This is a genomic window from Bradyrhizobium sp. BRP20 (assembly GCF_020194215.1).
GTDB lineage: Bacteria > Pseudomonadota > Alphaproteobacteria > Rhizobiales > Xanthobacteraceae > Bradyrhizobium > Bradyrhizobium yuanmingense.
Genome location: NZ_JADYVY010000006.1, coordinates 227147 through 282873 on the forward strand (window position 1 = coordinate 227147; position 55727 = coordinate 282873).

Annotated in this window: 57 protein-coding genes (1 of these 57 cut by a window edge); 39 read left to right on the forward strand and 18 right to left on the reverse strand. The window is 62.5% G+C overall.

All coding sequences use genetic code 11. The features are described from left to right. Positions 1–1278 carry the 5' portion of a hypothetical protein gene (locus I6F33_RS16770; RefSeq protein WP_225143373.1) on the reverse strand. Its footprint begins 381 nt before the window's first position, so 1278 of the gene's 1659 nt are visible here — the first part of the coding sequence; its start codon is at positions 1276–1278; the stop codon falls past the left edge of the window. A 215-nt stretch (positions 1279–1493) separates the two neighbouring features. Here I6F33_RS16770 and I6F33_RS16775 point away from each other — a divergent pair, with 215 nt between their 5' ends. The 3 genes from I6F33_RS16775 (at position 1494) to I6F33_RS16785 (ending at position 3990) form a co-directional block, all read left to right on the forward strand. Further along, positions 1494–1820, forward strand: a complete 327-nt coding sequence (locus I6F33_RS16775) for an NIPSNAP family protein (protein ID WP_057030503.1) — start codon at positions 1494–1496, stop codon at positions 1818–1820. A 113-nt stretch (positions 1821–1933) separates the two neighbouring features. Continuing rightward, positions 1934–2782 (forward strand): 3-deoxy-8-phosphooctulonate synthase, encoded by an 849-nt coding sequence (kdsA, locus tag I6F33_RS16780; protein WP_225143382.1) that lies wholly within the window; start codon positions 1934–1936, stop codon positions 2780–2782. After that, on the forward strand, positions 2782–3990 hold the full coding sequence (locus tag I6F33_RS16785) for an MFS transporter (protein ID WP_225143383.1): 1209 nt from the start codon (positions 2782–2784) through the stop codon (positions 3988–3990). Before kdsA ends, I6F33_RS16785 begins: the two co-directional genes overlap by 1 nt. Positions 3991–4047: 57 nt before the next feature. On the opposite strand, the gene I6F33_RS16790 is transcribed toward I6F33_RS16785, so the two are convergent. Beyond that, on the reverse strand, positions 4048–5121 hold the full coding sequence (locus I6F33_RS16790; RefSeq protein WP_225143384.1) for a GTP-binding protein: 1074 nt from the start codon (positions 5119–5121) through the stop codon (positions 4048–4050). A 116-nt stretch (positions 5122–5237) separates the two neighbouring features. Here I6F33_RS16790 and I6F33_RS16795 point away from each other — a divergent pair, with 116 nt between their 5' ends. After that, positions 5238–6326 carry a cyclase family protein gene (locus tag I6F33_RS16795; RefSeq protein ID WP_036025182.1) on the forward strand — a complete coding sequence of 363 codons (1089 nt, stop codon included), beginning with the start codon at positions 5238–5240 and terminating at the stop codon, positions 6324–6326. Between the two features lie 15 nt (positions 6327–6341). Next, the gene (locus I6F33_RS16800; RefSeq protein WP_225143385.1) at positions 6342–6632 is read left to right on the forward strand and encodes a cyclic nucleotide-binding domain-containing protein; all 291 of its coding nucleotides are present in this window, start codon (positions 6342–6344) and stop codon (positions 6630–6632) included. Positions 6633–6831: 199 nt separating this feature from the next. Here the strand turns inward: I6F33_RS16800 and I6F33_RS16805 are convergent, their stop codons facing one another. Then, positions 6832–7719, reverse strand: coding sequence for a helix-turn-helix domain-containing protein (locus I6F33_RS16805; protein WP_036009887.1), 888 nt, complete (start codon positions 7717–7719; stop codon positions 6832–6834). A gap of 312 nt (positions 7720–8031) precedes the next feature. Between I6F33_RS16805 and I6F33_RS16810 the strand changes: the two genes are divergently transcribed. Together I6F33_RS16810 and I6F33_RS16815 are read left to right on the forward strand one after the other, a co-directional pair. After that, positions 8032–9672 carry an NAD(P)/FAD-dependent oxidoreductase gene (locus I6F33_RS16810; RefSeq protein WP_225143386.1) on the forward strand — a complete coding sequence of 547 codons (1641 nt, stop codon included), beginning with the start codon at positions 8032–8034 and terminating at the stop codon, positions 9670–9672. Between the two features lie 55 nt (positions 9673–9727). Then, positions 9728–10921 carry a serine hydrolase gene (locus I6F33_RS16815; RefSeq protein ID WP_225143387.1) on the forward strand — a complete coding sequence of 398 codons (1194 nt, stop codon included), beginning with the start codon at positions 9728–9730 and terminating at the stop codon, positions 10919–10921. Between the two features lie 78 nt (positions 10922–10999). Here I6F33_RS16815 and queF read toward each other — a convergent pair whose 3' ends face one another. Together queF and I6F33_RS16825 are read right to left on the reverse strand one after the other, a co-directional pair. Further along, a complete protein-coding gene (queF, locus tag I6F33_RS16820; protein ID WP_225143388.1) occupies positions 11000–11476 on the reverse strand; it encodes a preQ(1) synthase in 477 nt (158 codons plus the stop codon). A gap of 112 nt (positions 11477–11588) precedes the next feature. Further along, positions 11589–12566 (reverse strand): lyase, encoded by a 978-nt coding sequence (locus I6F33_RS16825; protein WP_225143389.1) that lies wholly within the window; start codon positions 12564–12566, stop codon positions 11589–11591. A gap of 174 nt (positions 12567–12740) precedes the next feature. On the opposite strand from I6F33_RS16825, the gene eno reads away from it, so the two are divergent. From eno to I6F33_RS16900, 15 genes are all read left to right on the forward strand, one after another. Next, positions 12741–14024, forward strand: a complete 1284-nt coding sequence (eno, locus tag I6F33_RS16830) for a phosphopyruvate hydratase (protein WP_036009930.1) — start codon at positions 12741–12743, stop codon at positions 14022–14024. 46 nt (positions 14025–14070) lie between these two features. Beyond that, on the forward strand, positions 14071–15204 hold the full coding sequence (locus I6F33_RS16835) for a zinc-binding dehydrogenase (protein ID WP_225140006.1): 1134 nt from the start codon (positions 14071–14073) through the stop codon (positions 15202–15204). Between the two features lie 202 nt (positions 15205–15406). After that, positions 15407–15958: an NADPH-dependent FMN reductase gene (locus tag I6F33_RS16840; RefSeq protein WP_225112505.1), complete on the forward strand. Its 552-nt coding sequence runs from the start codon at positions 15407–15409 to the stop codon at positions 15956–15958. Positions 15959–16136: 178 nt separating this feature from the next. Then, positions 16137–16454 (forward strand): septum formation initiator family protein, encoded by a 318-nt coding sequence (locus I6F33_RS16845; RefSeq protein WP_025036496.1) that lies wholly within the window; start codon positions 16137–16139, stop codon positions 16452–16454. Between the two features lie 220 nt (positions 16455–16674). Continuing rightward, positions 16675–17634, forward strand: coding sequence for a GAF domain-containing protein (locus tag I6F33_RS16850; protein WP_225143391.1), 960 nt, complete (start codon positions 16675–16677; stop codon positions 17632–17634). A 268-nt stretch (positions 17635–17902) separates the two neighbouring features. Next, positions 17903–19420 (forward strand): aldehyde dehydrogenase, encoded by a 1518-nt coding sequence (gene adh / locus I6F33_RS16855; RefSeq protein ID WP_225143393.1) that lies wholly within the window; start codon positions 17903–17905, stop codon positions 19418–19420. Positions 19421–19685: 265 nt separating this feature from the next. After that, on the forward strand, positions 19686–20708 hold the full coding sequence (gene pdhA / locus I6F33_RS16860; protein ID WP_036025165.1) for a pyruvate dehydrogenase (acetyl-transferring) E1 component subunit alpha: 1023 nt from the start codon (positions 19686–19688) through the stop codon (positions 20706–20708). 28 nt (positions 20709–20736) lie between these two features. Continuing rightward, complete coding sequence (locus I6F33_RS16865; protein ID WP_225143395.1) at positions 20737–22119, forward strand: pyruvate dehydrogenase complex E1 component subunit beta; 1383 nt, start codon at positions 20737–20739, stop codon at positions 22117–22119. Positions 22120–22122: 3 nt separating this feature from the next. After that, on the forward strand, positions 22123–22425 hold the full coding sequence (locus I6F33_RS16870) for a DUF5076 domain-containing protein (protein WP_008547332.1): 303 nt from the start codon (positions 22123–22125) through the stop codon (positions 22423–22425). A gap of 2 nt (positions 22426–22427) precedes the next feature. Further along, positions 22428–22880 carry a nucleoside deaminase gene (locus I6F33_RS16875; RefSeq protein ID WP_225143397.1) on the forward strand — a complete coding sequence of 151 codons (453 nt, stop codon included), beginning with the start codon at positions 22428–22430 and terminating at the stop codon, positions 22878–22880. Between the two features lie 63 nt (positions 22881–22943). Continuing rightward, positions 22944–24293, forward strand: a complete 1350-nt coding sequence (locus I6F33_RS16880; RefSeq protein WP_225143399.1) for a pyruvate dehydrogenase complex dihydrolipoamide acetyltransferase — start codon at positions 22944–22946, stop codon at positions 24291–24293. A 49-nt stretch (positions 24294–24342) separates the two neighbouring features. Beyond that, complete coding sequence (locus tag I6F33_RS16885) at positions 24343–24549, forward strand: hypothetical protein (protein ID WP_225143517.1); 207 nt, start codon at positions 24343–24345, stop codon at positions 24547–24549. Positions 24550–24566: 17 nt separating this feature from the next. Then, positions 24567–25988, forward strand: a complete 1422-nt coding sequence (gene lpdA / locus I6F33_RS16890; RefSeq protein WP_225143400.1) for a dihydrolipoyl dehydrogenase — start codon at positions 24567–24569, stop codon at positions 25986–25988. 144 nt (positions 25989–26132) lie between these two features. Next, positions 26133–27374 carry a threonine synthase gene (locus I6F33_RS16895; RefSeq protein ID WP_036009840.1) on the forward strand — a complete coding sequence of 414 codons (1242 nt, stop codon included), beginning with the start codon at positions 26133–26135 and terminating at the stop codon, positions 27372–27374. A gap of 176 nt (positions 27375–27550) precedes the next feature. Continuing rightward, positions 27551–28522, forward strand: coding sequence for a tripartite tricarboxylate transporter substrate binding protein BugD (locus tag I6F33_RS16900; protein WP_225143401.1), 972 nt, complete (start codon positions 27551–27553; stop codon positions 28520–28522). A 55-nt stretch (positions 28523–28577) separates the two neighbouring features. On the opposite strand, the gene I6F33_RS16905 is transcribed toward I6F33_RS16900, so the two are convergent. The 3 genes from I6F33_RS16905 to I6F33_RS16915 form a co-directional block, all read right to left on the reverse strand. Continuing rightward, positions 28578–28964: a response regulator transcription factor gene (locus I6F33_RS16905; RefSeq protein WP_036031653.1), complete on the reverse strand. Its 387-nt coding sequence runs from the start codon at positions 28962–28964 to the stop codon at positions 28578–28580. 96 nt (positions 28965–29060) lie between these two features. Then, on the reverse strand, positions 29061–29732 hold the full coding sequence (locus tag I6F33_RS16910; protein ID WP_225112497.1) for a response regulator transcription factor: 672 nt from the start codon (positions 29730–29732) through the stop codon (positions 29061–29063). Beyond that, a complete protein-coding gene (locus I6F33_RS16915; protein ID WP_225125343.1) occupies positions 29729–31714 on the reverse strand; it encodes a PAS domain S-box protein in 1986 nt (661 codons plus the stop codon). The genes I6F33_RS16910 and I6F33_RS16915 overlap by 4 nt, the downstream gene beginning before the upstream one ends. Before the next feature lie 639 nt (positions 31715–32353). On the opposite strand from I6F33_RS16915, the gene I6F33_RS16920 reads away from it, so the two are divergent. Genes I6F33_RS16920 through I6F33_RS16930 form a run of 3 tightly spaced genes read left to right on the forward strand, consistent with a single transcriptional unit; the run spans position 32354 to position 33290 of the window. Then, entirely contained in the window at positions 32354–32746 is a 393-nt protein-coding gene (locus I6F33_RS16920; RefSeq protein ID WP_036031659.1) for a hypothetical protein, read from the forward strand. Next, positions 32743–32931 carry a hypothetical protein gene (locus I6F33_RS16925; protein WP_036009825.1) on the forward strand — a complete coding sequence of 63 codons (189 nt, stop codon included), beginning with the start codon at positions 32743–32745 and terminating at the stop codon, positions 32929–32931. Before I6F33_RS16920 ends, I6F33_RS16925 begins: the two co-directional genes overlap by 4 nt. After that, on the forward strand, positions 32928–33290 hold the full coding sequence (locus I6F33_RS16930) for a hypothetical protein (protein ID WP_036044352.1): 363 nt from the start codon (positions 32928–32930) through the stop codon (positions 33288–33290). Before I6F33_RS16925 ends, I6F33_RS16930 begins: the two co-directional genes overlap by 4 nt. A 176-nt stretch (positions 33291–33466) precedes the next feature. On the opposite strand, the gene I6F33_RS16935 is transcribed toward I6F33_RS16930, so the two are convergent. Continuing rightward, complete coding sequence (locus I6F33_RS16935; RefSeq protein ID WP_225143402.1) at positions 33467–35647, reverse strand: lytic transglycosylase domain-containing protein; 2181 nt, start codon at positions 35645–35647, stop codon at positions 33467–33469. Between the two features lie 317 nt (positions 35648–35964). On the opposite strand from I6F33_RS16935, the gene I6F33_RS16940 reads away from it, so the two are divergent. From I6F33_RS16940 to I6F33_RS16955, 4 genes are all read left to right on the forward strand, one after another. Then, on the forward strand, positions 35965–37701 hold the full coding sequence (locus tag I6F33_RS16940; RefSeq protein WP_109143655.1) for an adenylate/guanylate cyclase domain-containing protein: 1737 nt from the start codon (positions 35965–35967) through the stop codon (positions 37699–37701). A 122-nt stretch (positions 37702–37823) separates the two neighbouring features. Continuing rightward, positions 37824–38000 (forward strand): hypothetical protein, encoded by a 177-nt coding sequence (locus I6F33_RS16945; RefSeq protein ID WP_192893196.1) that lies wholly within the window; start codon positions 37824–37826, stop codon positions 37998–38000. A 151-nt stretch (positions 38001–38151) separates the two neighbouring features. After that, positions 38152–38364: a hypothetical protein gene (locus I6F33_RS16950; RefSeq protein WP_109143656.1), complete on the forward strand. Its 213-nt coding sequence runs from the start codon at positions 38152–38154 to the stop codon at positions 38362–38364. A 121-nt stretch (positions 38365–38485) separates the two neighbouring features. After that, positions 38486–38743, forward strand: a complete 258-nt coding sequence (locus I6F33_RS16955; RefSeq protein ID WP_036009816.1) for a hypothetical protein — start codon at positions 38486–38488, stop codon at positions 38741–38743. A gap of 651 nt (positions 38744–39394) precedes the next feature. On the opposite strand, the gene I6F33_RS16960 is transcribed toward I6F33_RS16955, so the two are convergent. The 4 genes from I6F33_RS16960 to I6F33_RS16975 form a co-directional block, all read right to left on the reverse strand. Next, a complete protein-coding gene (locus I6F33_RS16960) occupies positions 39395–40873 on the reverse strand; it encodes a tetratricopeptide repeat protein (protein WP_225143403.1) in 1479 nt (492 codons plus the stop codon). Between the two features lie 244 nt (positions 40874–41117). After that, positions 41118–41882, reverse strand: a complete 765-nt coding sequence (locus tag I6F33_RS16965; protein ID WP_225143519.1) for a methyltransferase — start codon at positions 41880–41882, stop codon at positions 41118–41120. Beyond that, entirely contained in the window at positions 41770–42192 is a 423-nt protein-coding gene (locus I6F33_RS16970; RefSeq protein WP_225143404.1) for a methyltransferase dimerization domain-containing protein, read from the reverse strand. Before I6F33_RS16970 ends, I6F33_RS16965 begins: the two co-directional genes overlap by 113 nt. 284 nt (positions 42193–42476) lie before the next feature. Continuing rightward, positions 42477–44042: a winged helix-turn-helix domain-containing tetratricopeptide repeat protein gene (locus I6F33_RS16975; protein ID WP_225143406.1), complete on the reverse strand. Its 1566-nt coding sequence runs from the start codon at positions 44040–44042 to the stop codon at positions 42477–42479. Between the two features lie 144 nt (positions 44043–44186). Between I6F33_RS16975 and I6F33_RS16980 the strand changes: the two genes are divergently transcribed. After that, positions 44187–44417, forward strand: a complete 231-nt coding sequence (locus tag I6F33_RS16980; protein ID WP_225143407.1) for a DUF1127 domain-containing protein — start codon at positions 44187–44189, stop codon at positions 44415–44417. A 907-nt stretch (positions 44418–45324) separates the two neighbouring features. Further along, positions 45325–45783 (forward strand): MaoC/PaaZ C-terminal domain-containing protein, encoded by a 459-nt coding sequence (locus I6F33_RS16985; protein ID WP_225143409.1) that lies wholly within the window; start codon positions 45325–45327, stop codon positions 45781–45783. Between the two features lie 224 nt (positions 45784–46007). Here I6F33_RS16985 and I6F33_RS16990 read toward each other — a convergent pair whose 3' ends face one another. The 4 genes from I6F33_RS16990 to I6F33_RS17005 form a co-directional block, all read right to left on the reverse strand. Beyond that, complete coding sequence (locus tag I6F33_RS16990) at positions 46008–46406, reverse strand: hypothetical protein (RefSeq protein ID WP_225143411.1); 399 nt, start codon at positions 46404–46406, stop codon at positions 46008–46010. Positions 46407–46820: 414 nt separating this feature from the next. Further along, a complete protein-coding gene (locus tag I6F33_RS16995) occupies positions 46821–47057 on the reverse strand; it encodes a hypothetical protein (RefSeq protein ID WP_225143413.1) in 237 nt (78 codons plus the stop codon). Positions 47058–47176: 119 nt separating this feature from the next. Further along, positions 47177–47482 (reverse strand): AlpA family transcriptional regulator, encoded by a 306-nt coding sequence (locus tag I6F33_RS17000; RefSeq protein ID WP_225143414.1) that lies wholly within the window; start codon positions 47480–47482, stop codon positions 47177–47179. 30 nt (positions 47483–47512) lie between these two features. After that, entirely contained in the window at positions 47513–48001 is a 489-nt protein-coding gene (locus I6F33_RS17005) for a hypothetical protein (RefSeq protein WP_225143416.1), read from the reverse strand. Positions 48002–48075: 74 nt separating this feature from the next. On the opposite strand from I6F33_RS17005, the gene I6F33_RS17010 reads away from it, so the two are divergent. The 7 genes from I6F33_RS17010 to I6F33_RS17035 all read left to right on the forward strand — a co-directional run bounded on the left by I6F33_RS17010 (position 48076) and on the right by I6F33_RS17035 (position 53132). Next, complete coding sequence (locus I6F33_RS17010) at positions 48076–48291, forward strand: helix-turn-helix domain-containing protein (RefSeq protein ID WP_225143417.1); 216 nt, start codon at positions 48076–48078, stop codon at positions 48289–48291. 46 nt (positions 48292–48337) lie between these two features. Next, positions 48338–49228 carry a toprim domain-containing protein gene (locus I6F33_RS17015; RefSeq protein ID WP_225143418.1) on the forward strand — a complete coding sequence of 297 codons (891 nt, stop codon included), beginning with the start codon at positions 48338–48340 and terminating at the stop codon, positions 49226–49228. Further along, entirely contained in the window at positions 49225–51042 is a 1818-nt protein-coding gene (locus tag I6F33_RS17020; protein ID WP_225143419.1) for a hypothetical protein, read from the forward strand. Before I6F33_RS17015 ends, I6F33_RS17020 begins: the two co-directional genes overlap by 4 nt. Then, positions 51039–51530 (forward strand): hypothetical protein, encoded by a 492-nt coding sequence (locus I6F33_RS17025; protein WP_225143420.1) that lies wholly within the window; start codon positions 51039–51041, stop codon positions 51528–51530. The genes I6F33_RS17020 and I6F33_RS17025 overlap by 4 nt, the downstream gene beginning before the upstream one ends. Positions 51531–51584: 54 nt before the next feature. After that, on the forward strand, positions 51585–51713 hold the full coding sequence (locus I6F33_RS38330; protein WP_276573677.1) for a hypothetical protein: 129 nt from the start codon (positions 51585–51587) through the stop codon (positions 51711–51713). 461 nt (positions 51714–52174) lie between these two features. Continuing rightward, entirely contained in the window at positions 52175–52735 is a 561-nt protein-coding gene (locus I6F33_RS17030; RefSeq protein ID WP_225143421.1) for a hypothetical protein, read from the forward strand. A gap of 76 nt (positions 52736–52811) precedes the next feature. Then, entirely contained in the window at positions 52812–53132 is a 321-nt protein-coding gene (locus I6F33_RS17035) for a hypothetical protein (RefSeq protein ID WP_225143422.1), read from the forward strand. On the opposite strand, the gene I6F33_RS17040 is transcribed toward I6F33_RS17035, so the two are convergent. Further along, on the reverse strand, positions 53110–53808 hold the full coding sequence (locus I6F33_RS17040; RefSeq protein WP_225143423.1) for a recombinase family protein: 699 nt from the start codon (positions 53806–53808) through the stop codon (positions 53110–53112). The genes I6F33_RS17035 and I6F33_RS17040 overlap by 23 nt on opposite strands. 796 nt (positions 53809–54604) lie before the next feature. On the opposite strand from I6F33_RS17040, the gene I6F33_RS17045 reads away from it, so the two are divergent. Next, positions 54605–54847: a hypothetical protein gene (locus I6F33_RS17045; RefSeq protein WP_225143424.1), complete on the forward strand. Its 243-nt coding sequence runs from the start codon at positions 54605–54607 to the stop codon at positions 54845–54847. Positions 54848–55727 lie beyond the last annotated feature (880 nt).

The following is a 55727-nucleotide window of genomic DNA, read 5'->3' on the forward strand; positions in this document are numbered from 1 at the left end:
ATATTCCAGTTCGCCATTCAACATGGCTTCGGCCACGCCGAGCAGGGCGACGACCTTGTTGTTGTGCACGAGCCGGCTCTCCGGCACGCGTGTCTTCGCCTGAGCGAACAACGCTTTCTCGGTTTCGGCCTCAGTGACGTGGCCAAGCGCTGAATGAGCCACCGCCTTGGCGTAGTGGATCATCGCCGTCACAGAGCAGTATAGCTCGCGATCCTCCGGCAGCTGTTGGGCAATGATGTCGTGCCATTTGCCGAAACGCACGAGAACGTGCTGCTTCATCGTCAAATAGCCTTCCAGGAAGTCCGCCATGGGGGGCGATTGAATGCGCAGCACTGGCTCAGGCACGGTGGCAATGAGTTCCTCGGCCGCTGCGATAGCGGGGGCGTATTGACCCAGGAACATCGCGCCGTAGACGGCGAAGTGGAAGTTGTGGATGACATAGACCAGGTAGACACCCGGATCGTCCGAATAAGCGAGGAATCTGCGGTCGGTCGCCAGCGCCTTCTGATTGTAGAGCAGGACGTCGTTGTACTGCCCGCACAGCACGTCGAGATGCGTCGGCATGTGGATCAGATGGCCGCTATCGGGAGCGATCCCGCGCAGCCGGTCCCCAGCCCGCATCGCCCGTTGCGGGAAGGGCGACATCTCCATGAGGTGGACGTAGAGATGGAGCAGCCCCGGATGATTCCACGCAGCCGGCCATCGATCGAAAGCTTGTTCGAGCACGGCCCTGCATTCCTCGGTGCCAGCGCCCTTGGTGGGTTCTCCAGACTCAAGGTCCCACATCAGCCACGGCGTCTCGTTCATGATCGATTCGGCAAAGATGGCTCGGACCTCGAGATCTTCGGGATACGTGGCGAAGACCTTTCGCATCTCTCGCGTGAAGGCCTTGTCCCACGGCGCCATGTCCTCGATCGCTTCACGCTGCGGATAGCGCGCCGACAAGGCGCGGATCAGCGCTTGCTCGACCGGGCTCGCCCTCTCCGCCTGCGCGAGGGCGTCCTGCGTCGCATCGTATGATCCCGCCAGCGCCAATTGACGGCCTTGTGCGTCATAGCGGACCCAGGGCAGGTTGTAGTTGGGACCCGCGGCGTAGCCGATGCCCCAATGCGCCATCGCGCAGCTGCTATCGAACTCGAGCGCCTTGCGAAAACATTTGATCGCCTCGCCGTGGTTGAATCCGAACACCCAGTTGAGCCCTCGGTCAAACCAGAGCTGCGCATCGGGCGAAGTCGTGGTGATTTTGCGGCTGTAGGGTCCGAGATCAAAATAGGTCATTGCCTTCGCCCCCTTTGATCGCTTCGGTCGTTTTGCCGATTGCTCTCGGGCCGTCGGCGGCTGATGCGCCCTGACCGAGCCTGCACATTATCAAGAGCGCCGGCCCCGCGCTATCGAGCTATGCGCGGAACGCCATGAGGGGGCCCCGGGTGAGGCTCAAGACAGAGTTGTGGCCAGCGGGTATAACCGCCGCTCCTGTCAGGGAGGGAGCAAGAATGATCTACGAAATGCGCGTCTATCGTTGCGTGCCCGGCCGCCTACCGGCATTGCTCAAGCGGTTCGAGACCGCCACGCTGAAGATCTGGGAGAAGCATGGCATCAAGCAGGCCGGGTTCTTCACCACCCTGATCGGCGAATCCAACCAGGAGCTGACCTATTTCCTCGCCTGGGACTCGCTTGCCGAGCGCGAGAAGAAGTGGGGCGCGTTCATGACCGATCCGGACTGGATGAAGGCGCGCGCCGAGAGCGAAGCCGACGGCCAGATCGTCGCCAACATCGTCAGCCAGATCCTGGCGCCGACCGCCTTCTCGGCGGTGAAGTAGCAGGCGGCGGGCAGGGAACCCTGGCGCAACCCTGATATTCGGACCGTCCGGGCGGAAGAGGGTTGATCCAACCCTCATGCCGGCTATGGTCGCGCCGAAACGAGGGATGTGCCTTGAGCTCTTCGAATTCAGCGGCGCCGGTTATCACCATCGGCAGGGTCAAATTCGGCAATGATTTGCCGATCGCGGTCATTGCCGGGCCCTGCCAGCTCGAGAGCCGCCAGCATGCGCTGGAGGTCGCCTCCGCGCTGAAGGAGATCGCGGAGCGGCTGAACATCGGCCTCGTCTACAAGACCTCGTTCGACAAGGCCAACCGCACCAGCGCGGCGGCGGCGCGCGGGCTGGGTCTTGCGCAGTCGCTGCCGATCTTCGCGGAAATCCGATCCTCGCTCGGCTTGCCTGTTCTGACCGACGTGCACGAAGCCACGCAATGCGCCGAGGTGGCGCAGGCTGTGGACATCCTGCAGATTCCAGCCTTTCTGTGCCGGCAGACCGATCTGCTGCTGGCGGCGGCCGCGACCGGCAAGGTCGTCAACGTCAAGAAGGGCCAGTTCCTGGCACCCTGGGACATGGCCAACGTCGTGACCAAGATCACGAGCGCTGGCAATCCCAACGTGCTCGTCACCGAGCGCGGTGCGTCCTTCGGCTACAACACGCTCGTCTCCGACATGCGCGCGCTGCCGATCCTGGCGCGCACCACCGGCGCGCCCGTGATCTTCGACGCCACCCATTCGGTGCAGCAGCCGGGCGGGAAGGGGACGTCCTCGGGCGGCGAGCGCGAATTCGTCCCGGTGCTGGCGCGTGCAGCTGTCGCGGTCGGCGTTGCCGGCGTCTTCATCGAGACCCATCCCGATCCCGATCGCGCGCCGTCCGACGGTCCCAACATGGTACCGCTGCGCGACTTCGAGGGGCTCATCGCCCGGCTGATGGCGTTCGACGCGCTGGCAAAGAATCCGCGCTGATGCAGCAGAGCGAGGCGCGGCCGCAAGATCACGGCTTGCCGACGGCGCTTTACGTCATCTCAGGCGCAAGCTTCGCCGCTGCCTTATCGGCCCGCGCGCTCGATCCGGTGCTGCCGCACGTCGCCGAGGATTTTGGCGTCAGCATCGCGACCGCCGCGGGCTTTGCCGCGGTGTTCGCCTTCACCTTCTCGATCATCCAGCCGATCATCGGGGCCGCCGCCGACCTGTTCGGCAAGACCCGGCTGATGATCGGCTGCCTCGCGCTGCTCGGTCTCGCCAACATCCTGGGCGCATTCTCGACGTCGTTCTCGGTTCTATTCGCAACCCGCATCCTCGCGGGGATCGGCTCCGGCGGCGTATTTCCGGTGGCGCTCAGCCTGACCAGCGACCTCGTCGGTCCCGAGAAGCGCCAGGTTGCGATCAGCCGCACGCTCGCCGGCGCCATGACGGGCAATCTGCTCGGCGCCTCGGCCTCAGGCCTGATCGGTGATTTCCTCGGCTGGCGCGGCGTGCTGGCGGTGCTCGGTGTCCTCGTGATCATCGCATCGATCGCGGTCGCGGCCGGCTTTCGTGGCGCCAAGGTCAAGCATCCGCCGAAGACGAGCCTGTCGGCGTTGAAGGCCGGCTATCGCACTATCTTCACCAACCCAAATGCCTATGTCTGCTATTCGGCGGTGTTCATCGAAGGCTGCTGCGTGCTCGGCCTGTTTCCTTACATCGCTTCGTTCCTGTTCGAGCTCGGCCAGACCTCGCTATCGATCGCCGGCATCGTCATCGCCGGCTTTGCGGTCGGCGGCCTGTTCTACACGCTGACGGTGTCGCGCCTGCTGCCTTGGCTCGGCGTGAGGGGCATGATGATCGCAGGGATGACGCTGGTGGCCTCACAGCTCATCGCCGTCGCCTTCGGTCCACGCTGGGAAGTGCAGGCGCTGAATCTCGTCGTGATGGGCTGGGGCTTCTACATCGCCCATGGCTGTCTCCAGGTCTTCGCCAGCGAGCTCTCGGTCGAGGCGCGCGCCACGGCAATGTCGCTGCATTCGTTCTTCTTCTTCATGGGGCAGACGGTGGGCCCGCTCGCCTACGGCTTCGGGCTCCAGCATGCCGGCAAGATGGCGACCCTGTCGGCGAGCGCCGCGATCATGGTGCTGCTCGGCCTCGTCTGCGCGCGGCTGCTCAAGCAGCGGGCGCCGTCAGATGCGCGCGTCTGAGGGCGCGTCCGGACGAAGCGCCCTCGCAAAAAGCTTCGCAAGCAGTCCTTGTGGCGCTCAGGCGCTCGCGTAGGCCTCCTGCCAGAGGTCAAGCACCTCGTGACGCGTAATGCCACGGGTGATGAACACGATGCGCGAACGGCGGTCGGCAGCATGGGGCCATTTTGCAAGCGCCACCGGCGGATGGAAGACGTGGTGGACGCCATGAACCGCGACCGGCGTCGCTTCATCGCGAAGATTCAAGATGCCCTTGACCCGCAAGAGGTCCTCGCCCCGGGTGGCGCGCAGATGCGCGAGCCAGCGCGATACGGCCATCCAGTCAAGGGGATCGTCGAATGCGATCATGAAGTTAAGGATCAAGGCATCGTGGCTATGATGCTCGTGATGGGCATGACCGTCATCATGATGGTGGCCGCTCTCATGTGCAGCCTCGGCGACGTCGGCGAACGCCTGCTCGTTGAGCCAGCGCTCGATATCGGCTGTCTTCTTTTCGGGGTCAATGAGGGCGGCGCCGAACAGTTGAGCCGGATCGACCTCGCCATGCGCCACGTTCTCGATCCTGGCGCTGGGATTGAGCCGACGAAGCCGCAAGTCCAGTGCGTCAGTATCATTGACCAAATCGCGCTTGGTGATCAGCAGCCGGTCAGCGAGCGCGACCTGCTTCACCGCCTCGTATTGGCGGTCGAGCTGCCGCGCTGCATTGACCGCGTCGACGGTGGTCACCACGGTGTCGAGCCGCAGGAAATGCGAGACCAAAGGGTTGTTCAGCAGCAGCTGAGCGATGGGAGCTGGGTCAGCCAACCCCGTCGTCTCAACCAAAATCCTGCGGAACGGCGGGACCTCGCCACGATCGCGGCGCACCAGCAGCGCGCGCAGGGTCTCTTCCAGATCGCTGCGAATAGTGCAGCAAATACAACCACTCGCAAGCACGGCGACTTCGCCATCCACGCGTTCCACGAGGAGGTGGTCGAGGCTGACCTCGCCATATTCGTTGATGACGACGGCGCTGTCCTTCATCGCGTCGTGGCGTAGCAGGCGGTTGAGCAGTGTGGTCTTGCCACTGCCAAGAAAGCCGGTGATCAGTGACACCGGAGTCCGCTCGGCGGATTTGTCGCTCTCGAACAGGCTCATCGGCGTCCTCAACCCTGGTCTTATTTTTGTCGCTGGACAACAGCCTAATGGAGGACGAGCATTCCGAAAACAGGATCTTAAGCCCGATCTCAGCGGGCACACCCCGGGAGGAAGCGATGGACGATACCAAAGGCGACGAAGAGAAGGGCGGTGCGGCGACCGATCGGCGGACTTTGCTCCGCACGGCAGGTCTTGCTGGTGCGGCCGGGGCGGCATTCGCAGGTGCGATGCACGGCAAGTTCTCACTCGCACCGATCACCGCGGCTCAAGCCCAAACGCCGGCGATGCCAAAGGGCGTGGACAAGCCTTGGTGGCCCTCGAAATGGGGCAAGGACGACGAGGCTGGCGCGTCGAACCACATCACGCCGGCGAAGGTTCTCGATGCCGTGAAGTGGATCAAGGATGGCAAGATCTACAAGATCGGCCGCGTTTACGAGCAAGGCATGCCGTTGTTCGGCGCCCGCGCATTTTCGTTGCGCATTCCCGGCGGGCCGACTGGCGGCCCGTTCGGCGACAACAAGCTCGTCTATCACGACGAGTTTCTCGCCACCGAAATCGGCCAGACCGGCACACAATTCGACGGGCTCGGCCATATCGGTATCCAGTTGGGCAAGGACGGCGACAAGAGCGAGATGCGCTTCTACAACGGCTTCACTGCCGCTGAGATCGGCGACGCCTACGGCCTGAAGAAGCTTGGCACCGAGAAGCTCAAGCCGCTGTTCACACGCGCCCACCTGATCGATATGGTCGCGCTGAAGGGCGGCATGATGGATGCGGGCCAAGAGATCACCTCGGCCGATATCAAGGCGGCGCTGGCGAAGCAAAGCATCGCGGAGAGCGACATCAAGCCAGGCGATGCGATCATGTTCCACACCGGCTGGGGCTCCCTGTGGATGAAGAACAATGATCGCTACAATAGCGGCGAGCCTGGGATCGGCCTCGATGCCGCGAAGTGGATCATCGAGAAGGATCTCGCGCTGACTGCGGCCGACACCTGGGCGGTCGAAGTGGTGCCCAATCCCGACAAGTCGCTCGCTTTCGCGGTTCATTCCGAATTGCAGACCAAGCACGGCATTCTCAACCACGAGAACCTGATCTTCGACGAGTTGATTGCCGACAAGAAGTACCAGTTCGTCTACTGCTTCACGCCATCGCCGATCAAAGGCGCGACCGGCAGCAATGGCTGCCCGATCGCGATCACCTGAGGCGGATGAAAAAGCGTGTGGGCGGGACGTCCCCGCCCACCGCGCGAGCTGCGGAGCGGCGTGCGGCTCGCCTCGCATGGTCCCGGCATGGAATTCGGCGAGATGGCGATCCTGGAGCACAGCCGCAGCGCCGACGTCTTCGCCGACACGCCCGTCACCTGCCTCGAACTGCCGCTCGACAGCTTTGCCGATTACCGCCGGCTGCACCCGGAAACGTCGTTGAAGATCATGCGCAATCTTGCCGCCATCCTGGCGCGGCGGCTGGTGCTGGCGAATGCCAAGGTGGATTTGCTGAGCGCCTACTGACTATACCGAGACATTGTTTTTCGTTCCCCTGATGCGACGCAGCGCGCCGCACTTGCGGCGTGGTGCGTTGCTGATCCGGGGTCCGGAATTCGTGGCGCTCGGTCCCGGCTGTGCGGGGCGCAGCGTTTCGCGCTGCACCTTGCGCGGAACGCGGGTGGGGGCTGTCTCACTTCGTCCACGTCACACTGGGCGGAGGAGGCTAGCTCGCGCAGCTCTTGCGATACTCAGCCGGCGTGACGTTCATGTGTCTGCGGAAAATCCGATTGAGATGGCTTTGATCGGAAAATCCGCTCAAGAGCGCAATTTCCTTCAGGGCGAGCCGATCCTTGCGCAGATGTTGGCGGGCGCGCTCCACCTTGCGGCTCAGGACATAGGCATGCGGCCGCATGCCATAGTGCACCTGGAACTTGCGCGCGAACTGCACCGGCGAGCAGTTGCAGATGTTGGCTAGCTCCTCGAGCGTGATGTTCCTGGAGATGTTCTGTTCGACATAGTCCTCGATCAGCCTTGCATGCGCTGGCCTGAAGCGCCCCTGCGGACAGGGCAGCTTGAATTCCACCGAGGCGTATTTTCGCAAGATGTGCACGCTCGCCTGAAGTGCCAGCGCATCGTAGCAGAGCCGGCCGCCCGGGCCGCCTTCGGACACTTCCTGCACCATCCGGTCACCGATCCAGGTCAGCACCGGATCTTCGATCCTGAGCAGATCGTGGAGTTCGACGCCGTCTGACTCGCGGTCGAATGCCTCGCTCGCGGTCTTCGTCATCAGGCTCGGCGAGATGTAGAAATGGCTGACTTCGAGGTCATTGCTCCAGCGCCAGTTCGAAGGCTCCGCACGTGTCAGCAGGGTTGTGACACCGCGTCCGACGTGATCCTGCTTCCACGCGCCGGTCACACGGCGGTTCATTGACGTGGTGCCTTCGCGATAGACGACGATCAGGAAATTCTCGGACGGCGGCACCCAGATGTCGGACGGCGCATAGCGGAAGACGCGCAACCGAAAGTCAGCCTTGCCCACGGCGGAACTGTCCAGCATCAATTGGCCGGGAGCGTAGCGGGGGAGCTCCTCAACCGTGATTAATTGGCCCATCGCGCGCGACTCCTTCCCTGATTCTAAGGCGCGGTTGACCGCTTCTGCTTCTCATTGGCCGAACGGCGGAGACGAGCATAAGCCGGTTTTGCCATTTGCCAAGCGAGCCGCGTTGCCGAACTGCAGAACCGGCAACGGACGTCCGGCTTCGTTCAAAGAATTGTCCGATTTGTTCAAGCTCCAGCCGCCGGAATACTCATAGCTTCCCCCGTCCCGCACAGATGGGATCAACAATGACGCGCTGCACCACCATCCGATCGTATGACGGATGGGGAAGGTCGTGCGCACTCAAAAATCACCGAGGAGGAAGAAATGGCGGAAGCCCTGACCAAATCCAATGGAAGCAACGGTTCGCATGGACCAGCGAGATTCGATGCCGTGGTTGTCGGAGCCGGCGTCGCCGGGCTCTATCAACTCTATCGTCTGCGCGAGCAGGGATTGAGCGTCAGGGGGATCGACGCCGCGTCAGGCGTAGGCGGCACGTGGTATTGGAATCGATATCCCGGCGCGCGCTTCGACTCCGAGGCCTACATCTATCAGTATCTTTTCTCCGAGGAGCTCTACAAGGATTGGAGCTGGAGCGAGAAGTTTCCGGGCCAGCCCGAAATCGAGCGCTGGATGAACTACGTCGCCGACCGTCTCGATCTGCGCAAGGACATCCAGTTCAGTACGACGGTCAAGAGCGCGCACTTCAACGAGGCCACGCAGCGCTGGCTGGTCACGACCGACCGGGGCGACGTGATCGACACCCAGTTTCTGGTCACCTGCTGCGGCATGCTGTCGGCTCCCTACGTATCCTTTCCGGGGCAGGAGACTTTCAAGGGACGGTTGTTCCATACGGCGCGCTGGCCGGAGCAGCCTGTCGATCTCGCAGGCAAGCGCGTCGGAGTCATCGGCAACGGTGCGACCGGCATCCAGGTCATCCAGACGATCGCCGGCGATGTCGGCCATCTCAAGGTGTTCATCCGGACGCCGCAATACATCATCCCGATGAAGAATCCGAAATTTGGGGCCGCGGAGGTCGAGGACTACAAGTCGAGATTCAAGTCACTCACCGAACGCCTGCCGCGCACATTCACCGGCTTTGAATACGACTTCGAGCACGCCTGGGCAGACCTCACGCCGGAGCGCCGCCGCGCGGTGATCGAGGCCTGCTGGAATGACGGTTCTCTGAAGCTATGGATATCCTCGTTCGCCGAGCTGTTCTTCGACCCGGAGGTCAATGCCGAGATCTCCGAATTCGTGCGCGGGAAGATGCGCGAGCGGCTCGGGGATCCGAAACTGTGCGATGCGTTGATTCCTGCCGATTATGGCTTCGGAACGCACCGTGTGCCGCTCGAGCAGAACTTCCTCGAGGCCTTCCATCGCCCCAACGTCGAGATCGTCAGCGTCAAGAGCAATCCGATCGATCGCGTCACGCCCACTGGTATTCAGACCGCTGACGGTACGGTCCATGAGCTGGATGTCATTATCCTAGCAACCGGCTTCGACGCCGGCACCGGTGCCTTGACGCGCATCGATATCAGGGGCCGCGACGGCCGATCGCTGAGGGAGGACTGGGGCAGGGACATCCGCACCACGATGGGCCTGCAGGTTCACGGCTATCCCAACCTGTTCACGACCGCCGTTCCGCTCGCTCCGTCCGCCGCGCTGTGCAACATGACCACGTGCCTGCAGCAGCAGGTCGAATGGATCGATGACTGCATCAAGTACATGCGCAGCAAGGATCTGAAGGTGGTCGAGCCGACAAAGGACGCCCAGGACAGCTGGGTGGCCCATCACGATGAGATCGCAAACGCGACGCTGATCGCGAAAACCAATTCCTGGTACCTGGGCTCGAACGTCGAAGGCAAGCCGCGCCGTGTCCTGTCGTACTGCGGCGGCGTCGGCGCGTATCGACAGAAGTGCGACGAGGTCGCGGTGAACGGTTACGAGGGCTTCGCGATGCAATGAGCGCTCGCGACGCGAGCGTCGACCACATCAAACCATCCAGCACGGGAGGACGATCATGATCATGAATTTTGGCGCGACGGCAGATGCCGTTCTCGACGGCGTCGTCACATCCACGCCGCGCGTGCCCGGCGTTGTCGCGATGATGACGGACCGCCGGCGCAACATCTATGAAGGCGCAGCCGGCAAACGCCGTCTCGATCGGCCGGCGGACATGACGACCGACAGCGTCTTTGCCCTTTTCTCCACCACCAAGGCGATTACCGGCACGGCCGTTCTGCAACTCGTCGAGGAGGGCAAGCTCGATCTCGATGCGCCCGCGAAGCGTTACGCGAACGAGATCGGAAAGCTGCAGGTGATCGAGGGCTTCGATGCAGCGGGCGAGCCGATCCTGCGTGCACCGAAGCGCGATATCACCACGCGCATGCTGATGACCCACACGGCGGGCCTGAGCTACGATTTCATCAACCACACCTACAACCGGCTGGCGCAGGAGAAGGGGCAGCCCAGCGTGATCACCGCGACCAAGGCCTCCCTGATGACCCCGCTGCTGTTCGATCCCGGCGAGCGCTGGGACTATGGGACGAATCTCGACTGGTGCGGCCAGATCGTCGAGGCCATCACGGGCAAGCGACTCGGTGAAGTCTTCAAGACGCGCATCTTCGAACCGCTCGGGATCAAGAACATGACCTTCGAGCTGACCGACGCGATGCGCCAGAAACTGGCCGGCATCCACGCGCGGAATGCCGACGGGTCGCTGACGCCGATGGATTTCGAGCTTCCGGCAAAGCCCGAAGTCCATATGGGCGGGCACGGCCTGTACGGCACGGTCGGCGACTACATGCGTTTCATCCGCATGTGGCTGAATGACGGGGTTGGCGAACACGGCCGCGTGCTGAAAGCCGAAACCGTTCGGATGGCGGAAAGGAACCACCTGGGCGACAGGAAGGTAACGCCGATCACGGGTGTCATCCCGTCACTGTGCAACGACGCGGAATTCTTTCCGGGCCAATCCAAATCCTGGGCGTTGAGCTTCATGGTCAACGACGAGGAAGCCCCGACAGGACGTCCCGCCGGCGCGCTGGGCTGGGCCGGGCTTGCCAACCTGTTCTACTGGATCGATCGGCAGAACAACGTCGGCGGGTTCTGGGCCACCCAGATTCTGCCCTTCGGTGATCCGACATCATTCATCGGCTATATGAACTTCGAGACGGCGCTCTACCAGAGCCTGAGGCAGCGCTTGGCAAGCTAGGACCGTGCTGCGAGAGCGGCCTCGTCGCTGTCGACCGAGGCCGTTTTCTCTTGATGGTCACACGTGACCGAGCATGCCCTAGCCCCGCCCGCGATAGGGCGCCACGCCTTGCTCCGGCACCCAGAGTCCCTTCGGCTCGCGGCCGGTCTGCCAGAACACGTCGATCGGGATGCCGCCGCGCGGATACCAATAGCCGCCGATGCGCAGGAATTTCGGCTTGATCTCGGACGCGATACGCTTGCCGATCATCACGGTGCAGTCCTCGTGGAAGGCGCCGTGATTGCGGAAGCTCGCGATGTAGAGCTTGAGCGATTTCGACTCCAGGAGCCACGCCCCCGGCGCGTAGTCGATCATCAGATGCGCGAAATCCGGCTGGCCCGTGACAGGGCAGAGCGAGGTGAATTCCGGCACGGTGAAGCGGACCAGATAGTCCGTGCCTTTCTGCGGATTGGGCACGCGGTCGAGCTGGGCCTCTTCCGGCGTGTGCGGCCATTCGACCGCGCGGCCGAGCTGGAGGGACTTTTTCGCCATCGTCGTCAACATCCTGTGGAGCATGATCCGGAAAAGTGGGCACCGGTTTTCCGAAAGATCATGCTCAATTAAGCAATAGGAGCGCGATAAGATCGCGCTCCAGAGGATGCCGGGATGGACGCAAACGGGCTCGTCGTCAACCGGCGGCGATTGTCTGGATCATGACGATGCGGTCGTTGCCGGACTCGCAGCCCCAAAGCTCGCCCGGCCGCCCGTCGAGCTGGCGGACATTGGCGTTGGCCTTGTCGCTGGCGAAGACGTTGAACTTCTCGGTGGCGGGATCGAAGCGCACGATGGCGTTGGCGGAGAAATCGGTCAGCCAGACCTTGTCCTTGTCGTCGACATAAACGGCATAGGCGCGGGGACGTTCGCCTGGCAGCTTCCAGGTCTTCCACGAGCCGTCCGCGGGATCATGCACCGAGACGTGGCCGCTGTTCCACTCGCTGACCCAGATCCGGCCCCTCGAATCCGACCAGACGCGCCGTGAACCCTGGTTCGGGGTCGGCGGCTCGACCACGGTCGCATTGCCGCCCGCGCGGTCGATCTTCGCGATATGGCTGCCGCCGAGGGAGGCGTACCAGACATCGCCCATGGGTGTGACCGTGATGCCGTAGGGGCCGACCCCCTTCGGCGCCTTGAACACATTCATCTCGCCGGTCTTCGGAGACAGCCGGCCGTAATAGCCGGACTGGCCGGTGAACCAGTAGGTGCCCTCCCTGTCGAACACGCCGGTGTTGAGATTGGCGGAGGCGAACTTTTCCGGCAGGCGGAACAGCGTCACCTTGAGATCGGCGGGGTCGACCCGCGCAATCGCGTTCTGGCCGCCCTCGGTGATCCAGGGCGCGCCATCGGGCCCGATGGTCACGCCGTGTGGGGCCGCGCCCTGGCCGAGGCTGACCGTCTTGAAACGGCCATCGCGTGGATCGAGGCTGCCGAGCAGGCCCTTGCCCTGCGCGGTGAACCAGATCGTGCCGTCAGGGGCGGGCGTGAGATCGTGCAGGCCGATGCCTGGGCTGATCGGGTAGTATTTCGTCCGGAACGGGCCTTCCTGCGCAAAACCTGGGCGGGTGGCAAGCAGCGCGGCACTCGAAGCAAGAAATTGGCGGCGATTCATGGCGTTACCCCGACTGTTTGAGATTGAGGTTGGGCACGCGGACCAGATGCGGTCGAGCATATTCTGAGGCGCCTTTCGCGTCAGTCGGAGCCGTGCGTCCAAGCGTTCACATTTGCTTGCGGCCCGTGTAAGACCCGCGGCACCGATCAGCCCCAACGAACGGAAGTGGACATCATGACCGCCATCATCGACATCATCGGCCGCGAAATTCTCGATAGCCGGGGCAATCCCACCGTCGAGGTCGATGTCGTGCTGGAGGACGGGGCGCTCGGCCGCGCCGCGGTTCCGTCCGGCGCCTCCACCGGCGCCCATGAGGCCGTGGAACTGCGCGACGGCGACAAGGCGCGCTATCTCGGCAAGGGCGTGACCAAGGCGGTCGGCGCCGTCAATGGCGAGATCTTCGAGGCTCTGAGCGGCCTCGATGTCGAGCAGCAGGCCCAGATCGACCAGATCATGATCGACCTCGACGGCACGCCGAACAAGAGCCGGCTGGGCGCCAACGCCATCCTCGGCGTCTCGCTGGCCTGCGCCAAGGCGGCCGCGAATTCGCTCGACATGCCGCTCTATCGCTATGTCGGCGGCACCTCCGCGCGCCTGCTGCCGGTGCCGATGATGAACATCATCAACGGCGGCGTGCACGCCGACAACCCGATCGACTTCCAGGAATTCATGATCCTGCCGGTCGGCGCCTCGAGCTTTGCCGAGGGCCTGCGCTACGGCGCGGAAGTCTTCCATACGCTGAAGTCCGAATTGAAGAAGGCCGGCCACAACACCAATGTCGGCGACGAGGGCGGTTTCGCTCCGAACCTGCCGTCGGCGGACGCCGCGCTCGACTTCGTCATGAATGCGATCGGCAAGGCCGGCTTCAAGGCGGGCACCGACATCATGCTCGGCCTCGACTGCGCCTCGACCGAGTTCTTCAAGGACGGCAAATACGTCTATGAAGGCGAGGGCAAGACCCGTTCGATCTCCGAGCAGGCGAAGTATCTTGCCGACCTCGTCGCGCGCTATCCGATCGTGACCATCGAGGACGGCATGTCGGAAGACGACATGGACGGCTGGAAGGAGCTCACCGACCTGATCGGCAAGAAGTGCCAGCTGGTCGGCGACGACCTCTTCGTCACCAACGTCAAGCGCCTTGCCGAAGGCATCAAGACCGGCCGCGCCAACTCGATTCTGATCAAGGTCAACCAGATCGGCACGCTGACCGAGACGCTCGCCGCGGTCGAGATGGCGCACAAGGCCGGCTACACCTCGGTGATGTCGCACCGCTCCGGCGAGACCGAGGATTCCACCATCGCCGACCTCGCGGTCGCCACCAATTGCGGTCAGATCAAGACCGGCTCCCTTGCAAGGTCCGACCGGACCGCCAAATACAACCAGCTCTTGCGCATCGAGCAGCAGCTCGGCAAGCAGGCGCTCTATGGCGGCAGGGCGGCACTGAAGGCGCTGGCGTAAGCCGGCGTCTCGATCCGCGCGAACAGAAGGACAGGGGAGGATCGACATGAGTGACGGCAAGACCGGACTGGAATTGCGTTCGCTGCTCAAGAAGAGCGGCGAGCTGGAATTGTCTCTCGTGACGGTCCCGATCGCGGAGCCGGCCGACGATGAGGTCGTGGTTCGCGTCGAGGCCACCCCGATCAACCCGTCCGATCTCGGGCTGCTGATCGGACCCGCCGACATGTCGGCCGCCAAGGCTTCCGGCACCAAGGAGATGCCGGTCATCACTGCCACGATGCCGGAGGCGGCGATGCGGATGATGGCGGCGAGATTCGATCAGTCGCTGCCGGTCGGCAACGAGGGCGCCGGCACGGTGATACGGACCGGATCGTCGGATGCGGCCAAGGCCCTGATGGGCAAGACGGTGTCGATGATCGGCGGCGCGATGTACACGCAGTACCGCGTGCTGAAGGTCCGCGACGTCATGGAGCTGCCGCCGGGCACCACGGCGGCGGACGGCGCCTCCTGGTTCGTCAATCCGCTGACCGCACTCGGCATGACCGAGACGATGCGGCGGGAGAACCACAAGGCGCTCGTGCACACGGCCGCCGCCTCCAATCTCGGTCAGATGCTCAACAAGATCTGCATCAAGGACGGCATCGGCCTCGTCAACATCGTCAGGAACAAGGAGCAGGCCGACATCCTGCACAAGATCGGCGCAAAGTACGTCGTGGATTCCAGCGCGCCCAGCTTCATGGACGATCTGACCAACGCGCTGGTCGAGACCGGCGCCACCATCGCCTTCGACGCCATCGGCGGCGGCAAGCTGGCGAGCCAGATCCTGACCGCGATGGAGATCGCAGCCAACAAGACCGCGAAGGAATACAGCCGCTACGGCTCCAACGTGTACAAGCAGGTCTACATCTATGGCAGCCTCGACACGCGGCCGACGGAGCTGAACCGCTCGTTCGGGCTCAGCTGGGGCGTCGGCGGCTGGCTGCTCACGCCATTCCTTCAGAACATTGGTCCGGCCGAGATCGGCCGCCTGCGCCAGCGCGTGGCGTCCGAGCTCAAGACCACCTTCGCCAGCCATTACACCAAGGTGGTGTCGCTCGCCGAGGCGCTCGATCCCGCCAACATCGCGGTCTACGCCAAGCGCGCCACCGGCGAAAAATTCCTGATCAACCCGAACAAGTGATCGCTTCGGACCGTTACCGACGGACATCAGGCCGCCGCTTGGCGGCCTGATTGCTGTCGATCTTGGCCGGATGAAGCGCGCGCGCACCCATTTCCAGAAACGCAGCGTTTCCAAATCGGACCAGTTCATGCACTTGCATCTATTGGCCCGGATGGCTTAAGTGCCGTCCCGGCATTCCCGCTCGAGCCTTCAAGGACACCCAATGGCCTACAACATCGTCACGATCGCTGGCAGCCTGCGCAAGGACAGCTTCTCGCTCAAGATCGCCAATGCGCTCGCCAAGCTTGCGCCTGCCTCGCTCAAGCTCGAGGTGATCACGCCGGCCGGCATCTCGTTCTTCAACCAGGACCTCGAGAGCGCGCCGCCCGCGGACTGGCTCGCCTTCCGCGAGAAGCTCAAGACGTCGAATGGCGTCCTGTTCGTCACGCCCGAATACAACCGCTCGATCCCGGGCGTTCTGAAGAATGCCATCGACGTCGCCTCGCGCCCCTACGGCAAGAGCTCGTTCCTCGGCAAACCGGTCGGCATCATCTCCAATTCGCCGGGGCTGCTCGGCGGCGTCAGCGCGGCCAAGCATCTGCAGAACATCCTGCCGGGCATTTCCGGTCCGGTCCTTCAGCAGCCGGAAATCTATCTCAGTAGCGTCGGCGATGCCTTCGATGCGGACGGCAACCTGACCAAGGACTCCCTCAAGACGGTGCTGCAGCAATACATCGACGCCTTCGCCGCGCATGTGGCGAAGAATCAGGGCTGAGCTTCCGGCCAAGCCGACGCTCCGTCATGCCCGGGCTTGTCCCGGGCATCCACGTTCTTCGTTATCGCCGGCAAAGCACGTGGATGGCCGGGACAAGCCCGGGCATGACGCGTCGTGGGGATAGTGCCTCGTTCTGGCAATTAGCACTCCCTTAACCAACCTGTCCCATCTTCCGAAGATGGTCTCCCGCGCGCGCCTGAAATCGATCCTGACCGGTCTTGCCCTCTATGCGATGGCGGCGGCGATCGTCGGCTATTTCGGCGTCAACGCCTACACCGGCAAATACGGTCTCAACGCCCGCCAGGAGCTCGACCAGGAGATCATCGCCCTGACCAGCGAGCTGGCTCAGCTCAAGCGCGAGCGCGCCAGAAGCGAACAACGGGTGTCGCTGCTGCGGTCCGAGAAGATCGACCCGGACATGCTGGACGAGCGGGCGCGCTTCCAGCTCGACTATGTCCATCCGCGCGATCTCGTTCGAATGATCCCGGCGAACTAGCGGCATCCGCAGCTTTCGAACGCCGCAGGGAAAGTCGCTGCTGACATCCGACCACCACAACTTTGCCTCCTCCTGCGAAGGTCGTAACCCCCGAACCGGGCGGTTCCCTTGACGGCGGCGCCGCGGCGGGCTCATGCCTTTGCTGGCGCGCGCTGAAGTTGACGCAGATCAACCGGGGAGCACCGGCGCGTCCTACAATCGATATCCGGAGGAAACTGTGATGAATGGGACAATGCCCCGGCATCACGCGGCCCGCGTCGAGGCCGCCATCGCGTCAGGCCAGGCGGCCCGGTCCGCGCTCGTGGCCTCGTGGCGCCGTTCCTCCCGATTGCACCATCTCGATCCCGGCGGCCACGCCGCGCCGATGCGGCTGACCGAAGCCGAGCTGCAGCAGGCGCGCGAGCGCATCGCGCCGCTTCTGGCGGCCGCCCAGGGCGCCATGGACCGGCTTTATCAGGCTGTCGGCGCTGCGGGCTGCTGCGTGCTGCTCGCCGATCGCGAGGGCGTGCCGGTCGATCGCCGCGGCACGGTGGCGGACGATGCGACGTTTCAGTCCTGGGGCCTTTGGACCGGTGCACTCTGGAGCGAGGAGCACGAGGGCACCAACGGTATCGGCACCTGCCTCGTCGAGCAGCGTCCGCTGACCATCGATCGCGACCAGCACTTCTTTGCGCGCAACACGCTTCTGAGCTGCACCGCCGTTCCGATCTACGATCACGAGGCGGCGCTCGCGGGCGTGCTCGACGTCTCCTCCTGCCGCGCCGACCGCACCGACGCCTTCGCCAGCCTGATCGCGCTCGCGGCAGGCGAGGCGGCCAAGCGGATCGAGGCCGACCTGTTTCGCAAGGTCTTCGCCCATGCCCGCATCGTGCTGACACAGGCGGCGGATGGAAGCTGCGGCGGCCTCGTTGCGGTCGATGCGGACGATCTGGTGATCGGCGCAACGCGCTCCGCCCGGCTGGCGCTCGGCATCGTGCCCGGCGGTGCGTTGCGGCCGGTGCCCGCGGCCGATCTTCTCGGCGGCGATGCCGCGCGCGATCATCTTGCCGGTGGCCAGCGTGCGGTACTGCAGCGGGCGCTGCTCCGCGCCGGCGGCAATGTCTCCGCCGCCGCCAAGGCCCTCGGCGTCAGCCGCGCGACGCTGCACCGGAAGCTGAAGCGGTTCGAGCTGAACCACTGAGCTCAGCCGTCATTGCGAGCGCAGCGAAGCAATCCAGAATCTTTCCGCGGAGGGACTCTGGATTGCTTCGCTGCGTTCGCAATGACGGTAGGGTGGCTGTGAGCGCTCCATCTCACGCTTACCTCGTCCACGACTGTCGCAGTTCTGCGACAGGTCGGCTCCGCCATCGCGTCCGCCCGGGCTGACAGACATCGCCTCCCGCATCATCGTCGGCGCAAGTCGCAAACAGGCGACGACAAAGCGCAAACAGCAACATCGGGAGTGATCAATGAACAAGGTGGAATTCCTCAGCGTCACCAAAGTGCCCTTTGCCGAACGCTACGACAATTTCATCGGCGGCAAGTTCGTCACGCCGATCTCCGGGAAATATTTCGACAATGCCTCGCCCCTGACTGGCCAGGTCGTCTGCAAGATCGCGCGGTCCGACGCGCAGGACATCGAGGCAGCGCTCGACGCGGCGCATGCCGCCAAGTCCGCCTGGGGCCGCACCAGCGTCGCCGAGCGCGCCGCGGTCCTGAACCGGATCGCCGACCGCATGGAAGAGAACCTCGAGCGCCTCGCGATTGCCGAGACCTGGGACAACGGCAAGCCGATCCGCGAGACGCGCGCCGCCGACCTGCCGCTCGCGATCGACCATTTCCGCTATTTCGCCGGTGTCGTCCGCGCCCAGGAAGGCTCGATCGGCGAGATCGACCACGACACCATCGCCTATCATTTCCACGAGCCGCTCGGCGTGGTCGGCCAGATCATTCCCTGGAACTTCCCGCTTCTGATGGCCTGTTGGAAGCTCGCGCCGGCGCTGGCCGCCGGCAATTGCGTGGTGCTCAAGCCCGCCGAGCAGACCCCGGCCTCGATCATGGTCTTCGCCGAGATCATCGCCGACCTGCTGCCGGCCGGCGTGCTCAACATCGTCAACGGCTTTGGCCTCGAGGCCGGCAAGCCGCTGGCGTCGAGCCCGCGCATCGCCAAGATCGCCTTCACCGGCGAGACCACGACGGGCCGGCTGATCATGCAATATGCCAGCCAGAATCTGATTCCTGTCACGCTCGAGCTCGGCGGCAAGTCGCCGAACATCTTCTTCAAGGACGTCACCGCCGAGGACGACGATTTCTTCGACAAGGCGATCGAGGGATTCGTCATGTTCGCGCTGAACCAGGGCGAGGTCTGCACCTGTCCGAGCCGGGCGCTGGTCCACGCCGACATCTATGACCGCTTCATGGAGCGGGCGCTCAAGCGCGTCGCTGCGATCAAGCAGGGCGATCCGCGCGATCCCACCACCATGATCGGCGCGCAGGCCTCCAGCGAGCAACTCAGCAAGATCCTCTCCTATATCGACATCGGCAAGCAGGAGGGCGCCAAGGTGCTGGCCGGCGGCGGACGCGCCGATCTCGGCGGCGATCTCACCGGCGGCTTCTACGTCCAGCCGACCGTGTTCGAGGGCCACAACAAGATGCGAATCTTCCAGGAGGAGATTTTCGGCCCCGTCGTCTCGGTCACGACCTTCAAGACCGACGAAGAGGCGCTCGCGATCGCCAACGACACGCTCTACGGCCTGGGTGCCGGCGTTTGGAGCCGCGACGCCAATCGCTGCTACCGCTTCGGCCGGGAGATCCAGGCCGGCCGGGTCTGGACCAATTGCTACCATGCCTATCCCGCCCATGCGGCGTTCGGCGGCTACAAGCAGTCGGGCGTCGGGCGCGAGACCCACAAGATGATGCTCGATCATTACCAGCAGACCAAGAACCTCCTGGTCAGCTACAGCCCGAAGAAGCTCGGCTTCTTCTGATCGGATCGGAGAGGGCGGCGCCGCTTCGGCGCCGTCCGCTCCGCATGTCGGGATTGGCGTCGTGCACTGTTCTTGATCCGGTCACGAATCTGCGCGCGCGATGGCGCTCATAGATTTGTTGCCCGATCAGCGCCAAAGATTTTGCAATATTTCGATCACGTTGCAGTGCGGCATAATGAAAGTCGTGCCATGCCGCCGCGGTGCTTTCCAAGGGCGTTTGACTTGGGTTAGAGAGGGCGAAAGTTTTCTCTGACCCGGAATTCCCATGGCCGCACCCAAGAAAGCCGCCGCAAGCGCTCCACAGGACAAGACCGACGGCGGTTCGCCCCCGGAATTCACGAAGGAGCAGGAACTCAAGGCGCTCCGCGACATGCTCCTGATCCGGCGCTTCGAGGAAAAGGCAGGCCAGCTCTACGGCATGGGTGCCATCGGCGGCTTCTGCCACCTCTATATCGGCCAGGAGGCCGTGGTGGTCGGCATGCAGATGGCCCTCAAAGAGGGCGATCAGGTCATCACCGGCTATCGCGACCACGGTCACATGCTCGCGACCGGCATGGATGCCAACGGTGTCATGGCCGAGCTGACGGGACGTCGCGGCGGTTATTCCAAGGGCAAGGGCGGCTCCATGCACATGTTCAGCAAGGAGAAGCACTTCTACGGCGGTCACGGCATCGTCGGCGCCCAGGTCTCGCTCGGCACCGGCCTCGCCTTTGCCAACCACTATCGCGGCAACGACAATGTCAGCGTCACCTATTTCGGCGACGGCGCGGCCAATCAGGGCCAGGTCTATGAGAGCTTCAACATGGCGGAGCTCTGGAAGCTGCCGGTGATCTACGTCATCGAGAACAACCGCTACGCCATGGGCACCTCGGTCTCGCGCGCCTCGGCACAGCAGGATTTTTCCAAGCGCGGTGCGTCCTTCAACATCCCGGGCAAGCAGGTCGACGGCATGGACGTCCGCGCCGTGAAGGCGGCGGGCGAGGAGGCGGCGGCCTGGTGCCGTGGCGGCAAGGGTCCTTTCATCCTGGAGATGCAGACCTACCGCTATCGCGGCCACTCGATGTCCGATCCCGCAAAATATCGCACACGCGAGGAGGTCGAGAAGGTTCGCCACGACCAGGATCCGATCGAGCAGGTTCGCAATCGGCTGCTCGCTGCCAAGGTCAGCGAAGCCGATCTCAAGGCGATCGACGCCGAGGTGCGCGACATCGTCAACGCCTCCGCCGATTTCGCCCAGCATGATCCCGAGCCGGATGCCGCCGAGCTCTGGACCGACGTGTACCGCTGAACGCGCGCAAGCTTTCTTTGGAGAAGATATGCCAATTCAAGTGCTGATGCCCGCGTTGTCGCCCACGATGGAGAAGGGCAACCTCGCCAAATGGCTGAAGAAAGAGGGCGAGACGATCAAGTCCGGCGACGTCATCGCCGAGATCGAGACCGACAAAGCGACCATGGAGGTCGAGGCGACCGACGAGGGCACGCTCGGCAAGATCCTGATCCCCGAGGGCACCGCTGACGTCGCGGTGAACACCCCGATCGCGACCATTCTCGCCGACGGTGAGAGCGCGGCTGATCTCGCCAAGGCACCCGCAGCGGCGGCGAAGGCTGCGGAGTCCGCGCCGCCGGCCGCAGCAAAGGCCGAGGCGCCCGCGCCGAAAGCCGCGCCTGCTCCCCAGGCCGTCGCCGAGCCCGATCCGGAAGTCCCCGCCGGCACCGAAATGGTGACGCAGACCATCCGCGAAGCGCTGCGCGATGCCATGGCCGAAGAGATGCGCCGCGACGCGGACGTGTTCGTGATGGGCGAAGAAGTTGCCGACTATCAGGGCGCCTACAAGGTGACCCAGGGCCTGCTCCAGGAGTTCGGTGCCAAGCGCGTGATCGACACGCCGATCACCGAGCACGGCTTCGCGGGCGTCGGCGTCGGTGCCGCGATGACCGGTCTCAAGCCGATCGTCGAGTTCATGACCTTCAACTTCGCCATGCAGGCGATCGACCAGATCATCAACTCCGCGGCCAAGACGCTCTACATGTCCGGTGGCCAGATGGGCTGCTCGATCGTGTTCCGCGGTCCGAACGGTGCGGCCGCGCGCGTTGCCGCCCAGCACAGCCAGGACTATTCGGCGTGGTATTCGCACGTCCCGGGCCTCAAGGTGGTGGCGCCGTATTCCGCCGCGGACGCCAAGGGCCTGCTCAAGGCTGCGATCCGCGATCCCAACCCGGTGATCTTCCTCGAGAATGAGGTGCTGTACGGCCACACTGGCGAAGTCCCGAAGCTCGACGACTTCATCATCCCGATCGGCAAGGCGCGCATCGTGCGCGCCGGCAGTCACGTCACGATCATCTCCTGGTCGAACGGCATGACCTATGCGCTGAAGGCTGCGGACGAGCTCGCCAAGGACGGCATCGAGGCCGAGGTGATCGACCTGCGCACGCTGCGCCCGATGGACACGGAGACCATCATCAACTCCGTGAAGAAAACGGGACGTGCGGTTACGGTGGAAGAGGGGTGGGCCCAGAGCGGCGTCGGCGCCGAGATCGCCGCGCGCATCATGGAGAACGCCTTCGACTATCTTGATGCGCCGGTGACGCGCGTGTCTGGCAAGGACGTGCCGATGCCCTATGCCGCGAACCTGGAGAAGCTCGCGCTGCCCTCGGCGGCGGACGTCGTCGAGGCCGCTAAAGCCGTCTGCTACAGGTAGACCATGGCAGGCCCCAAGGAGCAGCCACTGCCGCCAGACGTCATGACCCGCGACGACGCGGTCGAGATCCTGCGCGTGTTCGTCCTGGACGGTGGGCTGTCGATGGCGTTCCAGCGCGCCTTCGAGGAGCCGGACATGTGGGGCCTCCTGCTCGTCGATCTCGCACGTCATGCCGCGCGCGCCTATGCGCGCGAGAGCGAATATACCGAGGAGGACGCGCTGAACCGGATCCTCGACATGTTCCAGGCCGAGATCGAGCGCCCCACCGACACGGGCACTACCACGCCACGCGGCAAGGGGCACTGACCATGGCGATCGAAGCCTATCATTACGATTTCATGCTGGAGGCGATCCGCGAGGCGGAAGCCTCGATCGCGCAGGGCGGCTTGCCGATCGGCGCGGTGCTGACGCGCGACAACAAGATCATCGCCCGCGGCCACAACAACCGCGTGCAGGAGAACAATCCGATCCTGCATGGCGAGATGAGCTGCCTGCGCGAGGCCGGCGCGATCTCGTTCCACGACACCGTCATGTACACCACGCTGTCGCCTTGCTCGATGTGCGCCGGCGCGCTCGCGCTGTTCAAGGTCAAGCTGGTGGTGATCGGGGAATCCGTCACCTTCGAAGGCTCCAAGGACATTCTCGACAAGTTCGGGATTCCGTGGATCGACCTTGCCGACGACCGCTCCATCACCATGATGAAGAATTGGCGTTCCATCCCTGCCAATGAGCGCCTGTGGCAGGGCGACATCGGCAACTAAACCTGGTCTGTTCGTCGCCGCTGTCGGATGACGACGTTTTGCAAAGTTCTTCTTGAGGTCAGCATGCCCATCAACATCCTGATGCCCGCTCTCTCGCCGACGATGGAGAAGGGCAACCTCGCCAAGTGGCTGAAGAAGGAGGGCGACAAGGTCAAGTCCGGCGACGTCATCGCCGAGATCGAGACCGACAAGGCGACCATGGAGGTCGAGGCGATCGACGAGGGCACGATCGCCAAGATCCTGGTGCCCGAGGGCACGCAGGACGTTCCGGTGAACGACGTGATCGCGGTACTCGCCGGCGAGGGTGAGGACGTGAAGGCTGCAGGGAGCGCCAAGCCCAGCGCTTCGGCCGCGCCGCCGAAGGCTGCTGAGGCTCCTGCTTCGCCGGCTCCCGCGCCTGCGCCTGCCGCACCGAAAGCTGCTGCGCCCGCCGCGGCACCCGCGCAGCAGGCTGCAGCTCCGGCAGCGCAAGCCAATGGTCATGGCGGCCGTGTATTCTCGTCGCCGCTGGCGCGCCGTCTCGCCAAGGAGGCCGGCATCGATGTCGCCCTGGTCGCCGGCACCGGTCCGCACGGCCGCGTGGTCGCCCGCGACGTCGAGCAGGCCAAGTCCGGCAAGGGTCTGAAAGCGCCCGCCGCGGCACCGTCAGGCGCGCCTGCGATCGCGCCGACCATGTCGGACAAGCAGATCCTGTCGCTGTTCGAGCCCGGCTCCTACGACATCGTCCCGCATGACGGCATGCGCCGCACCATCGCCCAGCGCCTGACCGCATCGATCCAGAACGTCCCGCACTTCTACCTCACCATCGACTGCGACATCGGCAAGCTGCTCACTGCCCGCGAGGAGATCAACGCCGCCGCGCCGAAGGACAAGGAGAAGAAGCCGCTCTACAAGATCTCGGTCAACGATTTCGTCATCAAGGCGATGGCGGTCGCGCTGCAGAAGATCCCGAACTGCAACGTCAGCTGGACCGAAAGCGGCATGGTCAAGCATCACCATTCCGACGTCGGCGTTGCCGTCGCGATGCCCGGCGGCCTGATCACGCCGATCATCCGCAAAGCGGAGACCAAGACGCTCTCGACCATCTCCAACGAGATGAAGGATTTTGCCGCGCGCGCCCGCTCGCGCAAGCTCAAGCCGGAGGAATACCAGGGCGGCACCACGGCCGTTTCCAACCTCGGCATGTACGGCATCAGCCACTTCACTGCGGTGATCAATCCGCCTCATGCCACGATCCTTGCGGTTGGCACCAGCGAGGAGCGTCCCGTGGTGCGCGGCGGCAAGATCGAGATCGCGCACGTGATGAGCGTGACCTTGTCCTGCGATCACCGCGCTATCGACGGCGCGCTCGGCGCCGAGCTGATCGGCGCGTTCAAGCAGCTGATCGAAAACCCCGTGATGATGATGGTCTGAAGCGGCGGCAGAGGGGGCGACCTTGCATGTCCGGACCCGCTGGCCATGGATATCGCTATTGCTCGGAGTCATCGTCGCGCTCCACCCCGTCGGGCTCGATTTTCTTCACTCTGCGTTCTTTGCCGGTGAGCAGCTGGCACGGAACATCGCCCAGCCGATCGTGCTCACTGCGCTTGCCATCGTAGTCCTGGTGGTGCTGCTCGAATGGCTGGTGAGGTCTTTTCTGGTCAAGCGCCGCGCCCGCGGCGCTTCTTGAGTTGAACGGGAGCCGCTATGGCCGACACATCCTTCGACGTCATCATCATCGGCTCCGGCCCCGGCGGCTATGTCACCGCCATCCGCGCCGCGCAGCTCGGCTTCAAGACCGCGATCGTCGAAAAATCCTATCTCGGCGGCATCTGCCTCAACTGGGGCTGCATTCCGACCAAGGCGCTGCTGCGTTCGGCCGAGATCTACCACTACATGCAGCACGCGAAGGACTACGGGCTCTCCGCCGAGAAGGTCTCGTTCGATCCGAAGGCGGTGGTGCAGCGTTCGCGCGGCGTCTCCAAGCGCCTCAACGACGGCGTCGGCTTCCTGATGAAGAAGAACAAGGTCAGCGTGATCTGGGGCGCGGCCTCGATCGATGCGCCCGGCAAGGTCACGGTGAAGAAGTCCGACGTCGAGGGCCCGAAGGGCGCGCTAGGCGAGGGGACCTACCAGGCCAAGCACATCATCGTCGCCACCGGTGCGCGGCCGCGCGTGCTGCCCGGCCTCGAGCCGGACAAGAAGCTGGTCTGGACCTATTTCGAGGCGATGGTGCCGGAGCGGATGCCGAAGTCGCTGCTGGTGGTCGGCTCCGGCGCGATCGGCATCGAGTTCGCCTCGTTCTTCCACACCATGGGAAGCGACGTCACCGTGGTCGAGGTGCTGCCGCAGATTCTGCCCGTCGAGGACGCCGAGATCGCGGGCCTCGCCCGCAAGCGGCTGGAGAAGCAGGGCATCAAGATCATGTCCTCGACCAAGGTCACCAAGCTGGAGAAGAAGGCCGACAGCGTCCTCGCCGCCATCGACGACGGCAAGGGCAAGCCTGTCACATCAGAGTTCGAGCGCGTGATCTCGGCGGTCGGCGTCGTCGGCAACATCGAGAATCTCGGCCTGGAAAAAGTCGGCGTGAAGACCGACCGCGGCATCATCGTGGTCGACGGCTACGGCAAGACCAACGTCCCCGGCATCTACGCGATCGGCGACGTTGCCGGCCCCCCGATGCTGGCGCACAAGGCCGAGCATGAGGGCGTGATCTGCGTCGAAGCGATCAAGGGCCTCAATCCGCATCCCCTCGACAAGAACATGATCCCGGGCTGCACCTATTGCCACCCGCAGGTTGCATCGGTCGGCTTGACGGAAGCCAAGGCCAAGGAGAACGGCCGCGAGATCCGCGTCGGCCGCTTTCCCTTCGTCGGCAACGGCAAGGCGATCGCGCTCGGCGAGGATCAGGGCCTGGTCAAAGTCATCTTTGACAGGAAGACCGGCCAACTGCTCGGGGCCCACATGGTCGGCGCGGAGGTCACCGAGCTGATCCAGGGCTACGTCGTCGCCATGAATCTGGAGACGACGGAAGAAGAGCTGATGCACACGGTCTTCCCGCATCCGACCCTATCGGAGATGATGAAGGAAGCCGTGCTGGATGCGTATGGACGGGTGTTGAACATTTGAGGGGCGAGCGCGTCGCCCGCCGCCGTCATTGCGAGCGAAGCGAAGCAATCCAGACTGCTGCTGCGGAAAGATTCTGGATTGCTTCGCTTCGCTCGCAATGACGAGCAGAGAGAGCTGTTTGCAGAACAAGAAGGAAATCATCCCATGAACGACAACGACAATCTCACCATCGAACGCCCGACCTTCGTCACCCATCTCGAATGCGCGATGGAGGGCGATCATTACGCGGCCGACGAGGTTCACAACCTCTCCAAGGCCGGCAAGCCGCTTCTGGTCCGCTACGACCTCGCGGGCGTGAAGAAGGCGCTGACCAAGGATGCGCTCGCCCAGCGCCCCGGCGACATGTGGCGCTATCGCGAGCTGCTGCCGGTGCGCAAATGCAAGGACATCGTCTCGCTCGGCGAAGTCACGACGCCCCTGATCCGGCTGCCGAAGCTCGGCGCAAAACTCGGCGGCGGCGAGATCATCGTCAAGGACGAGGGACGGCTGCCGACCGGCTCATTCAAGGCGCGCGGCCTCGTGATGGCGGTGTCGATGGGCAAGGCGCTCGGCATCAAGCACATGGCGATGCCGACCAACGGCAATGCCGGCGCGGCGCTGGCGGCCTACGCCACGTCCTGCGGCATCAAGACCACGATCTTCTGCCCGGCCGATACGCCCGAAGTGAACGTCAGCGAGATCGAGCTGCAGGGCGCGACCGTCTACCGCGTCAACGGCTATATCGACGATTGCGGCAAGATCGTCGGCGAGGGCAAGGCGAAAGTCGGCTGGTTCGACACCTCGACCTTGAAGGAGCCGTACCGCATCGAGGGCAAGAAGACGATGGGCCTCGAGCTCGCCGAGCAGCTCGGCTGGGACGTGCCTGACGTGATCTTCTATCCGACCGGCGGCGGCACCGGCCTGATCGGGATGTGGAAGGCGTTCGACGAGCTGGAGAAGATCGGCTTCATCGGCTCAAAGCGCCCGCGCATGGTCGCGGTGCAGGCCTCCGGCTGCGCGCCGATGGTGCGCGCCTATGAGGCCGGGACCGAGCATGCGACGCGCTGGGAGGACGCCCACACCATCGCCTCGGGCATCCGCGTGCCGCAGGCAATCGGCGATTTCCTCATCCTGCGTGCCGTGCGCGAGAGCAAAGGTTTTGCCATTGCCGTCGATGACGACAAGATCTCGGCGGCGCTGAACGAGGTTGCGCGCGAGGAGGGGCTCTTGCTCTGCCCCGAGGGTGCCGCGACCTACGCCGCCTACAAGGAAAGTCTCGCCGACGGCCGGGTCAGCAAGACCGATCGCGTCATGCTGTTCAACTGCGCGACCGGCCTGAAATATCCGCTGCCGCCGGTCACCCGCACGCTCGATCGCCACAAGCCGATTGACTATTCGAAGTTCTAACTTGCTTCTCCCTCTCCCCGTTCTTACGGGGAGAGGGTCGGGGTGAGGGGCTGCTTCCGCAAACACAGTGACAGTTGAGTTCGCGGAGACTCCCCCTCACCCGAATTGCTTCGCTATTCGACCTCTCCCCGCAAGCGGGGCGAGGTGAAGAAAAAGACATCACTGGGGAGAAGACAATGAAGAAGGCCTTCTGGGCTGCGCTGATTGCTGTTCTCGCTGTTGCAGGCGCCGCGCGCGCCGACGATTTTCCCTCGCGTCCCATTACCATCATCGTGCCGTTCGCGGCCGGGGGCCCTTCGGACGCAATGGCGCGGGTGCTCGCCGAGCGCATGCGGGTGCCGCTCGGCCAGCCGGTCGTGGTCGAGAACGTGACCGGAGCCGGCGGCTCGATCGGTGTCGGCCGTGCCGTGCAATCGCCGCCCGACGGCTACACCATCTCGTTCGGCCATCTCGGGACCCACGTCGCCAACGGCGCCGTCTACAAGCTCAAATTCGACCTCGTTGCCGACCTCGAGCCGGTGGTGCTGCTGCCGAGCAATCCGATGATCGTGGTCAGCAAGAATGCGGTGCCGGCGACCTCGCTGAAGGAGCTGATCGACTGGCTGAAGTCGCGACCGTCGCCGCCGACCGCCGGCACGGCCGGCGCGGGCTCCGGCAGCCACATCGCCGGCGTCTATTTCGAGAGCGTCTCCGGCATCAAGTTGCAATACGTGCCGTATCGCGGCACTGCACCGGCATTGAACGATCTCATCGCCGGCCAGATCGACATCATCGTCGACCAGACCTCCAATTCCATCAGCCAGGTCCGCGCCGGCACCATCCGCGCCTACGCCGTGACCGACGACAAGCGCCTCGCCTCCGCACCCGAGATCCCAACCGCGGAGGAGGCGGGCCTGAAAGGCTTCAACATGACGCTGTGGTCGGGCATGTGGGTGCCGAAGGGCACACCGAAGGAGATCGTCGCAAAGCTCAACGCCGCGGCCGTGGAGGCGCTGAACGATCCTGCGGTGAGGAAGCAGCTCGAAAGCCAGGGTCTCGAGATGACACCCAAGGATCAGCTCACGCCCGAAGCGCTCGGCAGGCGGCAAAGGGCCGAGATCGCCAAATGGTGGCCGATCATCAAGGCGGCGAACATCAAGGTGGATTGAACCGGGCGGCGCACTCCTCGCGGCGTCACCGCCGCGTTTGCTGGCGGCGGGGCGCTCACGACGTGGTTTGGTGACCTGGTGCCAGCGCACGGTCCAGGCATTGCATCAGATCCGAGGCGGCGAACGGCTTACCGAGAAAACAGATTGCGCCCGCATCGAGCGCCCGCACACGCACGCCCTCATCCGGGAAAGCTGTGATGAATATGAACGGCGTAGCCGACCCCTGCGCCCGCATCTTTGTCAACAGATCGATTCCGCTCATCAGCGGCATCTGCACGTCGGCGATCACGCACGAGGTGTCGCTCGAATCGGTCGAGCTCAGGAACTCTTCCGCCGAGGCGAATGTGTGGACGTTGTATCCGCGCGATTCCAGGAGATTGTTGATCGCGGCCCGAACGTAGGGGTCGTCGTCAAGCACCGAGATGACCGAAGCCACTGACAAGACGTCCGCTCCTCGCCGGGAATTACGCTTGCCGTCGCCACGGCTAGAACATAAAGGCGCAAGGTGGACCTGCCGGTCACGATTGGAAACTCATACTTAGGTTTGTGCATCGGGCTTGTTCGGGCCAATCCCGAGCGCCTCGCTCATTCTCACCAGATCGGCCAGCGACTTCGCGCCCATCTTCCGCATGATCTGGCCGCGGTAGATCTTGACGGTGATTTCGGCCAATCCGAGCTGGGCGGCGACCTGCTTGTTCATCAGGCCGGACGTCACCAGTGACAATACGTCTCGCTCCCGCGAGGACAGTGACTCGAAGCGTGATCTGACCGTCGAGACCATCCTGTTGAGGTCGCGGCGCTTGCGGTCTCGCTCGATCGCGGCCTGAACTGCGTCGAGAATGTCCTGATCGCGGACCGGCTTGGTCAAAAAATCGATCGCCCCGCTCTTCATGGCCCGAACCGTCATGGGAATATCGCCATGACCGGTAATGAAGATGATAGGCGTGTGGATATTTGCCTTGGCAAGATCGGCCTGCAGCTCGAGGCCGCTCGTTCCGGGCAGGCGGATGTCGAGCACCAGGCAGCTCGGGACGTCTGGCGGCTTGGCCTGCAGGAGCTGCGGCGCCGAGCCGAATGCTTCGACCTTGAGACCGACCGACTCGAACAGATTGGTGAGCGCACGGCGCATGGACGCGTCGTCGTCGACGATGAGGACAAGGGGCTGATCGCCGTCCTTCTGCGGCGGCGAAGAGTCCGCGCGCTCGGTCACGATGCTTCCTCTCGGTGGAGGGGCAAGGTGATCTGAAAAGTCGCGCCGCGCTCCTGGTTTGATATGGCGGAAAGTCGCCCGCCATGGGCCTCGATGATCGATCGACAGATCGACAGGCCCATGCCCATGCCGGAGGACTTCGTGGTGAAGAACGGCGTGAACAGGCGGTCTATCGCCTGTTCGCTGATGCCGGTTCCGCAGTCGGAAACGCTCACCTGCATGGCGCTATCGCCGCTCGCCTGTGAGCGAATCGCCAGCTCGCGCGGGCGATCGTGGACGTCTGCCATGGCCTCGATCCCGTTCATGATCAGGTTGATCAGGACCTGCTGCAATTGGATGCGATCGCCAAAGATCCTCGGCAGTGCCGACGACAGCTCCATGCGGACGGACACGGCGTGGCTGGCCATCTCGCGTTGAACCAGCGCGACGGCCTCCCGCACGACCGCATTGGCGTCGAGCGGAACCATCTCGATGTCAGAACGCTTGGCGAGCGCCCGAACGTGACGGATCACGTCGCCGGCACGCCTGCCGTCCTCGATGATCCACTCGACCGAGCGGCGGGCCGCTTTGAGATCCGGCGGACTGCGCTGCAGCCAGGCGAGGCAGGCGTCGGCGTTTGCGATCACTGCAGCGAGCGGCTGATTGATTTCGTGCGCAATCGAAGCGGTCAGCTCACCCAGTGTCGTGACACGTGTCACATGGGCGAGCTCGGCCTGGGCCTTGCGCAGTGCGTCTTCGGCTTGGTTGGCCCGGATGGCGGCGGTTACGTCCGTGCAAACGCCACGGTAGCCCAGGAAAGTGCCGTCCGCGTCGAAGAAGGGTTTGCCGCTGGTCCGGACGTAGATCGGCTGCCCACTACGGTCTTTGCTGCGGTACACCAAGTCGCGGAACGGGACGTGGGCGTCGAGCGCCGCTCGATGTTGTCGCCATTTTTCGGGCTCGAGAGCGGCGTCGGGCGCAATGTCCCAACGCGTGAGCCCGATCAGGCCGGCGGGGGCGGTGTTGGTATCGGAGTGCTCGGATATCTGGGTGACCCGGTGGTCCGGCCCGGTTTCCCAGAACCAGTCAGACGCAGTTTCAGCATAATCGCGAAAGCGCTGCTCGCTGTCACGAAGCCTGCGTTCTGCCTCCTTGGTCGCGGTGATGTCGGTGACCGATCCGACGAACTCAACGCGACCGCTCGCATCTCGCGTTGCCCGTGCCACCGCTCGGACGTATTTGATGGAACCGTCGGGCATCACCAGCCGGTATTCGTGATCATAGTCCTTGCCCTCGCGCGCCGCCCGGCCCGTCGTCTGCTGCACAGCGAGCCGGTCCTCCGGATGGATCCGCTGGAGCATGAAGGGGATCGCGGGCTTCGTCCCTTCCTCGCATTCGAAGATGCGATAGGTCTCCTTGGACCAGGTGATCTCGCGGGTTGCGGCCTTCCAGCCAAAACTACCAGTGTGGCTCAATTCCTGCGCCTGGGCGAGATAAGCCTCGCTCTGTCGCAGCGCGTTCTCGGCCTCCTTCCGCTCAGTGATGTTCTCGCAGGCGACCAGCACGATCGGCCCGCCATTGGCTCGCAGCATGGCCTTGGCGTTCTCGCGCACCCATAACATCGAGCCGTCCTTGCGAACCTTCCGGATCTCCCAGGTGTGTGACTGATCAAGGGTCTTGAGGCACAACGCGACACAGGCGCGGACAGTGGCGCGATCTTCCGCGAGGAAGACATCCAGCACGGATCGGCCGATCAACTCCGCCGGCGTGTAGCCCAGCTGCTCGGCGCCGAATGTGTTCACGTTGATCACGGTACCGGCCGGATCGACCATGAAGTACATGACCGGCGTGTGCTCGAAGACCTGCTGCCATTGCTTGACCGCCTCGAGCAAGTCGGCGGCATTGGCATCGGTGCGCTGCTTGGCGGGAACAGTTTGCCTCAAGCAGCCGACGAGGAATTGCGCGGCTGACTTTCCGAACGTCGCTGCCCGGCCAGGCTTCATCGCTGACGCTCCCGGCACTCTCTGCGTGAACAGGAGTAGAGCACGTTGCGGCCAGAGGAGCAATTCCAGCCAAAGTCGGGTCGGCCGTCATGACGTTCGCCTTTGGACCGTCCGCTCACCGCCAGGTCCATTGCGGCGCCTCAAGGACACCGTGCCGGCCGAGGTTCACGGTGACCGTGCAGCCGGTGCGTCGTGCGCCGTCTCGTTGAACTCGGGCCGCGTGGGCCCGGGCGAATACGGGACAAACTTAGGTATAGCTCCTCCATGCCTAGTCATGTCGGCCATTTTACCTCCGTACAATTGAGCGTTTCGTGCCCGGCGGACTAGCCTCTCGACCATCGGGAGTGTCGAAGCGAACAGCCGAGAAAAGCGCAAGCAACAGAGGGAGACAGCAATGTGCGATATGTCGGTACTTCCTGAGCGTCGCCCATCGGCGTCCGAAAGTTGCTCCTCAGTCAAGGGCTGCGCGGTGTGCGGCGGCAAGTTTGGCCTGATCCGCTACTATTCCTGGCGCACGGCGCTCTGCTCCAAGAAGTGCGTTGATCGTTTCCGCACGCGAAGCGAACGCGACCGCCGGTGGTTGTTTCGGGCCCAGGTCGCATAAGGCTGGATTGGAGAGTTGATCCGGGAGGCCGTGCGTTGAACCGCTCATGCAAGCTCTTCTGCTGGATCGTTCTCATCGCCCCCATCGCGGCCGGCCAGGCACAGGAGACGGGACACGGTGCCGTTCATCGCAAGCACCCACCCCAGGACCAGGCGCTGCACGAAAAGTTCTATTCCACCTGGCACATGCCTGATAACCCGAGCCTCAGTTGTTGCAACAGCGCCGACTGTTATCCGACCGACATCAAGTACATCGACGGCCAGATCTATGCGCGGCGCCGGGAGGACGGGAGATACATTCTGATCCCACCGCAAAAGGTGGAGCGAAACAGGGATAATCCGGACGGCCGGAACCATCTGTGCGCTCCACCGCCCGCACTGTCTCCGCTCGACAGCGTTTACTGCTTCGCTTTGGGGGGTGCCACATGAGATTCGCTTTCGTGCTGGTCAACGGCCGGACCCCGTTCCGGCAGACCTCGTGCATGCAGTGCTGCGAGCCGATCAGCGGCAGCTATTTGCGCGAGATCGCGACGCGTCTGCCTTACTGCGATCATCAGTGCTACGCGCTGTTCTGCGAGACGCTCGCCAAAGATGGCGTGAGAGCGGCTTCATGAAATTCGTGGTGGTCAATCACGAGCCGCCGTTGCACGCGGCCGCGTGCAGCACATGCTCGCGGTCGCTCCGCTCCGGCTATGTCCGCCATGCGCGGACGCAGCGCCGTTACTGTGACGATGATTGTTACCGGCGCGGCGAATTCTCCACGCTGTTCATGCACTGGCCGGTGCCTGGGCGGACGGAACCAATCGCCGGCAAGGTCGAGCTCGCCGCTGGCAGCATGATCCAGACGTTGACGGTGATGAGTGCCGTCTGGTGCTGGAGCTGCACGATCACCGCCTGGACCTTCGCGAGAGCTTTGACCGGCGCATATTTGGACAGTCGCGACCCGATCACGATGGAAGGAGGTGACACCTAGAGCATGATCCGGAAAAGTGTGAAGCGGTTTTCCGAAACGATCATGCTCAAACAATAACCTAAAGCGCGATGACGATTCATCCTAATCGCATCGCGCTTTAGCTGCGCGGCTGCACGCGCGTAGAAGCCGCAGCACCGTATTCTTGCAGGCGCCGCGTCCAGCCCCGGCGGCGTTGATCAGGGAATGGGTGCTGCGGCCGCCGCTGGCTCCGTTGCGCTGGCCTCGTGCGTCACCACGCGCTGGTCGCTCTTGCCGGCGATCATGCTGCTGCCCTCGAACCTTGCCCGGTAGACCAGCACGTTCTCCATCACGCGCTGGACGTAGTTGCGCGTCTCGGACAGCGGGATGCGCTCGACCCAGTCGACCGGATCGATGTTGGGGTCCCGGGGATCACCGCGCTTCTGCACCCATTCACGCACGCGGCCGCGGCCGGCATTGTATCCGGCGAAGGTCATGATCTGGTTACCGCGATATTCCGAGAATAGCGCGCTGAGCTCGGCGGCGCCCATCTGCGTGTTGTAGACGGGGTCGGAGACCATCCTGTCCCAGTCGTAAGTCAGGCCGAAGCGCTTCGCGGTGTCGCGTCCCGCTTCCGGCGTCACCTGCATCAGCCCGACCGCGTTGGCATGCGACTTGTCGCGCTGCTCGAACGAGCTCTCGGTGCGTGCCACCGAATAGATCACGCTGGTCTCGATCGCCGGTGCGACCTGCTTGTGCTCGGGGATGCCGATGGTCGGGAAGGCGTAATGGTCGAGCGCGAGCCCGCGCGCCAGCGCGGTCTTGCCGACCTCCAGCATCACGCGCGCATCGTTGCGCCGGCCCGCAAGCTCGCCGAGCGCTTCCAGCGCGGCGACGTCGGTGCTCTCTTTGGCGAAATCCTCGGCGTAATAGAACACCATGTCGCGCTCGCCGATGCCGTAGAGCATGTCGGCGGCGCGCACGCGCTCGTCCGCAAGCTGCGCATCGGCCGAGGCCAGCACCGGCGAGGGCGGACGCAGTTCGATGCCGTCGAGGCCGAGCCTGGCGCGGGCGAGCTGGCCGTAATAGGCGGTGTGATAGCGCGCCGCCGCCCGGTAGCTCATGCGCGCGTCGGCCGCCGCGCCCATGGCTTCGGCCGCGCGGCCGCGCCAGTAATGCGCCCGCGACAGCGCGATCGGATTGGACGAGCCAGCGTCGATCGAGGCGAAATGCACCATCGCCGTCTTGGGATCGTCGAGATAGCGTAGCGCGATCCAGCCGCACATGAAGTGATAGTCGACGCGGTAGACCTCCTTTTCCGGCACCGCGGCCGTGTGCACCACGTCATAGGCGATCCTGGCCTTGCCCTGATCGAGCAGCTTGCGCGCCAGCATGCGGCGCTCGCGCCACCAGGCATCGGTGTCCTGCGCGGCCATCATGTCGGGCTTGGCAGCGAGGATCACCTCGGCCGCGTCGTCGATGCGGTCGTTCTGAAGATGCCACTGCGCGCGGCACAGCACGTAACCGAGATCGCGTCGCTCCTCGGCCGCGACGTCCTCGAGCAGATCCTTGGCCTTGCTCGCCTTGCCGGTGACGGCGGCGCAGGCCTTCACGATCGCGAGCGCGTCCTCGCCGAGCCGCTTCGCCGCGCGCCGCGCACCTGCATAATCCTTGGCGCCGAGGCGCTTGTCCATGCGCGCGCGGTGATCGTCGGCGGACAGAAGGTCGCCGAACGCCGCATAGGAGTCCTCTTCGCTCCGCTCGGACAGTTCCTCCGCGCGCCAGGTTTCCCGGACCAGCCGCGCAGCCCTGTCGGTCTCATCTTCGGCGAGCAGGACGCGCGCGAGTGCGAACTTGCCCTTGGCGCTGGTCGGGCGATCCATCGTGAACTTGTGCACGATGGCCGCGTCGGCCTTCTCCTGCCACAGCCGTGCCTCGGCACGGCGGCGGAGCAGGGCGCTGCTCGGCCAACCGGGATTGGCGGCGAGGAAGGCGGCGTAGCGCTTGAAATTCGCGGTGCTGTCGGGATGGCGCAGCATGAACCAGTCGGCGAGCTTCTGTCCGGCAGGGTCCGTGATGCGGTCGCGCGCAGCGCTCGCGTCTTCGGTCTTGCCCTTGCGCGTCAGGTCGATGGCGTCCTTGAGCGCGGCAAGATCGCCGGTCAGCGGCGGCTTGGCCGCGGGCTCCTCGACCGCCTTCTTCGATTTGCGCTTGGCCTCGGCGTGCTTGCCGTGCCGCGCTTTGCCGGCGGAGGCGTGGCGGTGCTTGCCCGCTTTCGCCTCATGCGTCTTCTTCGGTGCGGATGATTTTTGACTGCTCTTCGCCGCAAGCTCGGTGGGAAGGAGGGCCATCGCGGCCACGGCAACGACACACGCGAGCGAGCGTAGGCACTGGTTCATTGGATGGTCCCCCCTGCGAAAACCACTACAAACCAAGGTCCGCGACATGCGGCTTGCGAATCAAAGTACCGAACGATGCGTCGGCATCGTGTCGCATCCTCAGGCTGTCGCAACAATGCGGCAAAATACGGATTGGAACTGGGGAACTTCCGAAGTGACGGAAGAGGCAGTGGCTTTAACCTTTGTTAACGATCTGGACTCGCGCGACGATTGCGCACGGTACAGGACGCCGGAACGGCCAGATTGCGCGTGTTCCCTCGGCGAAATCCGGTGTATGAGTTCCTTCTCTTCATCCTTTCAACCTTTGCCCTGTACCTATGCCGATTTTCAACCAGTCGATCCGACGCAAGATCGTCGGCATCGCGCTCGGATTGATCGTCCTGATGCTGGTCACCTCGATCCTGTCGATGGTGATGTCCAGCCAGGTCGGCATTTTGCTCGACGAGCTGACCAACCGCTACATCCCCGCCTATAGCCATCTGGCGCGCGCGAACATCCGCTCGCTGGAACGGGCGCTGGCGCAGCGGCGGATGGTGATGACCAGGATGGAGGCGCCGTCGGACGAGGAGGCCTACGCGGCGCGGCTTCGCGACTTCGAGGCCTTGGACCGCAATTTCGAGCGGGAGGCCGAGGCCGCTCGCAAGCTCATCAACGCGATCATCGACGACCCCAGGACGTATTCCGACAACGCCGCGCTGGCACGGCTCGACGTCCGGATCGAAAGCTCCGTCACCGAGCTGCGGCGCGATCTGGACGAGGGCAATGCGAAACTGCTCAAGCAGGTCGACGCCAAGGATATGGCCGCGGCCCGCGGCACGCTGGAACACCTCGACACGCTGCGCGATGCGTTCAACCGGAAGGTCGATGCGATCCGCGCCGACATGCTGGCGCAGGTCTATTTCTCGACGTCTCAGGTGATCGGCCGCCAACACCAGACCATCATCGTGTCGGGGGTCGTAACCCTGCTCGCGGCGATCGTCGGCTTCGTGTTTGCGCTGCTGGTGAGTAGCGGCATTACGCGACCGGTGCGCCTGCTGCTGGCCGGCGCCCGCGAGGTCGAGGCGGGCCGGTTCGACAAGCCCATCACCGTCTCGACACAGGATGAGATCGGCGAGCTTGCTGCCGCCTTCAACCGCATGATCGAGCAGCTCAGGCACAACGAGCGCATTCGCGAGACCTTCGGCCGTTACATCGACCCGAAGGTGGTGCAGGGCCTGATCGACCGGCCGGAGGTCGCCATCGACGGTGAGCGCCGGGTGATGACCATCTTGTTCTGCGACATGAGCGGCTTCACCTCGATGAGCGAGGGCATGACGCCGCGCGGCCTCGTCAAGGTGATGAACCACTACTTCACCGTGATGTCTGCTCCCATCAGGAACAATCGCGGGATCATCGACAAATATATCGGCGACGCCATCATGTCCTATTGGGGGCCGCCCTTCATCGAGGAGGAGGAGCAGGGTCTGCTCGCAGGGCTCGCCGCCGTCGAGATGACCGATCAGGTGCCCGCGCTGCAGAAGCAGCTGCCGGACCTGCTCGGCATCCGCGCCATGCCGGCGCCGTGCGATCTTCGCATCGGCATCGCCACGGGCGAGGTCCTGACCGGCAGTATCGGTTCCGAGCTGATGATGAGCTTCACCGTGATGGGCGATGCCGTGAATCTCGCCTCGCGGCTGGAGGCCGTCAACAAGGTCTACGGCACCCGCATCCTGATCTCGCAGGCGACCGCGGACGGGATCGGATCGCGCCTGGAATTGCGCGAGATCGATCGTCTGGCGGTCGCGGGCCAAAGCGCGCCGCAGGCGATCTTCGAGCTGATGGCGAGACCGGGCGCGCTCAGCGATGCGCAAGTGAGCTTGCGCACGCATTATGCCGATGGTCTCGCCGCCTATCGTGCGCGGCGCTTCGACGAGGCCCGCGCCGCCTTCAACGCGGCGCTCGAGGCGGTCCCCGGCGACGGCCCCTCGCGCACGATGCTCGGCCGCATCGCTCAATTTGTGGCCAATCCGCCGGATCCCGATTGGGACGGCGTCTGGCGGCTGGAGCAGAAATAGCCGTGCCTTTGCGGTCGGCACGCCGCGCCGGAAAAAAGATGCTACTCCATAACGATGTTCGCCGTGACCTATTTCCCGGGCTTAGGTTGGGTGTCCATGAGGCGTCTGATGGGGACACGCCGATGACACATCTCGAGGACAGGCTGGAACGGTTCGAGACGCTCAGCGCCGAATGCGAGCTGATCGCCAAGCTCGCCACCGACAGCAGCAAGCGCGAGTTCTATTTGAAGCTCGGGGAACAGTACCGTCAGCTGGCCGTCGATATCCGGCAGGCGATCGCGACGACGGCTGCGGCCTGAGCCGGCTGAAATCCGTTCTTAACGTTTGGCGCGCATCCTTGGAGCAAGCGAGCATCGCCGGTCGGCGACACTCGTTGGTGGGAAGGCCGGGGTTCGCTGCAATGCAGCGCGCCTCGTGAGTGTGATTTGCCATGTCTGACAGGGCAATCCCATGCGCCTCGTTGCAGTGATCATATTCGCGCTCATGACGGCGGCCTGCGATCAGGAGCAGGACATCACCGGCTCGACGAATCCGGCCTGTCCGTTGCGCAACTACAGCTACAATCCACGCGACATGAACCAGTGCGTCAGCGCCTGCAAAACGTGCGACCGCGGCACGACGGTCACCTGCACGACCTCCTGCACCCTCAAGGGCGCCCGCTGAGCACTTTGCGGATGCGCGGAACCGGTAGGGCACTCGAGCCAATGCCGGCGGTGCTGTAGCACCGGAACGATTCACATGGATTAATCATTGAAGGAGGCGGCAGGACGCGGAGTCCAATGGAATGGGTATGCTCGATCCCGGTCGATTTCTGGTGTCGTGCTCGCATTGCGATGCCTGGCCGATGGCGGCCAATGTGAAACGGTCGAGCTGGTCGGCGTCGCCGCACGAGGTCCGCTTCGTCTGCACGCGTTGCCGCCGCGAAGAAACGGCGATCGTCTCGGCCTCCGGCGAATTGACCCCCATCAAGCGCGTCGATGCCCCGCCACGCGATGTCGCTGTCGCCTGGGCCCAGGCGCAACGCTCGCGCGGGCGGTCCTGATGTTCGGCGTCGCCGTCTCGTCGATGTTTCGCTTCTCTGTCAATCTGCCCGCATAAAAATATTCCGCTTTACCGAAATTCGGAAATGACGTATGTGTCGCCCAACCCGGCTCAATCTCGAGGGGCGATCATGCGGTCGTCATGTCGCGAGCCGGGCTTGCGGTGGACGCGGCAGCGTCGTGTACGAGAGCTGAGGGCAGGGCGGATTGCTCTCCGTGAGCCCCGAGGCTTCGTACGGACGAGCGGCGCTGTCAGGTTCGTCGCGCCGGCATTTCGATGGCAACGTGCACAACGCCGTCGAACCCTGCGGCGCCAACGAACCGCGCGTACGGCAAAACCGTGTGGTCCTGGCCGCAAGCGCTATTTGGTCATTCTCTGAAACTGCGGAAAAAGCATCAGCTTCAACGGCGTATGGGGCTTCCTAGCTGAGGGCGAGGCCTCTCGCCCAATTCACCGGGCCCCAATAGGCCCTAGTTTCACGCTTTGCAGAGCGGGGCGCTTTGTTGCGGCCGCGAACGCCTTGACGCTCGATGTCCGTTTAGCCGTTGAAAGCGGGAATCATTGGACGTAGGCCAAATGTCACCGAAGGGCCAAAAGGAGACCTTGTCGTCTCTTTTTACAAAGGGCGGGGTCCAGCTATCTGTTTGTCGCCTCATTGCTCCGGAACGCCTGCCTTCCTCAGCCCATCGACGATGTCGTCGTACTCAAGCCGATACTGCGGATTGCTCGATCGTGCGTAGCCGATTTGATGGAACCACCGGATGGTAAACTCCGGCCGGACTGTATTCAATTCGGCTAACATTTGGTGGGCCATTTCCAATTGGCCCGTGGCTCCATAGGCTGAAATCAGGTCCACATACGGCAACCAGTTTGATTTATTCAGAGTGATCGAGCGCCTACACTCTTCGATGGCTTCGTTATACTGGCGGACATGTAAGTGAGCGTGACACAGGAAGAAACGCCAAATACCTGCGGCTGGATCCTTGGGGCTTAGGCGTAGAGCGATCTGAATCGGAGAGAACGCTTCGCGCGCGCGACCCGCGGTGATGAGCGAGATTCCTTTTGAGGCGTATGCTATGGGTGAATTAGGATCGATTGCCAACGCGGCATCGAGCTCAGATAATGCTTGTTCTGGACTTCCGTAATTCAAAATGCTTCCCATAGCTATACGAGCGTTCGCCGCCGCCGGGCGCTTTGCAAGAACTTGATCAATTAGTTTGGTCGCCGTCTTTTTGTCCTCGACCACAGACGTTGACCAACCGTTATTTAGATCAGTGGCTATGCACCACGCCTTCCCAAGCAGTGCGTCGGTGTTATCCGGATCAAGGCGCAGCGCGCTGTTAAAGAAGTCCTTTGCTTGTGCGTTCGTTGCCTTGGTCCCAGGCTCATAGACCTTCGCCCAACCGCGCATGCTGAGATCGGCAGCATCTGGATTCGTCGACTGGTTCATTTGGCTACGCCGGCTTTCAGCCTGGACAAGTTGGACGTTGAGAGAGCGGGCGAGCCGTGCCGTGACTTCCTCCTGCAATGCCGCAAGATCCGCACGATCTCCATCAAAGCGGTCCGACCAGACGTCGCGGCCAGTTGACAGGTCTGCAAGCGACACATTCATTCGGACCTGAGCTCCGGCCCGCTGCACCGCGCCCTGCACGGCCCAGCGGATGCTGAGATCCTTACCGAGTGTCTTGAGATCAATCTGCTTGTTCTTATATGAAAAAGCCGTCCCGCGCCCGATGACGAATGTATCGGGCAATTGCGCGAGGTCAGTCGTCAGATCGGTCGTGATGCCGTCGGCGAAATAGTCCTGCTCTGCATCATTGTTGAGGTTAGCGAATGGCAAGACAACGAGAGACAACCGGGGAGCAATGTCGGGCCGGGCCGTAGCCTCCTTCTGCGTTTTTTGGCTCCCTGGAAACACTTCGGTGCGGAGCGTCTTCCAAACAGTCCAGTAACCGATGAGGCCGCCTGCGACCGCACCGACGGCAGCAATCGAGGCCAACGCGCCGCCGATCAACTGCAACCGTGCGCGCAGGCGAATCTTCAAATTGCGATCGGATGGCAGCTTTGCCGGTTGCTCTTTATCTGATGGCGGTTTGTCCGGTAGGCCGTTGGAGATTTCCGAGTTTGTCACCGTTGCCTCTCCGCAGGTGCCCATAGCCCCAACTCTATACTAGCAGAGATGCGCACTTAAGGTTGGTCAAGGCCCCTGACTCATTCGCCTTTCTGGATTTGTCGCCGCAACAATCGTCGGCGCATGAAGTCCGGTCCGGTCAATCGCGACGATATGGCCTTGGTTTAAGTTAGGCCCGGCCTACCCCTGACAGCCGACATATCCTAGGTCGTGCGATGCCGCAGCGATGGGCCATAACCAGACCTCAGGTTGTGAAAGCGTATCGGATGCAGACCCTCCGGCCGGGAAGAAAGGCCCCGCACTGGCTCAGTCTAAGTTGGAATTGCCTCGATGACCTGAAAGTGCGGGCCTGCGCGGGCTGTGCCGCGCATCTCAAATCCGGCCGTTCGACATAGCGCGGAATACTCGTCGTAGCTCCGTTCAAGCGCTCCGAGCATGACGAGCATATTGAGGTCGCTGAATTTCGAGATTGGCCCTTCGTTCGGCGCGTCCACCACACGTCAATGAGGAGTAATCTGGCATCAGCGGTCATAGCGCGGCGGCAGGTCTTCAGGATAGAAATCGCTTCCTTATCGTCCCAATCATGGATAATCGCCCGCATCACATAGGCCTCAGCCCCCTCCGGGATGGATTCAAAGAAGCTGCCTCCGACGATTTCGCATCTGTCCGCGACACCATGTTGGTTCAGAACTTCCGCTGCCTTGCCAACAACGTGCGGCTGATCGAACAGCGTTCCGCGCAGGCCCTTATTTGCTCCGAGAATTCCCGCCAGCAGTTGGCCTTCACCACCCCCGATATCCGCGACGTGACGAAAGCTGCTGAAATCGTAGGCGGCGATAATAGCTTCGATCGCGCCGCGTGAATTGGCCGTCATGGCTCGGTTGAAGATCGCGTTCTCATCCGGACGGGTGCTGCGATACTCCCATACGCTCTGACCATTGAGATGCCGAAAGGCACTCTCGCCGGTGCGGACGCTTGTGTTCAAGATGCCCCCAGGCCTGCCAAGCATAAGGTCGGCCGACATATGCGGCCCAGCCGTCGAGTGGAGTCGGCGAGTCGGAACGAAGACACTCGCTCATCGGGGTGAGCGAGAACGTTTTGTTCTCGGCCTCATGGAAAACACCGACTGAAGCCAGCGCCCGCAAGAGCCGATAGAGTGTCCTCGGATGCGATCCGCTGAGCTGAGCAAGTTCGTTGCTGCCTTGGGGCCCGCAACTAAGGTGGTCGGCTATGCCAAGCCGGGCCGCCACGTGAATGGCCTGCGAAATCTGATAACCGTTAATCAGCCGCGTAAGGTCCGAGAAGGCATTGGCGGCCATGGTGTCACCTCCTGCTGCTCCGCACACAGTAAAGATGCATCGAGTACCAGACTTCCCGCAAACGGATGATATCTCAGAAATTGCGGTGCGCACCATCTAACACAAGTGAATTCGAGGACCGCTTAGAGTCAATCGCGACGTTTTAGCCCGGTTTAAGTGTGATCCGGCTTCCCGTGGCACCCGACATATCCTCGGCCGTGGGATACGGCAGCAATGGGCCAAAACTCGACTCATGCGCGGCGCTTGCAGGGCCGCTAGTGCATCATCTCGCCAAAATAGGACTGCTATTCGGGTAACCCCGCTCTCCGGAGCCCCTCGATCAGCAGCTTCGCGTTCGATTGCCCGCCCCGGGCTATCCACCCTGATATGTTAAAGGCGGCGTCGAGCTCAAGCAGACGTGCCGCCGCTTCGCGTGACTCCGCATCCCGTCCGAGATGGGCGTATGCGGACGCGAGGCAGCGGTAAGTTGATGAATAGAAGGCGTTCTGACGTTCGGCCTTCTTTCCTGCTTCGACGGCCTCCTCAAAGCGACCAAGCTCAATTAAGGCCATCCCTATCCCGGCCATCACCGCGTGCAGCACCGGATCTAATGGGCTCATGCGGACGGCATGTTCAAAGCTGCGTATCGCTTCCTCGGGTAACCCCGCAATTCTGTAGACGTGACCCCTGCAGACCAAGGCTTGAAATGCATTCGGGTTAAGAGCGACCGCACGGTTCGCCATTTCGATCTCGGTTTGCCCAGCGCCGATCATGATTGCCGAGATAAAGCTGGCGGATGCTAGCGTGTCTGCATCACTGTCGTCGATGCTCAATGCGAGGCGAGCAAGTCGAAGTGCCTCTCGGCGCTCGAATTTAGGATCGACAGCAAAGCCGAAGACGACATTGAGCGCGTGACAGTTACCCGCCAGGCCGGCAGCCAGACCGAGCTGAGGGTCGAGCTCCAAGGCGCGATGAGCCAGCCTTGTCGCCTCGGCAAAGCTTTCGCGGGTCATCGAACGGAACTCGCCCACGGCCCGGAGGTAAAGATCATAGGCGGTGAGATTCTCCGGTCGCCGCCGCGTCGCCATTGCGATCTCCGTTTGGAGCAGCTTCGGCTGAATGGCGGAGACAACCGCTAGCGTGATTTCATCTTGGAGAACGAAGATGTCTGTCAGGTCACGTTCGTATCTGTCCGCCCAGATATGAGCCCCTGTGGCTGCATCGATCAATTGTCCTGCGATGCGAACTTTTCCTGCGGCCTTGCGCACAGACCCTTCAAGCACATAGCGCACACCGAGCCTGCGCCCGACTTCTTTGATGTCTACAGCTCTGCCCTTGAAGATGAAACTTGAATTTCGGGCGATAACGAACAGGGACTTGAACCGCGAAAGCGCCGTGATGATCTCCTCCACTATTCCGTCGGCAAAATACTCCTGCTCGGCATCACCGCTCATGTTCTCGAACGGCAGCACAGCAATCGAGGGCTTGTCGGGTAGTGGAAGGGGGGCTTCCGTGAATTCAATATCGCGGCTCAAGATCGCCGCCGCGCCGGAACGCTGGTTCACCTCGCGGACCGTGCCGATGAAACGAAAACCCTTGCGCGGTAACGTCTTGATCAGGCGCTGTGCCGCACCGGAATCGCCGATCGCGCTTCGCGCGGCATTCAGGCGGGTCGTCAACGCCGCGTCAGATACGCTGCGACAATTCCAAATGGCGTTGACGAGGTCGTCCTTGCTTACAACCCGCTCCCTGTTGCGGATCAGGTAATCGAGCAGGTCAAAAACCTGCGGTGTGATCGACACGGCATCAGTGCCCCGCTGCAGCTCGCGCCGATCGGTGTCGAATGCGTATTCCTCGAAAAGATAGCGCAAGCTGCCATTCCTTCTCAGGGCGCCTCTGTATTAACGCATGAAGAATAAGCCGCCGGTAAGAGAAATGTAAGCCGCCAGTTAAGCGCGCCGACACCTCTTGCGGCAACTTCCGTCATAGTGAGCAGTCCAGACAGGACACCCTCAATGAGCACGATCCACGGGACCACCGAGCTGGGACCGGCAACAGCAAGGCGGCAGGTCTACAGTCCTCTCGAAGCATATTGGAATGCATTTCAGGAGTGGCGCAGACGCCGGAGATTACTGGCCAACTTGTGCGATTTAAGTGACAGGGAGCTTATCGATATCGGTATTACGCGCGGCGAGATCGACTACGTCGCCTCGCAGCGAGATTGCGATCCGCGAGGCATCCGGTGAATGAATGCGATATCTGGTATCGATGGAAGATCGAACTAGTCACAACCAGAAGCCGTGATGGCGCAGATGCTGCCTTCCGATATGGCTCAGACTGAGAAGAGCTCAGGCTGTGCAAATCTGATCCGATATGCTCCGCTGAGCAGACGCCAGCAGGCCGTGCCACCACTTCGCATTCGGGCCACTCGCGACCTCGTAGAAGGGTCCGCTTAGGTTGAGCGAACAGGCGAGCAAAAACATTTGCCGGGGACGCGAACCAATTCACATCCGACGAGGTGGCCCGGCGGCAGTATGAAAGCGGCATATTATTAGAACCAAGACCGGGGCGAATGATTGCCAACCCTCCTGCTACGGAGTGCTCAATGAGTGGCGAACGGTGGCCGTACTTTGCCGGCCTTGCATCGATCATGTTGGCGATATCCTTCGCGTATTTGCTTGAAGGAAAGTGCCAAAGAGACCTTGCATTTCAGCGCTCCTTTCCATCCGCTCTGTCCGAGCTAATTGTAGGAAGCGAGCCTATTAGGTGTTGGTTCAATAATTGACTTATGTGGAGGCCGACTTCTGCTCTGGGTTAGTCTCGTCGCTCGGGCCGGCTCTCGGCCATGTCTCGTCTAACCTCTTCAGCTGGCCCACGGCATTCCTTCGCCGGCTTCCTTCGGGCCAGAACCTGACACTGACGAGGCAAGGAAGGTGCGAAGAAGCGGCTTGGGATCGAAAGCGGCTTTCAGCGAGAATTGTCGTGAATTTCCGCTACGGGTCAGGGGCTGCCCTCGGCAGCCACCACGGCGTTCCGGTCAGCCCTCGGAAGCAGACCGCGGCAGCCACGCGCCACACGCAGATGCAATGACTTTGGATGGCCGCGAGGTTAGGCTATGACCTAATCAGCGAGATGTCCTTCAGGGGGCACTAAATGGCCATGTTGTATTTCGAGGAGGCGGAGGTTGGCAAACTGCGTACGGCTGGTCCTTACCACGTCACAAAGAACGAGATTATCGAATTTGCCCGAAAATTCGATCCGCTGCCTATTCATATCAACGAGGAGATCGCCGCACGCTCCGTCTTTTCCGGACTGATCGCTTCGAGTGCACACACGTTTGCGATACTTATTTCCTTGTTGAGCAGAACACAGCCGTATTCGCTTCGGATTGTTGCCGGGCTTGGCTGGGATGAACTCAGGCTCCCCGCTCCGGTGCGCCCGGGAGATGATCTCGATCTCGAAGTGGCAATTTTGGAGAAGCGTGAGTCAAAATCCCATTTCGACAGAGGCGTTGTCCGTAACCAGCTACATCTCCGGAACCAAAAGCACGAAACGGTTCTTCAATGCGTCAACACGGTTCTCGTGGCGCGACGACCGCCTGCGAATTCCTGAGACACGGGAGGCCGCGAGTTCCAGTGGCCGGCCGATGTCGGCTTCGGGTCAAAGGCTGCCTTCGGCGTGACCACGATGGCTTTCCGCTCAGCGCTCGGAAGCAGACGCTGCGCGGCCGAGAGCGGTAGTCAACCACGGGCCAACAAATGACATGCGAAGGCCGCGCTAATCTAGCTTCGCAACGGCGTATAATCATACTTGCCGCGGCCGAACCGCGTCGTGAGCTAGCGGGCAAAAAGGATTGCCAGCACAAAGAGCATCCCTAGAAGTATAAGCCCAGCGGAGATGGCACCACTTTTGGGAGACGTTGAGGTTTGTGCAGCGCTCGGAGTGGACGTTTGGCTCGCAGGTTCGCGAGCATTCTCAAAATATTCTCGCTTGAGTTGCGTGAACTTTGGAGGATAACCCGTCCCACCGTGCGCAAAATAAGCTTCTTCAAAGTAGCGATCACAATGTTCCATGAGGCTACTCGTGTTGCCGCCGGCACTTACCCACGAGGATGCCCACGACATCATATGTGTGGGAATTAAGTGGTCCTGTGATTTTGTGATCAGGATGAGAACGGTATTCCAGTCGTTCTCAGTCTGCCAGAAGGCCTTCGCTATGGCGTCCCGATCGTCCATTTCCATCCCCCCGGCGGATAGTCAAATCTCTTACACGTCCGGCGAGAAATCAATCGCCGCCATCATCGCAGTTCGCGGCACTCAACCCGGTGCTCGCACAAGTAGCGGTTCTCTCTGAGCACCCGTTGATTTTTCCAAGGACATTGATCTGTCGCAACTAACTTTCGCGATCCCGATACAGCGTCCTGGCAGGAGGCAACGATGCAGCCTTGGATGTTGCATGTGCTGGCGTAGGCCATAGCGGCCTTGGGCTTGGCGGCCATCCTTTCCATGAGCTTCTAAGCTCGCCTCAGGTGTGGAGAGTGCGCCGCTGCCTCCATAATTCCGACCTACCCGCTGTCGACGAGCTTCTTGCTCTCGGCAATCGCGCGAGCCGCCTCGTTCGAGGAGGTCATCTTGCATCACGACACTGCCTCACGACTTCAGGATGACCTCGACCGAAGCGGATACCGTCAGAACCGCTGCGGCATGAGTTCTCACCTCGACGAACATCTGGCCCATCTCTGCGCCAACATCGCTTTTAGCGCGGATGGCCTCGGCGAGTGCCCTTAGCGCCGCATCCCGTGCAGCATCAAGATCCGGCAATTCCTCACCAATATCGTCGAGGGTGAGTCCAGCGTCATCCCGGAAGTCGAAGTAATATCGAGGCATTTCCTCGGAACCCCGGAACTAGCGAAGCGTTCCTGGGCCTAATCGTCACCGCCCTGTCCACTCCCTTTGGGTTCGGCACCGATGTCCGCAGCGGGTCACAAGCACGCGACGCGCCATCTTCAGCGCGCTTCCGGTTTGCTCCCCACAGCCGAAGTCGCGCGCCGGCCCTTGCCCCGCGCGCGATGCGGATCGAATTCATCGACTGCGTTCTGCCAGGCGACAATCTGGTCCTCGTACCAGACTCGGCGGTTGGGGCTGATGTAAGTGGATTTCGGAAACCGGCCCGCCTTCTCCATGCGGTAAAGCGTGGTGCGGCTTACGGGGATGATCTCCAACACCTGCTGCTCGTTGAGCATGCGACGGGGGGCGCACTTCGAGGCCCCGGCAACGTTCATCTCGGTGGGCGCTGGCTTTGCTGCGGTCATTACGAACCTCCTCAAAGCCCGGTCCGCTACTCAGTCTTCGTTCTCTTCCTCGTTCCGCATCAATTGGCGAAAACGACTGATATCGAACTCGTCAGATCGCAAGCCGAGCGGTCTGACCCTCCGACGGTAGTTCCGGGCTATAGCGCGTCCGATCACCTCAGGAGGATCTTCGGGGCCGGCCTGCTGCTCTCGCGTACCCAAGCTGATCAATGGCTTCGCAGCGAGGTCGGACGGGCTGATGGGATAGCTCATCACCTGGTCGGCGATGGCCGCCATGAATGCAGACCGGGCACGCTCGTCGCCCCACCAAGTCGCGCCGAAATCGCGCATGGTCTCATGCGCCAAGAACAGGATCGCGTAGATCAAATCGAGCGTGTGGCCATCGCCCTGGATGTCGAATGACATCTCGAGGCGCTGTCGGATTTCCTCTGCGATCGACCGTTGGCTGAGAGCGCTGGAGCTATCGAGCTTTGCGCGGAGATCGTCACCGAGGGTGATTTTGAACTGCTGCTGCTTCAACGTGGTAGCCCTTGATATGATCAGATCTAGCCCTACAATAGTTGACACAAAGGGTCAACTGAACCAGACTGGATATGACGAATTCGGAAACCACGACGGCTTGGCGCGTCCTCGATCAGCGCTGGGACGGTCGCTCGACATTCACCGTCGAAGAGGCGGGATGCGAAATCCTGGGCCTGTCGAAGTGCAGTGCCTACGCCGCCGCGAACTCTGGCGAGTTGCCTGCCATCAGGGTGGGCCGCCGTTGGATCGTTCCGCGGCACGCCCTGGAACGAATGCTGAGCGGCTGACGAAGCGGGGGGTGAAAAGTGATCGGGCGCTAACGGGAGAGCGCATGTGAATTCTATTGAGCAGATCGCTTCAGCCTGCGGCGATGCCAAGCGGACGGCTCGCGGTTTCATGTGTCGCTGCCCTGCCCATGAGGAGAGGACTGGCAGTCTCTCGCTCGGATACGGCCGCGACGGGATCGTCCTGGTCCATTGCTTCGGCGGCTGCAGCCAGAAGTCAGTTATTGATGCGCTCAAGCGCCTCGGCGTGTGGCCGGGGCCGCACGTCGTCGCGCCCCGCAATGTGTCGAGAACGCCGGTGTCGAAAGATGCCAGCGTTTGCAGCTCTGCTTCGTGGGCAGCTGGGATTTGGAACGCCTCGACTTGCGCAAGGGGCTCGCTGGTTGAGACCTATCTGCGGCGGCGTGGGCTCACGGTGTCAATCCCCTCGGCCATTCGGTTTCACCCTGGTCTGCGGCACCCGGAAGGGTCGAGCTGGCCGGCGATGGTTGCTTTGGTGTCCAACGCACTCGGCGGGGCTCCGACTGCTATTCACCGCACGTTCCTCTCGCCCGATGGCACCTCCAAGGCTCCCCTCGAGTCGACCAAGATGATGTTGGGCCCGTGCCGCGGCGGGGTTGTGCGCCTTGGTGGTTTGGGCAACGTCTTGTTGGTTGGCGAAGGGATTGAGACCTGCCTCTCAGCGCTGCAGGCGACGGGACACCGGACGTGGGCGGCGCTTTCGACCTCAGGCCTGCGCACGCTCGCTCTGCCTGCTGACGAGCGGGACATTGTTATTCTTGCAGACGCCGATCGGGCAGGAGAGGCGGCGGCAAACGACGCGGCGTACCGCTGGGTGCTCGAAGGGCGTCGCGTCCGGATTGCTAGGCCGCCGCCGGGGCTGGATTTTAACGACCTGCTCGCCGATCGTGCGCACAGTTTGATGGAGCTGGCGACGTGACTTCTGCAAGCGAAATCGCCACGCTGATCGGATCCGCCGAAGAGATCTGCATTGCCTCCGGGACCAAGGGTGCAAAGCCGCGCCTTTTGGTCGAGAACTGTAGCCCTGATCTGACCGTCACCGCAATTCGCGATGCGATCGCCGCTGCCGGCGGTCTGTTCGAACGTGGCGTTCCTGTTCGTCTCGCGTTCGACCAGGCTCAGCGCGGGGCGGTCGCCCAGGTCATGACGCCGGAGGCGTTGGTTCTGAAGGCGCACACGATTTCCCGGCCGTACATGAAAAAAGAACGGCGGGACGGCACGATTGTGGAAATTGATGCTCGTCTGCCGCGTTCTCTGGCCGTCATGTATCTCGATTGGCGGGGTGAATGGCGGCTGCCGCCCCTGAACGGGATTGCTTCGGCGCCGCTGTTGCGGGAGCACGGTGAGATCAACAGCACGGAGGGATATGACGCCACCACAGGCATGTGGTGCGAGAACGTGCCAAACATCCATCTCTCCGTCCCCCTGAAACCCAGTCGGGATGATGCAGCGGCTGCGTTGCAGTACGTCCGCGAGACGTTCAAGACGTTCTGCTTTGCCGATGCCGAAACAATCGAGACGGCGCCCGGTGGTGTCGTGACGGTCGACATCTCCAAGCCGCCGGGACGAGACGAATCTGCCTTCCTGGCAGCCTTGCTCACCGCAATCTGTCGTCCCAGCCTGCATCTCGCTCCCGGTGTGCTCTTCCGCGCGGCGCCCGTGTCGGGCGCGGGTGCCGGCAAGGGTCTGCTTGCCCGTCGCATCTGCCTCATTGCCTTTGGGCGGGAGCCGCATGCCGTCACGGCCGGAGCAAACGCAGAAGAGCTCGAGAAGCGGATCTCGGCGGAGCTGATGGAAGGCAGCCCGGCCTTGTTCCTCGACAACCTCAACAACATGGCCTTCAAATCCGATCTGCTTGCGAGCGTCATCACGGAGAGGCCGGCCCGCGTGCGACTGCTTGGTAAGTCGCAGATGGTGCCGCTGAACGCATCCGCATTCGTCATCCTGACCGGTAACGGGCTGACCGTTTCTGAGGATTTGGCTCGCCGGTTCGTGACGGTCGAGTTCGACGCGCGCACCGAGGATCCGGAGCTGCGGCCCTTCTCAACGGACATCCGGCTTGAGGTGACGCAGCGGCGCACGGAGCTGCTGGCAGCGGCGCTTACGATCTGGCGCTGGGGTCGGACGGCGGGCGGCATCGAGCCGGGCTTGCCGATTGGGAGTTTCGCACAATGGGGCCGGTGGGTGCGCGATCCGCTGCTCGCTTTGGGCTGCCAGGATCCCGTCACCCGGATTGGTGAAGCAAAGCAGCGGGACGGACGCCGTCAGGTCCTGGCGGATGTGTTCGCGATCTGGTGGGACAAGCATCAGCATCATCCCGTGACTGTCCGCCAGCTGCATGACGAGGTTCGCCAGGCTTTGGATCCGCAAGGGCGCGGCCGCCAGTACCTCGCATCACAAGTCGAGAAGTTGTCGGGCACGCGCATGGCCGGCTTTGTCCTTACCCGGCAGGCAGCCGTCGGCAAGTGGGGCTCGGCTACGTATGCGCTCACGAAAACGGACAGCGCGGAAAACCATAGGGACCATAGGGGGCATAGGGACGCCCAGCTGCCGCGTGAGTTCGAGGTGGGCGCCGATACCGCCTATGCCCCCTATGGTCCCTATGCTTCTGGCGCCAACGCGACTTTGTTGGATTGCAATGCCGAAGTCTCGGAGTGTGCGCCGAACTCGGATGCAGTCGCTGATCGCCAGTCTGAGCCGGCAAGCTCGCATGGGTGGAGTGCGCGGTTATGAGCGCGGCGGAAGCTCTCAAGGCGGCCGTTGCCGCAGGCATTCGCCTAGTCCTCGACGGGGAGGATCTCTTGCTGACCGCAGCCGAGGCACCTCCGGATGAGGTGCTCAGCGCGCTTTCCCGCCACAAGCCTGAGATCGTCACGCTGCTGCGGTCGACCGATGACCGTTGGTCGGAGGTGGATTGGCTGGCCTTCTTCGACGAGCGGGCGGGCATCGCCGAGTTTGATGGTGGAATGGAGCGTCAGGATGCTGAGGCGCGCGCTCTTGAATGTTGCGTCGTCGAATGGCTAAACTGCAATCCGGTCTGCTCTCCGCCCGGACGGTGTCTGCACTGCGGCGGCGGCGAAGCCGTACTTGATGAACTGGTGCCATTCGGTACGGAGCCGAGTGGTCACGTCTGGTTGCATTCACGGTGCTGGGTAGCGTGGCATGGCAACCGGAAAGCTATGGCCGCCGCTGTTCTCTCGGCCATTCTGAGGGGCGGATGATGCGATAGCGGGAGCGACATCGATGCAAACAGGCATTATGAAGGACTCCGGGATTTGTTCGCGGGCTTCGTCGTGGCAATCAAGCTGGATCAGCTCCGCGTCGACGCCTTGGCCCTGGAGGCCTTCCCGGACGACTACTCGGACAGCACGTGGAGCAACTGGCGCCGCTGCCACCTCGATTGATTCAGCCTGCTGCTCTCGACCGTGCATCTGATCCGGCCCGCCACCTTGCAAAGGCTGACGTGGATCGCGATCAATTATGATCTCAAATTCGTGGGCGAGCGGCTGCTCGACGTATTCGGCGCGGCTTCGGCCCAGTCGGTTCCCCGGGAGACGTTGCCACCGCTGAACTCTTGCTCAAGATGTTGATCCAGGACGTTTCCGGCCGGTCCGAGGGTAGATCCATCGCACAGGACGATCGCACCCTGGTGAAGCGTTGGCTGCGCGAGACCGATCCGCTTCATAGCGCTCGAGATCAGGAATGCGGCTACGGGCCGTACCTGGGCGGGTACACCGCTTCGTAACTGCCTGGGAGATCGGCTTGAAGAGGGGCATTGCAGTAACCAGGACTGGGTGTCTCGCCGGTGAAGACGCAGCGTGCGCGCGCCACGGCGTGACCACGCATAACCACTGACAGGTGATGCATGCCGGAAGTTCAAGTGTCTGCTGGTAATCAGCATGTTCTGCTCCAAATGCCAGATGAGCCCGACTGCCACTTCGTTGCAGCGTGGCTGATAAAGGCAGCTGAGGCTCAGGCCTTCTGGTCTGAAATACTGGATAGACCGAACGGTGCGCATCGGCTGGGACTGCTTCATGCGGATGGCATTCCCAACCTCGCTGCCGCTGCCCTGGAACTCCTTGGCGAGCTTGAGCACCACCTTCACGTGGTTTCTCTCGATCTTTATCCTGACGAAAGCGGTATTTTTTACCGGGAGTTCGCGCTGCTCGTGCAGCTCGGCTTCTTCGCTCGCGAAGATCAAGGCTATCGGATTGCCTTGCCGGAACAGGTTGTCTTCGGGGCAGTTCTAACGGCTGCCCTGGAGGTAGCATCCGTCATGGGCGATATGGAAGAGGGCCTTGACCTGCTCCAGCCCGAGGTCGGGCTGACCACGCTATCCGGTGAGGAGGCCGAGACGTTGCGGGTCAGGCTTTTGGCGACGCGGCAGTTCAGCGCCGAAGGCCGGAGGTCGGGGCGCCTGCAGTGATTCAGCATTCCTGTAGTTTCAATGCAGATCTTGGCGTAAGATCAGCTGACTGTGAATTGCGATAGTGGCGGGATGCATGGGACGCCCAATCGGAAGTGTGAACAAGGAAAAGCCGTTCAACGACGCACTCCGGATTGCGTTGCGGAGTCGTCCCCTGGCGCTGCGCAGGGTGGCGGACCAGTTGCTGGACAAGGCGGAGCAGGGCAACCTCGCCTATATCCGGGAGCTCGTTGACAGGCTGGATGGCAAGGCTGTGCAGGTCGTCGATCGCCAGGACGTTCCCATTCATGAGCTCAGTGATGTCGAACTGTATCGCATCGCTGCCGGTGGCGGACTGAACCCGGACACGATGCTGCTGCTGCCGCCGGCAAAGGTTAGGCCGGACGATCCGAGCTGAGGCGGTTCTCGTCTGAGAAGTGCAGGCGACTGAGCAGCCTGATCACCTGAGTAGCCTGCCACTTGCCACCCTTCGGCGTCGTCACGCCTCGATCATTCAGGATTACTGAGATCCGCTTGGCGGGAAGATCCCGGAGCGGCTCAATAATTGACCGGAAATGCTCGGCATTCAGGTCTGCTTCCGCCTTGCGGGCTTGTCCGATTGAAGAATTGCCGAGCACCTGGCCGCGGGCCTTGGCGGCTGCCAGCGCCTCCCGAGTGCGCTGAGCGATCCTCTCGCGCTCTTTCTCGGCCACAGCAGCGTGGATGTGCAGCATGAACGGGTCCACGTCAGGCCCCAGTTCGGTGACGATGAAGGGGATACGCTGCACCATCAGGCCGCTGATGAAATGCACGTCGCGGCTCAACCGGTCCAGTTTTGCAATGACGATCGGGGCTGCACCTGACTTGCCACCGCGTCCAATCTTGCGAGCGTGCTTCATAGCTGCAGCGAGTTCGGGACGACGCTCCAACGCATCAGCGCCCTTGCCAGTCTCCACCTCGCGGTATTCAGCCTCGATGCTGTAGCCGTGCTGTCCGCAGAAGGATCGAATGGCGGATTGCTGTGCTTCGAGGCCCAAGCCACTACGACCTTGCTTCGGCTTCGACACACGAATGTAGGAAACGGCGGAGCGCATAGAATATTCATCCTCCCTGAATTTACAGACAGTCGAGCGTCTATCTGTAAACACAGAGAATCTAGCGAGCGATGTCGTATTCCGAATCCCCTACATTAGACTAATCGGAATTTTACGTGACGCTTAGTACGCGCACGAAAGCGCACGTTCATCATGCGTCGCCAAGTGATGAGACCGGGCTATATTTCCTGGCGGAGGGGGTGGGGAGGGAAAACTTGGTCTCCAAGCATGCTTACTTGCGGCTCGGTCCCATCGCCTCCACTTGCCGTAGCTTCATCGGGAGCCTCTCGCGAGATTATCGTTGTCCGAGCGTTCCACGTGAAATATCGCGCAACCGGTGCTTCCTCTGCGCCGTAGATACCGTTCGGCTCTCAATGCAATCGTTCTGGTCAGAGCGGCAGTCGTTCATTCTCAGGCAAGCGATGGTGTCGAAGAATATTCCTCGCTAAGCATCTCGGGTTTCGAGGTTGCCAAGTCCAGTCCGAGCGAACCAAGCCGGGGCGGGGCGGAATAACGCCCTTGGCCGTTGCTTCCATCGAGCCCGGTTGCCTTAGCGTCTGCTATTGACGGCAGACCAGACACTCGGCTGATTCACGTCCACAGCCGTTGTGACCCTTAGCGGACATCTAGGCGACGACCGCGATCACCGCCAGAAGCTGTGCAGGGTCCTTGCTGTGCGGCCCGAGAGCCGAACTCCTTTTGATTGCAACTTTTTCCCTATTGCAATGTTGGTGAGCTTGAGATGCCGCGGCGGCTCGCGGCTCCCAGCCCATCATTCTCTGGAGGAGGCATTGACATGAAGTGGGTTTACATCGCCGGCTTTCTGGCAGGGGCCATCGCTTTGAGCCCTGCTTCGGCGATGCCCGTCGCTAAGCCGGACGCCCTGGGTGCGACCCAAACTGGCACTATCGAGATCAAGGGCGGTCACGGACGCGGCGGTGGCCACGGATGGGGTCATCGCGGAGGTCGTGGTCATCATTACGGCTGGGGTCGAGGCCGCGGCCATCACTATGGCTGGCTGCACCGTCACCGCTGGTAAGACGGAGGCTTATGGTTGCAAAACTATCATTTGTTAACCATGAGCCGCCAAGTTGAGGCATGGACTCATCTCGCGATTCGAAGAAATCAGGCTCCGTGTGGACGCGCGAGGATTCGAGACTATTGACCCTGCTCGCGAGAAAAAGGGCCACTGCAGCCCGGGTCGCAAAGGTACTGGGGCGACGAGTTGGGGCAGTGCGTAGGCAAGCTCGCGCTCAAGGCATCCTTATCTACAAAAGTTAGGTTGGGCTGACCGCCCAGCGCGCCCATGCCCGAAGGGGGGCCCACGTCGCTTCGAGGGCTTATCAAAATGGCGACCAATGAGGAAATGCTGACAATCAGCGCTCTGTGTGGCGAGCTAGCAAAGATATTTTCGGGAGAAATCAGTGCCCGGAATCTGCCGCTTCTAAAAACAGAGCTGCTTGTCCGGCTCCGCGATCTCGCCCGGTCCTGGCCCGAACGCGATTTGCGGAACCCGCGTACTTGACTGCGTATCGCGAGAGCCTTGAGACCCTCAAGCTGCAGAAGCCGGACACTTCCTGAGCCCTTTCCCATGCAGAGCGATATAAACTTATGCCTTGGTATCTTTTGATACTTTGCACTCGGTAGAATATTGCTACTGTTTCCCGAACAGGGATGCAGGCAGTGGAACGGTTGAAGGATTCGCTGGGCCATCTAGAAGCCCCCATCTGCCCCAACTGCAACGTCGGCATGAGATGGTTTCGATCCGAACTGGTGCAAGATGATGCACAGTCGCTGATCGCTCACCTCTTCGTTTGCCCTAATTGCAAACGGGCTCAGCGGCAAGACACCATCGTTACGCCGGTTGGCGCCCCTCCCAAAAAGCTGTTGAGCCCGCGCTTACGGGTGGTTGGATGATT

Coding starts and splice junctions, on each gene's coding strand:
- I6F33_RS16815 (WP_225143387.1), top strand. CDS start 9,728: ATGATCATGAATTTTGGCGCGACGGCAGATGCCGTTCTCGACGGCGTC.
- I6F33_RS17045 (WP_225143424.1), top strand. CDS start 54,605: ATGAAGTGGGTTTACATCGCCGGCTTTCTGGCAGGGGCCATCGCTTTG.
- I6F33_RS16775 (WP_057030503.1), top strand. CDS start 1,494: ATGATCTACGAAATGCGCGTCTATCGTTGCGTGCCCGGCCGCCTACCG.
- I6F33_RS16925 (WP_036009825.1), top strand. CDS start 32,743: ATGAGATTCGCTTTCGTGCTGGTCAACGGCCGGACCCCGTTCCGGCAG.
- I6F33_RS16835 (WP_225140006.1), top strand. CDS start 14,071: ATGAGTGACGGCAAGACCGGACTGGAATTGCGTTCGCTGCTCAAGAAG.
- I6F33_RS16850 (WP_225143391.1), top strand. CDS start 16,675: ATGAATGGGACAATGCCCCGGCATCACGCGGCCCGCGTCGAGGCCGCC.
- I6F33_RS16980 (WP_225143407.1), top strand. CDS start 44,187: ATGAGCACGATCCACGGGACCACCGAGCTGGGACCGGCAACAGCAAGG.
- I6F33_RS17035 (WP_225143422.1), top strand. CDS start 52,812: ATGGGACGCCCAATCGGAAGTGTGAACAAGGAAAAGCCGTTCAACGAC.
- I6F33_RS17025 (WP_225143420.1), top strand. CDS start 51,039: ATGAGCGCGGCGGAAGCTCTCAAGGCGGCCGTTGCCGCAGGCATTCGC.
- I6F33_RS16790 (WP_225143384.1), bottom strand. CDS start 5,121: ATGAGCCTGTTCGAGAGCGACAAATCCGCCGAGCGGACTCCGGTGTCA.
- I6F33_RS16785 (WP_225143383.1), top strand. CDS start 2,782: ATGCAGCAGAGCGAGGCGCGGCCGCAAGATCACGGCTTGCCGACGGCG.
- I6F33_RS16990 (WP_225143411.1), bottom strand. CDS start 46,406: ATGGACGATCGGGACGCCATAGCGAAGGCCTTCTGGCAGACTGAGAAC.
- I6F33_RS17040 (WP_225143423.1), bottom strand. CDS start 53,808: ATGCGCTCCGCCGTTTCCTACATTCGTGTGTCGAAGCCGAAGCAAGGT.
- I6F33_RS16935 (WP_225143402.1), bottom strand. CDS start 35,647: ATGAACCAGTGCCTACGCTCGCTCGCGTGTGTCGTTGCCGTGGCCGCG.
- I6F33_RS16865 (WP_225143395.1), top strand. CDS start 20,737: ATGCCAATTCAAGTGCTGATGCCCGCGTTGTCGCCCACGATGGAGAAG.
- I6F33_RS16995 (WP_225143413.1), bottom strand. CDS start 47,057: ATGCCTCGATATTACTTCGACTTCCGGGATGACGCTGGACTCACCCTC.
- I6F33_RS16940 (WP_109143655.1), top strand. CDS start 35,965: ATGCCGATTTTCAACCAGTCGATCCGACGCAAGATCGTCGGCATCGCG.
- I6F33_RS16970 (WP_225143404.1), bottom strand. CDS start 42,192: ATGGCCGCCAATGCCTTCTCGGACCTTACGCGGCTGATTAACGGTTAT.
- I6F33_RS16955 (WP_036009816.1), top strand. CDS start 38,486: ATGGGTATGCTCGATCCCGGTCGATTTCTGGTGTCGTGCTCGCATTGC.
- I6F33_RS16880 (WP_225143399.1), top strand. CDS start 22,944: ATGCCCATCAACATCCTGATGCCCGCTCTCTCGCCGACGATGGAGAAG.
- I6F33_RS16985 (WP_225143409.1), top strand. CDS start 45,325: ATGGCCATGTTGTATTTCGAGGAGGCGGAGGTTGGCAAACTGCGTACG.
- lpdA (WP_225143400.1), top strand. CDS start 24,567: ATGGCCGACACATCCTTCGACGTCATCATCATCGGCTCCGGCCCCGGC.
- adh (WP_225143393.1), top strand. CDS start 17,903: ATGAACAAGGTGGAATTCCTCAGCGTCACCAAAGTGCCCTTTGCCGAA.
- I6F33_RS16945 (WP_192893196.1), top strand. CDS start 37,824: ATGACACATCTCGAGGACAGGCTGGAACGGTTCGAGACGCTCAGCGCC.
- I6F33_RS17030 (WP_225143421.1), top strand. CDS start 52,175: ATGCCGGAAGTTCAAGTGTCTGCTGGTAATCAGCATGTTCTGCTCCAA.
- I6F33_RS17010 (WP_225143417.1), top strand. CDS start 48,076: ATGACGAATTCGGAAACCACGACGGCTTGGCGCGTCCTCGATCAGCGC.
- queF (WP_225143388.1), bottom strand. CDS start 11,476: ATGCTCCACAGGATGTTGACGACGATGGCGAAAAAGTCCCTCCAGCTC.
- pdhA (WP_036025165.1), top strand. CDS start 19,686: ATGGCCGCACCCAAGAAAGCCGCCGCAAGCGCTCCACAGGACAAGACC.
- eno (WP_036009930.1), top strand. CDS start 12,741: ATGACCGCCATCATCGACATCATCGGCCGCGAAATTCTCGATAGCCGG.
- I6F33_RS16805 (WP_036009887.1), bottom strand. CDS start 7,719: ATGGGCCAATTAATCACGGTTGAGGAGCTCCCCCGCTACGCTCCCGGC.
- I6F33_RS16930 (WP_036044352.1), top strand. CDS start 32,928: ATGAAATTCGTGGTGGTCAATCACGAGCCGCCGTTGCACGCGGCCGCG.
- I6F33_RS16950 (WP_109143656.1), top strand. CDS start 38,152: ATGCGCCTCGTTGCAGTGATCATATTCGCGCTCATGACGGCGGCCTGC.
- I6F33_RS16795 (WP_036025182.1), top strand. CDS start 5,238: ATGGACGATACCAAAGGCGACGAAGAGAAGGGCGGTGCGGCGACCGAT.
- I6F33_RS17000 (WP_225143414.1), bottom strand. CDS start 47,482: ATGACCGCAGCAAAGCCAGCGCCCACCGAGATGAACGTTGCCGGGGCC.
- I6F33_RS16840 (WP_225112505.1), top strand. CDS start 15,407: ATGGCCTACAACATCGTCACGATCGCTGGCAGCCTGCGCAAGGACAGC.
- I6F33_RS16900 (WP_225143401.1), top strand. CDS start 27,551: ATGAAGAAGGCCTTCTGGGCTGCGCTGATTGCTGTTCTCGCTGTTGCA.
- I6F33_RS16965 (WP_225143519.1), bottom strand. CDS start 41,882: ATGCTTGGCAGGCCTGGGGGCATCTTGAACACAAGCGTCCGCACCGGC.
- I6F33_RS16845 (WP_025036496.1), top strand. CDS start 16,137: ATGGTCTCCCGCGCGCGCCTGAAATCGATCCTGACCGGTCTTGCCCTC.
- I6F33_RS16895 (WP_036009840.1), top strand. CDS start 26,133: ATGAACGACAACGACAATCTCACCATCGAACGCCCGACCTTCGTCACC.
- I6F33_RS16915 (WP_225125343.1), bottom strand. CDS start 31,714: ATGAAGCCTGGCCGGGCAGCGACGTTCGGAAAGTCAGCCGCGCAATTC.
- I6F33_RS16810 (WP_225143386.1), top strand. CDS start 8,032: ATGGCGGAAGCCCTGACCAAATCCAATGGAAGCAACGGTTCGCATGGA.
- I6F33_RS16825 (WP_225143389.1), bottom strand. CDS start 12,566: ATGAATCGCCGCCAATTTCTTGCTTCGAGTGCCGCGCTGCTTGCCACC.
- I6F33_RS16870 (WP_008547332.1), top strand. CDS start 22,123: ATGGCAGGCCCCAAGGAGCAGCCACTGCCGCCAGACGTCATGACCCGC.
- I6F33_RS16875 (WP_225143397.1), top strand. CDS start 22,428: ATGGCGATCGAAGCCTATCATTACGATTTCATGCTGGAGGCGATCCGC.